The sequence below is a fragment of the Mesorhizobium sp. LNHC229A00 genome (genome assembly GCF_000502415.1).
Lineage (GTDB): Bacteria > Pseudomonadota > Alphaproteobacteria > Rhizobiales > Rhizobiaceae > Mesorhizobium.
In genome coordinates this window covers 1-55,146 of record NZ_AYWQ01000005.1, presented here as the reverse complement: position 1 = coordinate 55,146, position 55,146 = coordinate 1, and the positions used below count along the sequence as shown (strand labels likewise).

The window sequence follows — 55,146 nt, the reverse complement described above, 5'->3', positions numbered from 1 at the left end:
CGCCGACCTATGAGAACGCCATCAAGCTCGCCAACGACCATGAGATGGGCAATGGCGTCGCCATCTTCACCCGCGATGGCGACGCCGCGCGCGACTTCGCCAGCCGTGTCCAGGTCGGCATGGTCGGCGTCAACGTACCGATCCCGGTGCCGATCGCCTATTACACTTTCGGCGGCTGGAAGGCATCTTCCTTCGGCGATCTCAACCAGCATGGCCCGGACGCGTTCCGCTTCTACACCAAGACCAAGACGGTGACGTCGCGCTGGCCGTCCGGCATCAAGGACGGCGCCGAGTTCGTTATCCCCACGATGAATTGACCGGACGCTTTTTTATCTGGTCTTCCTCCCTGCAAGGCGGATGAGAAGATCGATTGAACCTGAGGCCTAAGTCCCCGGACTTAGGCCTTTTGTTTTTGCAAACGCTAATGTGATGGAACCGGTGGGGATTGCGCGACTTAGGGCTGCAATCCTGCCGTGGAGGAGGCGCGGCAGACAACCAGGGCGCCGACGGCGGGCCGGTGGCATTGCATCGTCCGGCGCAAGGAGGTGTCAAATGACACGACGTCTTACGGCGACAATGTTCGTTGCGGCGATGGCGATGTGCTTGGGTGCTGCCCAGGCAAATGCAGCTGGGCAATGCGCGGCACGCGCCGATATCGTGAAAGCGCTCGGCGAGAACTTCCACGAAAGCGAAGCCGGGCGCGGCCTGATCAACCCCAATGTGGTCCTCGAGGTCTTCGTTTCGGAACAAGGCAGCTGGACGGTCTTGGCGTCCGACACGAAAGGCCAGAGTTGTATCCTGTCGGTCGGCGAAGGCTGGGACAGCCCGACACTCAAGGCGGCCTTGCCGGGCGCCTGAGCGATTTGCCTTCGCGCTCTTGCAACTAGCGCGTGGCGGCGACCTCGGCATGGCCGCGCAGCAGTGCCATCAGTTTCTTGGCGTCCTTGGCGGCGCCTTCCTCGTCGCCGTCCAGGATCGAGCGGATCAATGCAACATGGTGCTCGGCGGATTCCGCCAGCCCGGTGTCGGCCTTGTAGCGGAACCAGAAGCGGCGACTGTGGGTCTGCAGCGGGGCGGCCAACCGGGCGGCGAACGGGTTGTCGGCGGCCAGCGCCAGCGCCTCGTCGAGCGCCTTGTCGGCCTGGATGAAGGCGAGCACATTGCCTGATATCACTGCTTTCTGCATGGCGAGCGCCGCCTCGTGGAACATGTCGGCGGCCTCGCGGGTGACGAAGCGTGCGGCCGAACGGGCGAGCACCACCTCGACGCCACGCCTTGCGTCGAGCACACGCAGCCAGTCGCCGGGGTGCAGTGGCGCGATCGCGATGCCGGCGCGGGGCCTGACATCGAGCAATCCCTCCCAGGCCAGCCGCTGGATCGCCTCGCGCACCGGCGTGCGGCCGAGCGCCAACCGCTCGATCAGGGAACCCTCGGTGACAAAACTCGCCGGGGCCAGTTCGAGCGTGACGATCATGTGTTCGAGGACGCGATAGGCCCTGGTCGCCGCGGGTTCGGACACGGTGCTTGCTTCCATGGATATCAAAGGTGCTCTCCTGATATATCTAGAATATATCATAACAGATTCCGTATTGACAGCAGCTTTCCTAACAGATATACGGCTGATATATCAGATGGAGAGATAGCCATGTGGACCGGAGTTTTCCCCGCCGTCACGACCAAATTCACCGCCGACGATCGGCTCGACCACGCCGAGATGGAGCGCTGCTTCGGCCTGCAAATGGATGCCGGCTGCGATGGCATCATTGTCTGCGGCTCGCTCGGCGAGGGACCGATGCTGTCACCTGACGAGAAGATCGAGGTGCTGAAGACCGCGCAGAAGATCGCTGGCAAGAAGCCGGTGCTGCTGACGGTCAACGAGGCTGGCACTCGCGAGGCGGCCAGCATCGCCAAGCGCGCCGCCAAGGAAGGCGCCAATGGCCTGATGGTGGTGCCGAGCCCGATCTACCACACCAACGCGGAAGAGACGGTGGCGGCGCTGCGCGCGGTGGCGGAAGCCGGCGACGTGCCGGTCATGATCTATTCCAACCGGCTCGCCTACCGCGTAGATGTAAGCGTCGACCAGATGGAGGAGCTGGCATCGGACAAGCGCTTCGTCGCCATCAAGGAATCCTCCGACGACATCCGCCGCTCGACAGAGATCATCAACCGCCTGGGCAGCCGCTACGACCTGTTCACCGGCGTGGACAATCTGGCCTTCGAGGCGCTGTCCGTGGGTGCCATCGGCTGGGTGGCCGGTCTGGTCACCGCCTTCCCGCGCGAGACCGTCGCCATCTACCAGCTGATGAAGCAGGGACGTCGCGAAGAGGCGCTCGCCATCTACCGCTGGTTCCGGCCGCTGCTCGACCTCGATGTCTCGACCTATCTGGTGCAGAACATCAAGCTTGCCGAAGTGTTCGCAATCAACACCAATGACCGCGTGCGCATGCCGCGCATGCCGCTGTCGGGCGAACGCCGCAAAGTGGTCGAGAAGATCATCAAGGATGCGCTGGCGGCGCGGCCGACACTGCCACGGTTCTAAAGAGGGTTCTCTTCTCCGTTCACGGGGAGAAGATGGCGGCAGCCAGATGAGAGGCAGCGCCCAGGTGCAAGGAAAGTCCAAATTGACAGACGAGGGGCGGCGCTCCTCATCCGCCCTTCGGGCACCTTCTCCCCGTGAACGAGGAGAAGGGAGAGACATCGCCATCATCGGCGGCGGCATCATCGGCATTTGCGCTGCTGCCTTCCTTGCCGAGGCAGGACTGGACGTCACGGTCTTCGACCGCACGGGCATCTGCGAGGAGACGAGCTCCGGCAACGCCGCCGCCTTTGCCTTCTCCGACGTGCTGCCGCTGGCGCACAAGGGAATGATCCGGCAGCTGCCAAAATGGCTCGCCGATCCACTCGGCCCGCTCAGCATTCCGCCCGCCTACCTGCCGAAGCTGCTGCCCTGGCTGATCCGATTCTGGCGCGCCGGCGCGTCTGGGAAATACGAAGCGAGCCTGACGGCGCAGGCCGGCATGATGAAGCTTGCCGAGGCCGAATGGATGGATCTGCTCGATCGCTCAGGCACCCGGCCGATGCTGCGCGAGGACGGTTCGCTCGAACTTTACGAAGGCAAGGCCGAGTTCCGCGCCTCGCTGTCGGGCTGGGCGGCGCGCGAGCGCTTCGGCATCGGCTTCCGCCATGTCGAGGGCGAGGACCTGGCGGACCTGCAGCCGGGGCTGTCACCGCGCTTCGTCAAAGGCACTTTCGTCCCTGGATGGAAGACGGTCGCCGATCCAAAACTGCTCGGCAAGGCGGTGTGGGCGTACGCGCAGTCCAAGGGCGCCCGCTTCGAGATGGCCCGCATCGACCGCATCGCGGCGGATCAGGATGGCCCGACACTGACACTGGCCGACGGCACGAGCAGGCAAGCCGGACACATAATCATTGCCGCGGGCGCCTGGTCGCACCTGCTGGCGCGGCAGCTCGGCGATCGCATTCCGCTGGAGACCGAACGCGGCTACAACACGACGCTGCCGACGAGCGCCTTCGACGTGAGGCGACAGTTGATCTTTTCCGGCCATGGCTTCGTCATCACCCCGCTCGAAACCGGCCTGCGTGTCGGCGGTGCCGTGGAACTCGGGGGCATCGAGCGGCCGCCCAATTTCAATAGGTCGAAAGCGCTCTTGCGGAAGGCGCGGGAATTCCTGCCGGGGCTCGATCCCTCGGGTGGGCGCGAATGGATGGGGTTCCGGCCCTCGCTGCCGGATTCGGTGCCCGTCGTCGGCAAGGCGGCGCGAAGCCGGTCGGTGATCTACGCCTTCGGCCACGGCCACCTCGGCCTGACGCAGGCCGCGGCAACCGGGCGGTTGATCAGGGAATTCGTTCTGGGGCAGACTTCGTCCGTTGATCTGGCCCCCTTCAGTCCACAACGGTTTTGATCTCAAGGAGCCACATGGCCAAGAAATCCTTCTTCTGCATCGACGGCCACACCTGCGGCAATCCGGTGCGGCTGGTCGCCGGCGGCGGCCCTTTGCTGCAGGGCTCGACCATGATGGAGCGACGGGCGCATTTCCTGGCCGAATACGACTGGATCCGCACTGGCCTGATGTTCGAACCGCGCGGCCATGACGTGATGTCAGGCTCGATCCTCTACCCGCCGACGCGCGAGGATTGCGACATCGCCATCCTGTTCATCGAGACGTCCGGCTGCCTGCCGATGTGCGGCCACGGCACCATCGGTACGGTGACGATGGCGATCGAGCACGGGCTGATCAAGCCGAAGACGCCGGGTGTGCTCAGGCTAGACACGCCGGCCGGGCTGGTCATCGCCGAGTACAAGCAGGTCGGCGAATATGTCGAGGAAGTACGCATCACCAACGTGCCCTCCTTCCTGCACGCCGAAGGGTTGAAGGTCGAATGTCCAGGTCTCGGCGAGATCACCGTCGATGTCGCCTATGGCGGCAATTTCTACGCCATCGTGGAGCCGCAGGCGAACTATCGAGATATGGCCGACTATTCCGCCGGCGACTTCATCGCCTGGAGCTCGGTGGTGCGGCAGCGGCTCAACGAGAAGTATTCCTTCGTGCATCCGGAGAATCCCGGGATCACCGGGTTGTCGCACATGCTGTGGACCGGCAAGCCGACGGTTGAGGGAGCCGATGCCCGCAATGCCGTCTTCTACGGCGACAAGGCGATCGACCGCTCTCCATGCGGCACCGGCACCTCGGCGCGCATGGCGCAGCTCCATGCCAAGGGCAAGCTCAAGGCGGGGGATGCGTTTGTCCATGAATCGATCATCGGCTCGCTGTTCAAGGGCAAGGTTGAAAAGGACGTCACGGTCGCCGGTAAGCCGGCGATCATCCCTTCGATCGGCGGCTGGGCCCGCATGACTGGACTGAACACGATCTTCATCGACGACCGCGATCCGTTCGCGCATGGTTTCGTGGTCAAGTAGGAGAATCCTGACGCCGCGGAAAGGAGCGTGACGAAAAACGAAACGTGTCAGGAACGCAACGATTCCTCTCATCACCTAATCTTGACGGTGATTTCTTCGAAAGCGAGCGCATGATGCGGCTCAATCGTCAAAGACATTGCGTTATGCCAATGATAGGGTCCGCGATAGTCCAGGGGCTGGGTGCGAAAACGGGCGATCAGGAAGACGTGACTTGCGAACACGCGGGGCGGTCAAAAAAATCACGTTGCAATCCGGGCTCGAAACTTTACGACTAGGGGAAATACGAAAAGGAATGCGTCTGCATGGGCGACATTCCAGGGGAGCCATGTACACATGCAGTACTTTGTCCAGCAGCTTATCAACGGGCTGACGCTGGGATCGATCTATGGGCTGATCGCGATCGGCTACACGATGGTCTACGGCATTATCGGCATGATCAATTTCGCCCATGGCGACATCTTCATGGTGGGCGCTTTCTCGGCGCTCATCGTCTTCCTCATCCTCGGCGCGCTGTTTTATTCGGTACCCGTGGTCATCGCGCTGCTGGTCATGATGATCGTGGCGATGCTGCTCACCAGCCTCTACAACTGGACGATCGAGAAAGTGGCCTACCGGCCGCTGCGCGGTTCGTTCCGGCTGGCGCCGCTGATCACCGCCATCGGCATGTCGATCGCGCTGTCGAACTTCGTCCAGGTGACGCAAGGCCCGCGCAACAAGCCGATCCCGCCGATGGTCAGCCAAGTCTACAACATCAACGGCGTCAGCGTTTCGCTGAAGCAGATCATCATCGTCATCGTCACCGCTTTGCTGTTGGCGCTGTTCTGGTATCTGGTCAACAAGACCTCGCTTGGCCGGGCACAACGCGCCTGCGAGCAGGACCGCAAGATGGCCGCACTGCTGGGCATCGACGTCGACCGCACCATCTCGATCNCAACGCGCCTGCGAGCAGGACCGCAAGATGGCCGCACTGCTGGGCATCGACGTCGACCGCACCATCTCGATCACTTTCATCATGGGCGCCGCTCTTGCCGCCGTCGCCGGCACGCTGTTCTTGATGTACTACGGCGTCATCGCCTTCTCGGACGGCTTTACCCCCGGGGTCAAGGCATTCACGGCGGCGGTTCTAGGCGGCATCGGTTCATTGCCAGGTGCGGTGCTGGGCGGCCTCCTGATCGGCTTCATCGAGAGCATGTGGTCGGCCTATTTCTCGATCGACTACAAGGACGTCGCCGCGTTCTCGATCCTGGCGATCGTGCTGATCTTCCTGCCTTCCGGCATATTGGGCCGGCCAGAAGTCGAAAAGGTCTGAGACCATGGCCGTGACCGTATCTCCAGAGCGCGACACTGTCGCCAGCCCCATGCAGCGCGCGCTGCGCGAGGGCTTCTATGCCGGCGCCATCTCGCTTGGCCTGTTCGTGCTGTTCATCGGCCTCAAGACCGACCAGAACATCTCCAACGAACTGGTCTTGGTGAAGCGCTGGGGGCTCTTGGCCGCCGTGGTGATCGCCACGGCTGTCGGGCGTTTCCTTTATGTCGCCTATGGTCAGCCCTTCATGGCCAACCAGAAGATCGCCGATGTCGCCACCGGCCTGTTGCCGGCCAGCGCGGCGTCGCGCTTCTTCCTGTTGCCGGCGTTTGTCGTGGCGATCATCGCGGTGGTGCTGCTGTTCGTGTTCAACGGCTCGCTTGCCGGATGGGTCGGAGCAGAGGCGGCCGGCTACCTGCAGTTCCTGCGCGCGCTCGCAATCATCTATGCGCTGGCCTGTGTGATCTACTATTTCCGCGGCTTCATCCACGCCAACTTCACCAAGCTCGGCATTGCCGCGCTGGTGCTCTATCCGATCCTTGTCGTCGTCGTGCTGTCGCTGATGTCGTGGTCGGTCGCCACCGGACTGCAGGGCTCGCTGAAATGGGTCGACAATTTCGGCATCCAGATCCTGATCTACGTGATGCTGGCCTGGGGGCTGAACATCGTCGTAGGCCTCGCCGGCCTGCTTGATCTCGGCTACGTCGCCTTCTACGCCGTCGGCGCCTATGCCTATGCGCTGCTTGGCACAACCTACGGCCTGTCGTTCTGGATACTGCTTCCGGCGGCTGGCGCCATGGCCGCCTTCTGGGGCGTGCTGCTCGGCTTTCCGGTGCTGCGCCTGCGCGGCGACTACCTGGCGATCGTTACCCTTGCCTTCGGTGAGATCATCCGCCTGGTGCTGATCAACTGGCGCGATGTGACCAACGGTTCGGCCGGTATCTCCGGCATTCCGAAGGTCACCTTTTTCGGCCTGATGACCTTCAACGTCTCGGACCCCAACTACATTGCCAAGGTCCTGCACCTCGCGACCTCGAGCGCCTACTACAAGATCTTCCTCTATTACCTGATCCTGGCGCTTTGCATGCTCACCGCCTTCGTCACCATCAGGCTGAGGCGCATGCCCGTGGGGCGCGCCTGGGAAGCGCTGCGCGAGGACGAGATCGCCTGCCGCTCGCTCGGCATCAACACCACCACGACCAAGCTGACGGCGTTTGCCACGGGTGCCATGTTCGGCGGTTTTGCCGGGGCGTTCTTCGCCGCGCGGCAGGGTTTCGTCAGCCCGGAATCCTTCGTCTTCCTGGAATCGGCCATCATCCTGGCCATCGTCGTCCTTGGCGGCATGGGGTCGCTGGTCGGCATCGCCGTCGCCGCGATGGTGATGATCGGCGGCACCGAGGCGCTGCGCGAGCTCGACTTCCTCAAGCAGGTCTTCGGGCAAGATTTCACCCCCGAACTCTACCGCATGCTCCTGTTTGGCATGGCCATGGTCATCGTCATGCTGTGGAAGCCGCGCGGCTTTGTCGGCAGTCGTGAACCGACAGCCTTCCTCAAGGAGCGCAGGGCTGTCTCAAGCTCCTTCACCAAGGAGGGTCACGGCTGATGAATGCGAACGCACAAATGAACGACTCCATCCTGCAGGTCGATCATCTGTCGATGAAGTTCGGCGGCCTGGTCGCCATCGGCGACCTGTCCTTCACCGCCAGGCGCGGTGAAATCACCGCGCTGATCGGCCCCAACGGCGCCGGCAAGACCACCGTGTTCAATTGCATCACCGGCTTCTACAAGCCGTCGGAAGGCATGATCACGCTCAACGGGGCCGATGGCTCCAGCTACCTGCTGGAACGGCTGCCCAACCATGAGATCCCGGCGCGCGCCAAGGTGGCGCGCACCTTCCAGAACATCCGCCTGTTCTCGGGCATGACGCTGCTGGAGAACCTGCTCGTCGCCCAGCACAACAAGCTGATGAAGGCATCCGGGTATACGATCCTGGGCCTGTTCGGCTTCAGCGGCTACCGCAAGGCCTCGGCCGAATCGGTGGAGCTTGCCAAGCACTGGCTGGAAAAGGCCGATCTCGTCGATCGAGCCGACGATCCGGCCGGCGACCTGCCCTACGGCGCACAGCGGCGGCTCGAGATCGCGCGCGCCATGTGCACCGGTCCCGAGCTTCTGTGCCTCGACGAACCCGCGGCCGGTCTCAACCCGAAGGAATCGGCGGCTCTCAACGAACTGCTGATGGGGATCAAGCACACGACTGGCACCTCGATCCTCCTGATCGAGCACGACATGTCGGTGGTCATGCAGATCTCCGACCATGTCGTGGTGCTGGAATATGGCCGCAAGATCTCCGACGGCAATCCGCAGTCGGTGCGCACCGACCCGCGTGTCATCGCTGCCTATCTTGGCGTCGACGACGAGGAAGTCGAGACCGTACTTACCGAAGTCGGCGACGAGGACGTCATCGAACAGCTCGACATCGGTCCCGACTCCGCGCATGGCCCGGGGACATCATCCTCGTATCTGGCCGGGCCGGTGAGCGACACCGTCGGCCATAGCCAAGGCGAACGCGTAACCGTGTCGAAAGGCGCCTCGAAGGCAGCGCAGGTCGATGCCCGCGCCGCCAGCGTGGCAAGCAGGCCTGTCGCCCCGACACCGGCACAGGCCAAGCCCGCCGCGAAGAAAGCGGCGCCAAGGAAGACGGCCGCCAAGGCGCCCGCCGCGAAGGCCGAAGGCGTTTCGAACCGGCTCGCTGTCCCCCGTGGCGGCAAGGCCGACAATCTGACCCGCATCAAGGGCATCGGCACGGTCAACGAGAAGAAGCTCAACGAACACGGCATCTTCCACTTCGACCAGATCGGCGCCTGGAAGAAGGCGGACGTCGAAGCGGTCGAGGCCTATCTCGCCTTTGACGGACGCATAGCGCGCGAGGAGTGGGTCAAGCAGGCTAAGCTGCTCGGCCAAGGCAAGGATACGGAATTCTCACGCCGCGTCGATGCAGGCAAGGTGGCGACCAGTCATGTTTCCGGCAAAGCCAAGGCGAGCACAGCCAAGCCCGTTCAGGGCAAGCGTGGAGGGGGCAAGTGATGGCCACGACAACGCTGCTCGATATCAAGGGCGTGGAGACCTATTACGGCAACATCCGTGCGCTGAACGGCGTCAATGTCAGCGTCAAGCAAGGTGAGATCGTGGCGCTGATCGGCGCCAACGGCGCCGGCAAGTCGACGCTGATGATGACCATCTTCGGGGCTCCACGCGCCCGCACGGGCACCATCACTTTCAACGGGACCGATATCACCCAGTTGCCGACACACGAAATCGCGCGCATGCGCATTGCCCAGTCACCCGAGGGCCGGCGCATCTTTCCGCGCATGACGGTGATGGAAAACCTGCAGATGGGCGCCAGCCTCGACAACCTCAAATATTATGGCGAGGACGTCGAGAAGGTGTTCACGCTATTCCCCAGGCTGAAGGAGCGCATCGCCCAGCGTGGTGGTACGCTGTCGGGCGGCGAACAGCAGATGCTGTCGATCGGACGCGCACTGATGGCGCGGCCGAAACTGCTTCTGCTCGACGAGCCGTCGCTGGGTCTGGCGCCGCTGATCGTCAAGCAGATCTTCGATGCCATCCGCGAGTTGAACCGCACCCAAGGGCTGACCGTGTTCCTGGTCGAGCAGAACGCGTTCGGCGCGCTCAAGCTCGCCACGCGCGGCTATGTCATGGTCAACGGCAATGTGACGATGAGCGGCACCGGCAAGGAGCTGCTCGCCAATCCGGAAGTGCGCGCCGCCTATCTCGAAGGCGGACATCACTGAGTTCAGGAGACTTCCCATGCAAGGCATTCTCTACGAGGAACCGTCGATCTGGCAGTTCTTCTTCGTCACTTGCCTGCTCGGCGGATGGGCGGCATGGATGACCGGCAAGGCCAGTGCCCAGACATGGCGCAGCTTCATCCAGCTGTTTGCCTATTTGCTCGGGCTCGGCATCGGCATCCGCTTCATCCATCACGCGCTGTTCGACGGCACGATGTTCTCGCTGCATTACTATATCGTCGACACCGTCGTGCTGATGATACTAGGCTTCGTCGGCTATCAATACACACGAACCAACCAGATGGTCACACAGTATAATTGGCTCTACGAAAGAGCTTCAATCTTGAGCTGGAAATCGAAAGGTTGACGTTCATCATTAACGCCGCGTCAGGGATGAATCGGCGTGACAAGTGCCTGAAAATCGGCAAACTATGCTTTCTGCGATAAGGGTGGGCATCGCATGAAAGCTTCATCCACGCCCACTCCGTTAATGGGAGCGTTTAAATGAAAAAGTCACTCTTGTCCGCCGTGGCCCTGACCGCGCTAGTCGCGTTCGGTGGCAACGCGTGGGCTGATGTAATGTTCGGCGTTGCCGGCCCGATCACCGGCCCGAACGCTGCCTTCGGCGCACAGCTGCAGAAGGGCGCCGAAGCGGCCGTCGCCGATATCAATGCCAAGGGCGGCATCAATGGCGAGCAGATCAAGCTCGAAGTCGGCGACGACGTCTCTGATCCGAAGCAGGGCATCTCGGTCGCCAACAAGTTCGTCGGCGACGGCGTCAAGTTCGTGATCGGCCACTTCAACTCCGGCGTGTCGATCCCGGCCTCCGAGGTCTACGCGGAAAACAATATCGTCGAAATCACCCCGGCCGCAACCAACCCGAAGTTCACAGAGCGCGGCCTGTGGAATGTGTTCCGTACCTGCGGACGCGACGACCAGCAGGGCAGCATCGCCGGCGCCTATATCGCGGCTAACTTCAAGGATGCCAAGGTTGCCGTGATCCATGACAAGACCCCTTATGGCCAGGGCCTCGCGGACGAAACCAAGAAGGCGATGAACGCCGCGGGCGTCAAGGAAGTGATGTATGAAGGCGTCAATGTCGGCGACAAGGACTTCTCGGCGCTGATCGCCAAGATGAAGGAAGCCGGCGTCACGTTGATCTACTGGGGAGGTCTGCACACCGAAGCCGGCCTGATCATCCGTCAATCGGCGGACCAGGGCCTCAAGGCCCCGATGATGTCGGGTGACGGCATCGTGACTGACGAACTCGCCGCCATCGCGGGCGACGCCGTCGCCGGCACGCTCAACACGTTCGGCCCCGACCCGCGCCTGATCCCGGCCAATAAGGAACTCGTCGAGAAGTTCCGCGCGCAGGGTTTCGAGCCGGAAGCCTACACGCTCTACGCCTATGCCGCCGTGCAGGTGGTCGCCGAGGCGGCCGCTGCCGCCAAGACGAACGACCCGCAGGCAGTCGCCAAGGCGATGCATGAAAGCGGACCGTTCCCGACCGTTCTGGGCGATCTCGCCTATGATGCCAAGGGCGATCCGAAACTGCCAGGCTACATCATGTACGAATGGAAGAAGAAGGACGACGGGAAGTATTCCTGGTTCCCGAAGTCGTAATTCATTCGGATACGAAACCAACGATGCCCGGCGCCTCGCGCCGGGCATTTTCTTTGATGCGCGCCGGCAGCCAGGTTGCGTCGCGGGCGAGCCTTCCTTAGCCAGGAAGATCGCATCCAGGATCGAAATTGTCGCCATTGTTCCGCCCGTACGAACTGATGCATGCGAGTGTTGGCCGGATAATCGATCTAAATCGGTTTAAATGAGCGTCGATTTTGTTTGCACTGCAGCATTTTCCCGCTAATCATTGCCCCGATTTCCTGTTCCTTCCGCTGCTGGAGCCTAGTCCTTGGCCATCACGAAGATACTCGTCGCCAACCGGTCCGAAATCGCCATCCGCGTCTTTCGCGCGGCCAACGAGTTGGGCCTCAAAACCGTGGCGATCTGGGCCGAGGAAGACAAATACTCGCTGCACCGCTTCAAGGCCGATGAGAGCTATCAGGTCGGGCGCGGCCCGCATCTCGGCAAGGACATGGGGCCGATAGAGAGCTATCTGTCGATCGAGGAGGTGATCCGCGTCGCCAGACTTTCGGGCGCCGATGCCATCCACCCCGGCTACGGGCTGCTGTCGGAAAGTCCCGAATTCGCCGAAGCCTGCGCGCAAGCGGGCATCACCTTCATCGGCCCGAAGCCCGACACGATGCGCCGGCTGGGCAACAAGGTTGCCGCGCGCAATCTCGCCATCGAGGTCGGCGTGCCCGTGGTGCCGGCGACCGATCCGTTGCCGGACGACATGGAGGCGGTCAAGGAGCTCGCCAAGACGGTCGGTTATCCGGTCATGCTGAAAGCCTCGTGGGGTGGCGGTGGCCGCGGCATGCGCGCCATCCGCTCCGAGGCCGACCTCGCCCGCGAGGTCATGGAAGGCAAGCGCGAGGCGAAGGCCGCCTTCGGCAAGGACGAGGTCTATCTCGAAAAGCTGATCGAGCGCGCCCGCCATGTCGAGGTGCAGGTGCTTGGCGACACGCACGGCAATGCAGTCCACCTGTTCGAGCGCGACTGCTCGATCCAGCGCCGCAACCAGAAGGTCGTCGAGCGCGCGCCGGCGCCCTATCTCAGCGAGAACCTGCGCCAGGAGCTTTGCGGCTACGCGCTGAAGATCGCGCGCGAGACCAGCTATATCGGCGCCGGCACGGTCGAATTCCTGCAGGACGCCGATACCGGCAAGTTCTACTTCATCGAGGTTAATCCGCGCATCCAGGTCGAGCACACCGTCACCGAAATGGTGACCGGCATCGACATCGTGAAGGCGCAGATCCACATCCTCGACGGTTTCGCCATCGGCACGCCGGAATCGGGTGTGCCGGCGCAGAGGGATATCCGGCTGAACGGCCATGCNCCTCGACGGTTTCGCCATCGGCACGCCGGAATCGGGTGTGCCGGCGCAGAGGGATATCCGGCTGAACGGCCATGCCTTGCAGTGCCGCATCACCACGGAAGATCCCGAACACAATTTCATTCCGGACTACGGCCGCATCACCGCCTATCGCGGCGCCACCGGCTTCGGCATCCGCCTCGATGGCGGCACCGCCTATTCCGGCGCGGTCATCACCCGCTTCTACGATCCGCTGCTGGAGAAGGTCACGGCCTGGGCGCCGACGCCGGCCGAGACGATCGCCCGCATGAACCGCGCTCTGCGCGAGTTCCGCATCCGCGGCGTCGCCACCAACCTCACCTTCCTCGAAGCGATCATCAATCACCCGAACTTCGCCGACAATTCCTATACAACGAGGTTCATCGACACGACGCCGGAGCTGTTCCAGCAGGTCAAGCGCCAGGACCGCGCCACCAAGCTGCTCAACTACCTGGCCGACGTCAGCGTCAACGGCCATCCCGAAACGCGCGGCCGGCCGACGCCAAAGGCCGACGCGGCGGCGCCCGTGGTGCCCTATCTCAACGGCAATGTCCCAAGCGGCAGCAAGCAGAAGCTCGACGTGCTCGGGCCGGAAAAGTTCGCCGCCTGGATGCGCGAGCAGAAGGAAGTGCTGGTCACCGACACGACGATGCGCGACGGCCACCAGTCGCTGCTGGCCACTCGCGTGCGCACGCACGACATTGCCGGCATCGCCGGCACCTATGCGCGCGCCTTGCCGCAGTTGCTGTCGCTCGAATGCTGGGGCGGCGCCACTTTCGACGTCGCCATGCGCTTCCTCACCGAGGATCCATGGGAGCGGTTGTCGCTGGTGCGGGAGGCTGCCCCCAACCTGTTGCTGCAGATGTTGCTGCGCGGCGCCAACGGCGTCGGCTACACCAATTATCCCGACAATGTCGTACAGCATTTCGTCAAGCAGGCGGCGTCGGGCGGCGTCGACTTGTTTCGCGTCTTCGACTGCCTGAACTGGGTCGAGAACATGCGCGTCGCCATGGATGCGGTCGGCGCCGAGGGCAAGCTGATCGAAGCGGCGATGTGCTATACCGGTGACATTCTCGATCCGGCGAGGGCTAAGTACGACCTGAAATATTATGTGGGGCTCGCCAGGGAATTGCAGGCCGCCGGCGCCCATATCATCGCGGTCAAGGACATGGCCGGCCTGTTGAAGCCGAGTGCTGCCCGTGTGCTGTTCAAGGCGCTGCGCGAGGCGACCGACCTGCCGATCCATTTTCATACCCACGACACGTCGGGCCTGTCGGCGGCAACCGTGCTGGCGGCGGTGGAGAGCGGCGTCGACGCCATCGACGCGGCGATGGACGCCTTCTCCGGCAATACGTCGCAGCCTTGCCTAGGTTCGATTGTCGAAGCGCTGAAGGGCACCGAGCGCGATCCGGGCCTCGACCCGCAATGGATCCGCAAGATCTCATTCTACTGGGAAGCCGTTCGCAATCAGTACGCTGCTTTCGAGAGCGACCTGAAAGGCCCGGCTTCCGAGGTCTACCTGCACGAAATGCCGGGCGGGCAGTTCACCAATTTGAAGGAACAGGCGCGTTCGCTGGGGCTCGAGACACGCTGGCACGAAGTGGCGCAGACCTATCACGACGTCAACCTGATGTTCGGTGACATCGTCAAGGTGACGCCGTCCTCCAAGGTCGTGGGCGACATGGCGCTGATGATGGTGAGCCAGGACCTGACAGTCGCCGACGTCGAGAACCCGGGCCGCGACATCGCCTTCCCGGACTCCGTCGTTTCGATGCTGCGCGGCGATCTCGGCCAGTCCCCGGGCGGCTGGCCGCAGGCGCTGCAGAAGAAGGCGCTCAAGGGCGACAAGCCGATCACGGCGCGCCCCGGCTCATTGCTCAAGCCGGCTGACCTCGAGAAGAGCCGCAAGGAGATCGAGGACAAGCTCGAGCGCAAGCTGTCGGAATACGAGTTCGCCTCGTGGCTGATGTATCCGAAGGTGTTTTCCGACTTCGTCGCCGCGCAGGAAACCTACGGCCCGGTCAGCGTTCTGCCGACGCCGACCTATTTCTACGGCATGAGATCGGAAGACGAGATCTTCGTCGATATCGAAAGGGGCAAGACCTTGGTCGTGCGCTGCCAGGCGTTCGGCGATGTCGACGACAAGGGCATGGTCACGGTGTTCTTCGAGCTCAACGGCCAGCCCCGGCGCGTGAAGGTGCCCGACCGCGCGCATGGTGCGTCAGCGGCCAAGGCGCGCCGCAAGGCGGAGCCCGGCAACGAGGCGCATGTCGGGGCGCCGATGCCGGGTGTGGTCTCCGCACTTTCGGTCGCCGCCGGCCAGGCCGTCAAGGCTGGCGACGTGCTGCTCTCCATCGAAGCGATGAAGATGGAGACGGCGTTGCACGCCGAGCGCGACGGGACGGTCGCCGAGGTGCTGGTGAAGGCCGGCGACCAGATCGATGCGAAGGATCTCCTGATCGCGTTCAACTGAGAGCTCGCAAGGAACGGGCAGGCGTCGGCTTGGCGGCAGGCCTTGGCGAGCTGTTCGATAACGGCTTGACCCGCCGGCCCCGGTCGGGCATCGAACCGCTGAAATTCGCCGCGGCACGTTCCCCGAGTCGCGGCGCGGAACCGATTTGGAGAAAAACATGGCCGACGATATCACCGAGACCAGCCAGACTGTTGCCGCCGGCCAGCTGCGTGCCTTGATCGAGCGCATTGAGCGGCTCGAGGAAGAAAAGAAGACGATTTCCGACGACATCAAGGAAGTCTTCGCCGAAGCCAAGGGTACCGGCTTCGACACCAAGGCAATCCGCACCATCATCCGTCTGCGCAAGAAGGACCAGGCCGAGCGCCAGGAGGAGGACGCCATCCTCGATCTGTACATGGCCGCCCTCGGCATGGTGTAAGACTAACCGGCCGGTGCCCGACGCGGTTGCCGGAGATACGGTTCGAACCATGAGCGAATTCGACTTCGGCGGCCGCCGCGCCTTGGAATTCCGCCATCGCGGCTTCTGGTCGCTGTTTGCCGAACGGCATCCGGAAGAAAGAGCCCGGCTAGCGCGGCGCGGGCCCTGGTTCTGGCAGCGCGGGCTCCCCGACTTCGCACTGGTGCTTTCCATGTATGTCGCGCCGGCGCAGAACCATGTCGGCGTCTTCTTCGGCCGCAACGAGAAGTTCGGCGCCACGCAAAGCTGGTCGCGGCTGGAGCCGTTCCGGCCGGCGATCGAAGACAGGCTGAAGCTTCGGCCGGAACAAAGCTGCGAAGGCCTTGGCATCAATTCGATGTGGCGCGTCAACTGCTTTGCCGAGGACAACTGGCCTGCCATGACCGACTGGCTGGTGACGGAATGCTCGCGGGTCGAGTGCGCCGTGACCGAAGTGCTGAGGCAGGGGTAAGTGATCTCGGATTTCTTCCGCTCGCGTTGGCTTGGCGAGGTGCCGATCGACCGGCTGTTCTGGCGCGACCTGATGCTTGTCGGAACCGCGATCAATATTGCGTCGTCTGCCGCGGCGCTGATCCTGCTTGGACTGAAGATGCCGCTCGGCCTTGTCCTTGCGGTGCATTTCGCACCGGTGGGCTACAGCATCTTCCTGGCTTTGGCGGTCTGGCGCACGGCTGACAAGGCAGGTGGCGCCAAGGCTTCGCTTTTCATGCTGGGATCAGCGCTCTGGCTGATCGCCACGATCGTCGTCTGACGAAGCCGCCCTTACGAAAAAAGGGCGGCCAGAGCCGCCCTTGGCAAGCATTCATGACGCCTTGTTCAGACGGCCGGCTCGAATTTCAGCGCCACGCCATTGATGCAGTAACGCAGACCGGTCGGCGGCGGGCCGTCCTCGAAGACATGGCCGAGATGGCTGCCGCAACGGGCACAATGGCATTCGGTGCGGACCATGCCGTAGCTGCGGTCGACGGTGTTCTCGACGGAGCCCGGCACGGGATCGTTGAAGCTCGGCCAGCCGGTGCCGCTCTCAAATTTCAGCGTGGATTGGAACAAAGGCTGGTCGCAGCCGACGCAGGAAAAAGTACCGGCGCGCTTCTCGTACAGCAGGGCGCAGCTTCCCGGCCGCTCGGTGCCATGGTTGCGCATGACGGCGTATTGCTCCGGCGTCAGCCGGGCGCGCCATTCGGCGTCGGTGCGGGTGACGGGGTAGGTATGGGTGTCCATTTCATCTCCTCAGCCTTGGCGGCTCGTTCTTGGTTGCAACCGGATATTCGCGACAAGATAGGGGTTTGTTACAGACCTGCCCAGTCCCGAGCGCTTCGGACTCTCAATGTTTGCGCGACAATTGCCTGGTGGCGCCTTCCAATCCGGTCAATGTCAGTGGGAACATGCGGCCGCCGAAGATGTCACGGATCATCGCGATCGAATGGGTAAAGCCCCAGTTCTTTTCGCTCTCGGGGTTAAGCCACACCGCGTTCGGCCATTGCCGCAGCAGCCGGCCGAGCCAGACGGCTCCGGCCTCGGGGTTCCAGTGTTCCACCGAGCCGCCGGGCTGGGCGATCTCGTATGGGCTCATCGAGGCATCGCCGACGACGATGACCTTATAGTCGGGGCCATATTTGTGGATGAGGTCGAAGGTCGAAATCGTCTCGGCATGGCGGCGACGATTGTTCTTCCACACGCCTTCGTAGAGGCAGTTGTGAAAGTAGAAATATTCGAGCTGGCGGAATTCGGCGCGAGCGGCCGAAAACAGCTCCTCGACGCTTTTGATATGGTCGTCCATCGAGCCGCCGACATCGAAGAACATCAGGAGCTTCACCGCATTGCGGCGCTCGGGCCTGGTCTTGACGTCGAGATAGCCGTGCTCGGCGGTGGCGTGGATGGTGCCGGGCAGGTCGAATTCTTCCTCCGCGCCCTCACGCACCCAGCGGCGCAAGCGCTTCAGCGCGACTTTGATGTTGCGGGTGCCGAGTTCGACGGCATCGTCGAAATTCCGGAACTCGCGCTTGTCCCAGACTTTCACGGCGCGACGGTTGCGGCTTTCGTGCTGGCCGATGCGCACGCCTTCGGGGTTGTAGCCATAGGCGCCGAAGGGGGAGGTGCCGCCGGTGCCGATCCATTTCGAACCGCCCTGGTGGCGGCCCTTCTGTTCCTCGAGCCGCTGCTTCAGCGTCTCCATCAGCCTGTCGAAACCGCCCAGCGCCACGACCAGTTTTTTCTCTTCCTCGGTCAGGTGCTTTTCGGCCAGCCGGCGCAGCCATTCCTCGGGAATATTGGCGACGTCGACCGCATCCGGTCCGCCCAGCGCCTCGACGCCCTTGAAGACATGCGCAAAGACCTGGTCGAAGCGGTCGATATGGCGCTCGTCCTTAACCAGTGCGGCGCGGGCAAGATAGTAAAAACCCTCGACGTCGTAATCGACCAGCCCGGCGTCCAGCCCCTCCAGCAGCGACAGATATTCCCTGAGCGAAACGGGAACACGGGCAGCTTTCAGCTCGAGGAAGAAGGGGATGAACATGGCCGGTTACAGCAAATCATACTCGATAAAGCCCGTCCTGCGCGCGACGTGGTCGTAGAGCTTGCGGGCGGTGGCATTGGTTTCGTGCGTCATCCAGTAGACGTTCTTCACGCCGATCTTGGCGGCCTCCTGTTTCACCGCCTCGATAAGGGCAGCGCCGATGCCTTTGCCGCGCACATCCGGATCGGCGAACAGATCCTGCAGGTAGCAGTTGTTTTTCTCCGACCAGCCGGAGCGGTGGTAGAGATAATGGGTGAGGCCGACGGCCTTGCCGCCCGAGGTGGCGATAAAACCCTTGGGCTCGAACTCGCCTTCGGTGAACAATCGTTTCCAGGTGATGGCATAGACCTCTTCCGGCAGCTTGGTTTCGTAAAAGGTTAGATAATCGGTCCACAGGCGGTGCCAGTCGGCGTGGTCGGATTGCGCGAGGGGGCGGACAACGATCTCAGACATTTTATCTCCTCCGAAGGGTTCTGGCCGAAACTGACCTTCTCTTCGGCCCGCGGCAACGGTCCACGGCCGGGGAAAGCGCTGCTTCTGCCTATTGTCTTCTCGCCATGAAGGCCAGCCGCTCGAATAGATGCACGTCCTGCTCGTTCTTCAACAGGGCGCCATGCAGTTTGGGCAATGCGTTCTTCGGGTCGGCGCGCAAATCCTCCGGCGCGATGTCGTCGGCGACCAGCAGGCGGATCCAGTCGAGCGCCTCGGAGGTCGATGGCTTCTTCTTCAAGCCTGGCACGTCGCGGATTTCATAGAACTGGGTGAGGGCCGCGCGCACAAGGTTCTGCTTGATGCCGGGATAGTGCACGTCGACAATTCTGTGCAGCGTGTCGACGTCGGGAAAGCGGATGTAGTGGAAGAAGCAGCGGCGCAGGAAAGCGTCCGGCAACTCCTTCTCGTTGTTTGAGGTGATGATGACGATCGGGCGAACGGAGGCGTGGATGGTCTCGCCGGTCTCGTAGACGAAGAACTCCATCCGATCGAGTTCCTGCAGCAGGTCGTTGGGGAATTCGATGTCGGCCTTGTCGATCTCGTCGATGAGGAGCACGACCTTCTTGCCGGCCGCGAATGCCTCCCAAAGCTTGCCGCGCTTGATGTAGTTCTTGATGTCGTTGAACCTGACATCGCCGAGCTGGCTGTCGCGCAGCCGCGACACCGCATCATATTCGTAGAGGCCTTGCTGCGCTCGCGTCGTCGATTTGACGTGCCACTCGATCAGGTCGAGGCCGAGTGCCGCCGCCACTTGGCGGGCGAGTTCCGTCTTGCCGGTGCCGGGCTCGCCCTTGACCAGCAAGGGCCGCTCCAGTGCGATCGCCGCGTTGACCGCCACCATCAGATCCTTGTCGGCGACATAGGCCGCCGTGCCTTCGAAACGCATTTTTGCTCCTCGGTTGGTTGACGCGACCGTAAGGACGCCGCCGCGGCTGTGCAAGGGTTGCGCCGGATGCGACGAATGGCTTGAAACCCCAGACGAAAGATTCCCGTTGCTGCGCACGGCCGCTCGGCAGGCCGAGGGGCGGGGAGCATGAACGAAAAGATGTCAGGCAAGGCGGCGCTCCAGGTCGTCGTTGGCGTGTTGGCGGCAACGCCGGTTCTGGTGGGCGTGGAAGGTATCGTGTCCGGTCCGGAATTCCTGCATGTCGCCGCACCGTGGCCTGTCGATCTCGACAGTCATTTCCGCTTCCTGTCCGGGTTTTTCCTGGCCATTGGCCTTGCCTGGTATAGTTGCATTCCCAGCATCGAGACCAAGACGGAACGGTTCCGGCTGCTTGCCGCCTGCACGTTTGCCGGTGGCCTGGCACGGCTTGTCTCGCTGCTGTTGGTCGGCGCGCCATCGCTGGGGCACGTCGCCGGTCTCTGTATCGAACTGCTGGCGGTGCCGGCGCTGGTCTGGTGGCAGGGGCACGTCGTGAATAAAGCCAGCGGGACGGGCCAATTCTCTGGCGCTTGAGCCACCAGCGGCCTATATTGGGGAGGACGGTCTGTGCTTCCCGGCAGGAGAACATTTTCCCCGGGGCCTTAACGATCCTTAGGGAGCTGTCCCTGGGAAGACCCGTGGGTTTTCTCACACGGCGCCCACCTACTTTGTAGGTTCCCGGGATCGCTCTCTCCACCGGTTGTGTGGATCGTCACTTATCGCAAGGCGTCCCACGCATCTTGGTGGATGATGCGGTGGGAACGTCGCACTTGAGGCCCGCAAAGCTTTGACTTTTTCTACGTTGGCCGCATGACCTCTCCCAAAGACCTGAAAAAAAAGCTGCGTCTCGAGGCACTCGCCCGCCGCGACGGCCTCGATGCATTCTGGCGGGTGGAGGCTGCGCTCGAAATGGCGGAGACGGCGCGCGACCATCTGGAGATCGGGCCCGGTCAGATCGTCTCCGGCTTCTGGCCGATGCGCTCGGAGGTCGACGTCAGGCCGCTGATGTTCGCCTTGCGAGAGAAGGGCGCACGGCTCTGCCTGCCGGCCATTCTCGACAAGACCACCATCGTCTTTCGCGAACTGGTGCGCGGCGCGCCGATGGTGGATATGGGCTTTGGCACGGTCGGGCCCCACGCGGAGGCCGAGGTACTCGATCCCGCAGTCATGCTGGTGCCGCTCGCCGCCTTCGACGCGCGCGGTCACCGCATCGGCTATGGCGCCGGCTATTACGATCGGGCGATCGGCAAGCTCGTCGACAAGGGGTTCGCGCCCCGGCTCATCGGCATCGCCTTCGACTGCCAAGAAGTTTCGCAAGTTCCAGACGAACCCCATGACGTGGTCATCCCGGAAATACTCACCGAGAGCGGGTTGCGCCGCTTTGCGCCAAAATTGTAGATAGTTCTTTGAAACGCATGATCTTTGCCGAAAAGTCATGCAACTTTTCGGGATCACGCATAGATGCGACTTCTTTTCCTCGGGGACATGGTCGGCAAGACAGGGCGCACCGCGGTGTGGGAACAACTGCCTGGCCTGATCTCCGACTTCAAACTCGATTTCGTCATCGTCAACGGCGAGAACGCGGCTGGCGGCTTCGGCATCACCGAAGAGATCTTGCGTGAGACGATCGCGGCGGGCTGCGATGTCGTGACCACCGGCAACCATGTCTGGGACCAGCGCGACGCGCTGGCCTTCGCGCCGCGCGAGCAGCGGTTCCTGCGGCCTTCCAATTTCCCCAGAGGCACTCCGGGGCGCGGCTCCGGTGTCTACATCGCCAAAAACGGCGCGCGCGTGCTGGTCGCCAACATTATGGGCCGGGTGTTCATGCACCCGGAACTCGACGACCCGTTTCAGGCCGGCGAACGCGAGCTTGCCGCCTGTCCGCTCGGCGAGCAGGCGGATGCGGTGGTGATCGACTTCCATGCCGAGGCAACCTCGGAAAAAATGTGCTTCGCGCATTTCGTCGATGGACGCGCCAGTCTCGTCGTCGGCACCCACACGCACCAGCCCACCGCCGACCATCAGATCCTCAATGGCGGTACCGGCTACCTGTCGGATGCCGGCATGTGCGGTGACTATGATTCATCGCTCGGCATGGACAAGGAAGAACCGCTCAACCGGTTCCTGTCGAAAGTGCCGAAAGGGCGTTTCGAGGCAGCGACGGGACCGGCGACATTGTGCGGCGTCGGCGTCGATATTTCCGACCGCACGGGGCTCACCGAGAAGATCGCGCCGTTTCGTCGCGGGCCAAGGCTTGAAGAAACGGCTCCGTCCTTCTGGGCGTGACATTGATATAGGGGTTCGCAGTACCTAATTGCCGGCGACACTGCTCTAGATCGTAGGGGACGACCTCCATGCAGCTTATCGAATTCCTGGCGCCGCATTTTCAATTCGTTTCCGACCCGACCGCCTGGGTCGCGCTGCTGACGCTGGTGGTGCTCGAGATCGTGCTCGGCATCGACAATCTGATCTTCATCTCGATCCTGACCAACAAGCTGCCCGTGGAGCAGAGGGCACGCGCGCGGCGTCTTGGCATCTCGGCGGCGCTGGTCATGCGCCTGGTGCTGCTCGCCACCATTTCCATCATCGTCCAACTGACGACGCCGGTCTTCACGGCGTTCGGCCACGGCTTCTCCTGGCGCGACCTGATCCTGATCGCCGGCGGTCTGTTCCTGGTGTGGAAGGCGACCAAGGAGATCCACCACACGGTCGATCCCGACGATCATCAGGACACGATGCTGGGCGAAACGCTTAAGATCTCGCTTGCCGGCGCGATCTTCCAGATCCTGCTGCTCGACCTCGTCTTCTCCATCGATTCCATCATCACCGCCGTCGGCATGACCGACGAGATCGCCATCATGTATATCGCGGTCATCGCGGCCGTGACCGTGATGATGCTGGCGGCCGGACCGCTGGCGGACTTCATCGCCAAGAATCCGAGCATCGTCATGCTGGCGCTGGGCTTCCTGCTGATGATCGGCATGACGCTGATCGCCGACGGCATGGGCTATCATGTGCCCAAGGGCTACATCTACGCGGCGATGGGTTTTTCGGCGCTGGTCGAGGGGCTCAACATGCTGGCGCGGCGGCGCAAGAAAGCGAAAACCGGCGACCGGCACTGAGACCGATCGGCGCGGGGCGAGCCTAATGCCCCGGAGGAGGCGGACCTGAACGTCGCGCGCCGCGACGGACGCGAGCTCTGGAAACATCTCAATGCGTTGCCGATCAAGCAGATTCACGACCGCTGGATCAGCCAGTATGACGGCCATGCGCTCAGTATCATCGACCGGCTGATGTCCGATCTGGAAGGGTAGGCCTCCGACCTCGAAGGGTAGGACAAAGGCCGGGCGAAACCTGCTTGCCGGGCCGCCGCATGCCGAGTGCCCGGCAACGCGGCGCGGCTGGACGAATTGAGCCGATTTATCTATAAGCCGGCCATTCCGACACAGAGCGCCGTACGTTCACCCGGACGCATCGGGACGCTCTGAAATTGAATTCGAGCCTTTTGCAAAGGCGAGATGACGCATCTCGCGGCAAGACGCTCTAGCCGAACACGACAGGGGTGCCATGGCTGGCCATTCACAGTTCAAGAACATCATGCACCGCAAGGGTCGTCAGGACGCGGTGCGGTCGAAAATGTTTTCCAAGCTGGCGCGCGAAATCACCGTCGCCGCCAAGAGCGGAACGCCGGATCCATCGATGAACCCGCGTTTGCGGCTGGCGATCCAGAACGCCAAGGCGGTGTCGATGCCCAAGGACAACATCCAGCGCGCCATCAACAAGGCCTCGATGGGCGACGCCGAAAACTACGAAGCCGTGCGCTACGAAGGGTATGGGCCGGGTGGCGTGGCCGTGATCGTCGAGGCGCTGACCGACAACCGCAACCGTTCGGCGTCCAATGTCCGCGCCGCCTTCACCAAGGCCGGCGGCGCGCTCGGTGAAACAGGATCGGTGTCGTTCATGTGGGACCGTGCCGGCGAAATCTACTATCCGGCCTCGGCTGGCAGCGCCGACAAGATCATGGATGCGGCCATCGAAGCCGGCGCCGACGATGTCGAATCGGACGAAGAAGGCCACACGATCTATTGCGCCTTCGAGACTCTCGGCGAGGTGTCCAAGGCGCTTGAAACCTCGCTCGGCGAGGCCGAATCGGTCAAGGCGATCTGGAAGCCGCAGAACAATGTCCCGGTCGACGAAGAGCGGGCGCAGTCGCTGATGAAGCTGGTTGCGACGCTCGAGGACGATGACGACGTGCAAAGCGTGTACGCCAACTTCGAAGTCGACGACGAGACGATGGCCAAGCTCAGCGCGGCGTGAGCGAAGGTCGTCCGACATGAGTAAAGCTCAGTTGCCGGCCATCCGCATCACCTACTGCACGCAATGCCAGTGGCTGTTGCGTGCCGGCTGGATGGGGCAGGAACTGCTCTCCACCTTCGGCACCGATCTCGGCGAGGTGACGCTGGTGCCGGGCACCGGCGGCATCTTCACCATCTCCTGCAATGAAGTGCTGGTCTGGGATCGCAAGCGCGACGGCGGCTTTCCGGACGCGGCGAAACTCAAGCAGCTGGTCCGCGACGTGATCGATCCGGATCGGGATCTCGGTCACGCCGACCGCAAAGGCCATAGGTCGAAGGGCGACACGCAAGAAGATCCGGCGTGAGCAAGGCCTCTTGCGTTTCGCAGAGCCTCTTTAGAGCAATGCGAAGATAAAGCAGGCCATCGCCACGATGGCCGTGATGGTACGGACGTGGTTCCACATCACCCATTGGCTCAGGTGGTTCGCCCACACGGCCGCGCCGTTGCTGCTGGCCGGATCGACGGCGGCGAGCGCATCGTTGAGCGGCACGTTGAAGGCCATGGTCACGATAGGGTTGCCGACCAGATAGAGCACCGCGCCGGCAAGCAACCAGTAGGTGCCCGAATGGCTCCAGCCCAAGAGAGCGGCGGCAATGAGGACGAGGCAGATGAGGCCGGTGCCGAAAAGCGCGGTCATGAAGGTCGGGGTGATCACCGTGATGTTGATCGAATTCATCGCTGCGATGCCGGTTGGAACGGGCAGCCGGACAAGGGCTGCCATGACGAACGTGGAAAAGGCGAAGAACACGCCGCCAACGACGCCCGAGCCGATCGCGGCGACGAAGGTGAGGGTTGGAAGAAGCTTCGTCATTTCAGTTGCTCCAGACGCTGGTTGCGGCGGTTTGCTCTCTGCAAATGTGAGTATGTCTCATATTTGCAAAATGTGATAAACACTCGTATTTTGTAAGTCAAGTCATTCCGGTGATTTTACCGGACGCGTTTGTTGGAGACAGTCATGGGGGCAACGCCGGCCAACGAGCAGATCGCTTCGCCGCGCCGGGCGCCGAGCCAGCAGCGCAGCCGCGAGCGAGTCGAGCGCATGCTTGCGGCCGCCTCGGCGCTAATTGCCGAACAAGGCAGCGATGCCATGCGCATGGGGGAAGTGGCGGAGCGGGCTGGGGTGTCGATAGGCTCGCTCTACCAGTTCTTTCCGGACAAGCGGGCGATCGTCTGGGCGCTGGCCGAACGCTACACGGCCGAGAGCCAGGCGTGCATTTCGGCGGCACTGAAGGATATCAGCGACGCCGAAGGCCTGAAGCGGGCCTTTTCCGAGCTAGTCGATATCTATTACGGCCTGTTCCTGGCCGAGCCGGTGATGCGCGATATCTGGTCGGGCACACAGGCCGACAAGGCGCTGCGCCAGCTAGAACTCGCCGACAGCCGCGCGAACGCGGAATTTCTGATCGCGGTCCTCAAGCGCCTGCGGCCCGATGCCGATCCGGTGGCGCTCGACACGACAGCATTCTTGGTCTGGCAGATGGGCGAGGCGGCCATGCGGCTGGCGATCTCGGTCGAGCGGCAGGAGGGCGACAGGCTGGTCGCGGCCTACAAGCGCATGGCACTCAGGGAATTGCTGGCCGAATAAGGGGCCGAAAACCCAGCCTTCGGCCAAGCAACAAAAAACCCGCCACAAGGGCGGGCTCTTGATCCGCGAAAAAACTCTTCGCCTTAGAGGCCGAAACCTTCGAAGCGCTTCTTGAATTTCGACAGGCGGCCGCCGCGGTCGAGCAGGGTCTGCTGGCCGCCGGTCCAGGCCGGGTGGGTGGTCGGGTCGATATCGAGGTTCATCGTATCGCCTTCCTTGCCCCAGGTCGAACGGGTCGTGTATTCGGTGCCGTCGGTCATGACAACCTTGATGGTGTGGTAGTCGGGATGGATTGCGCTCTTCATGGCTCTGTTCCTGGCTTGCCGGCGCGGCGGACGGGCATAAGCCTGCGTCGATGCGCCTCTTTTTAAAACTCGAAGCCGCAGCTATTGAGGAGCCACGGCTTCTAAAACGGTCGGCGTGCCTATACATCAGCCGGAATTGAATCACAAGGCCGCGGCAAGCGCATATTGAAGCGCATGAGCTGAAGTGGCTAGAGGAAACACCGAGATGGCGCAATCAAGCAGCGCAGACGAGCGCCGACGCTCGCTCAAGCCGCTCAGACGCCTGTTTCCGTATATCGCCGGATATCGCACGCTGGTCATCGGCGCCCTTATCTCACTGGCCATCGCGGCGGCAACGACATTGGCACTGCCGCTGGCCGTCCGGCGCATGATCGACCACGGTTTCTCGTCGGCCAGCACTACCTTCATCGCCGAATATTTCGGCGCCCTCGTGGCGATGGCCGCCGTGCTGGCTGCGGCGTCGGCCGGCCGCTACTATTTCGTCATCACGCTCGGCGAGCGCGTCGTCGCCGACATCAGGCGCGATGTCTTTGCCCATGTGACGACGCTGTCGCCGGCCTTCTTCGACACCGCCCAGTCTGGGGAAATCGTGTCACGGCTCGCCGCCGACACCACGCAGGTCAAGTCGGCGGTAGGCGCTACCGCATCCGTGGCGCTGCGCAACGTCATCCTCGGTCTCGGCGCGGTGGGCATGATGGTCATCACCAGCCCGAAACTCTCCGGCCTAGTCATTGCGGCGATCCCCGTGATCGTGCTGCCGCTGGTCGCCTTCGGCCGCTCGGTGCGGCGCAAGTCAAGGCAGGCCCAGGACACGCTTGCCGACGCGACGGCCTATGCGAGCGAGCAGATCGGCGCGGTGCGCACGCTGCAAGCCTTCACCAATGAGAGACTGGTCACCGGACGATTCTCGGGCGCGGTGGAAGCCGCCTTCGAGGCAGCGCGCGCCTCGATCTTCGCGCGCTCCTTCCTCACCTTCTTCGCCATCTTCACCATTTTCTCCTCGGTCGTGGCGGTGTTGTGGTTCGGCTCGCGCGACGTGCTCGCCGGCACGATATCGCCTGGCACGCTTGGCCAATTCCTCCTCTATTCGGTGTTCGCCGCCGGCGCGCTCGGCGCGCTGTCGGAAGTCTGGGGCGAACTCGCGCAGGCCGCCGGTGCCGCCGAACGGCTGACCGAAATCCTGGCCGAGACGCCGGCGATCCAGGCGCCGGCCGATCCGAAGCCGCTACCGGCGGTTGCCAAGGGCGCGATCGTCTTCGAGAATGTTTCCTTCTCCTATCCGGCGCGGCCCGATCGCGCCGCCGTCCACGGCCTGAGTTTTCAAGTCATGCCTGGCGAGACGGTGGCCATCGTCGGCCCATCGGGTGCCGGCAAGAGCACGGTGTTCTCGCTGATCCTGCGCTTCTACGATCCCGAGACAGGCAAGATCCTGATTGACGGCGTCGACGTGCGCGAGGCCGATCCCGTCGCGGTCCGGCAGCGCATCGCCATCGTGCCGCAGGACGTCACCATCTTCGCCGCGAGCGCGCGCGACAATATCGGTTTTGGCCGGCCAGGTGCCAGCAAGGCCGAGATCGAGGCGGCGGCCAAGGACGCATTGGCGGACGAGTTTATCCTCAGGCTCGAGAACGGCTATGACAGCCAGGTCGGCGAGCGCGGCGTGACGCTGTCCGGCGGCCAGCGCCAGCGTGTGGCGATCGCACGTGCCATCCTGCGCGACGCGCCGATCCTGCTGCTCGACGAGGCGACCTCGGCCCTCGACGCCGAAAGCGAGACATTGGTGCAGACCGCGCTCGAGCGGCTGATGCAGGGGCGCACCACCATCGTCATCGCCCACCGGCTGGCGACTGTGCTGAAGGCCGACAGGATCCTGGTCATGGATGGCGGCCGTATCGTCGAGGAAGGCACGCATCAGAGCCTGGTCGCCAAGGGCGGCATTTATGCCAGGCTCGCCAAGCTGCAGTTCGAGACCGGCGCCAGCGCCTTCAGGGGCGCGGCGGAGTAGCAGGTTCAGTTCGTCTCGGCGAAACGAAAATTGTCATCCAAGCGGCATCTCATCCGCCGTAGCGCTGCTTCAGATGATTGACGAAATACACGGCGTTGAGCTTCTCGCCGGTGGCGCGCTCAAGCAGGTCCGGCGTCGACCAGCGCGATCCCTGCGACCAGATCTTCTCGCGGCGCCAACCGTTGATCGCCTCGAAATTCCCCTTTGCAAGGTCTTCGTCGGCTGAAGGATGCTCGCGCGTCAGCGCAGCCCATTGCTGCGCCGCCATCATCGCGCCCAGCGTATAGGACGGGAAGTAGCCGAAGGCGGCACCCGGCCAATGGACGTCCTGCATCGGCCCGTCGGCGGGGTTGTCGATGGTCGAGATACCAATATAGTCGCGCATCTTGGCATCCCAGGCTTCGGGCAGATCAGCCACTTCGAGGCTGCCCGAAACAAGCTCCTGCTCCAGTTCGTAGCGCAGGATGACATGCAAGGGATAGGTCACCTCGTCGGCGTCGACGCGGATCAGGCCACGTTCGACACGATGCACATGCGGCAGGATATCGTCGAGCGACCAGGCTTCGCCGAGATGCTTCTCCACCACCGGCAGCGCCCAGCGCCAGAAGGCAGGATTGCGGCCGATCTGCTTTTCGACGAACAGGCTCTGGCTTTCGTGCACGGCCATGCCGCGGGCCTTGCCCAGCGGCCAGTGCGACCACGTCTTGGGCAGGTTTTGTTCGTAGAGCGCATGACCGGTCTCGTGCAGCACGCCCATCAGCGCCGACAGGAAATCCGATGTCTTGTAACGTGTGGTGATGCGCACGTCGCTCGGCACGCCGCCGCAGAAGGGATGGTGCGATACCGACAGCGAGCCATGCGTCAGGTCGAAACCGACCGCAGCCATCATGGCAAGGCCGAGTTCACGCTGCTTGTCGATCGCGTAGGTNCGGCTTCAGCGGATGCTTGCGCAGCCGCGCCTCCTGGATCGCCACCGCCTCGGGCACGAATCCCTTGAGGAAGGCCTTCAGGTCGGCGAAGACGGGGGTGATGTCGGCGGTGCGGTTGCCGGGGTCGAATTGCTCCATCAGCGCGTCATAGGGAGCTAGGCCGAGGACATCGGAGCGCAGGGCCGCCTCTTCGCGCACCAGCGCCACCACGCCTTCGAGAGCCGGCTGGAAGCCAGCCCAATCGTTCTTGGCGCGCAGGGCGCGCCACAATTGCTCGCAGCGCATGCGCGCCGTCGTCTGGCGCTCGACGAATTGGACCGGCAGGCAGGTCAGGTTGGTGTATTGCCGCCGCAACTCGGCGAGAGCCGCCCGCTGCTCATGGTCCAATGCCTCGCCTTCGGCCGCGGCGATCCAGTCCGATATTTCCGGCGCGGTCGCCCTGGTGTGATACATGCCGGCAAGGGCTGCCATCGCCTCGGCGCGCTTCTCGCCACCACCGACGGCCATGTGGGTCGCCTCATCGGCGCCGAGGATGGCCAGCGCATGCTCAAGCGCTTCGAGCTTGTGGCCGAGATCGTCGAGTTTGTGAAAGGACATGGCGGCTTCCGTGGTTGAGGACGGGCGAAAAGACACCAACGCAAAAGCATTGGCAACCCTCGGATACCATCCGGCAGATGCAGCTTGCGCAAGCGAGGTTCGGCATGAAATGCTGTCGGCGACGGATGAAGGGGAGCAGAATGATCGGCAACATCCTGGTTGGGCTGGTGGCCTTGATCCATGTCTACATCGTCTATCTCGAGATGGTGCTTTGGGACACGCCGCGCGGGCACAAGACATTCCGCCTGACGCCAGAATTCGCCGGCGCCTCCAAAGTGCTCGCCGCCAATCAGGGTCTCTATAACGGCTTTCTCGCCGCCGGCCTGATCTGGGGGCTTTACCTCGGCGCCGCCGGTTTCCAGGTCAAGGTCTTCTTCCTGTTGTGCGTGGCCATTGCCGGTCTCTATGGCGCGGCGACGGTCGGCCGCAAGATCCTGTACATCCAGACCGTGCCGGCGGTGGTCGCCCTGCTCGCGGTCTGGCTCGGTTGGTAGGCAAGATGGGCTGGTAAGGAAAGAAAAAGGACGCCAGCGGGATTGGGGTCCCGAAGGCGTCAATGGGTCCCTTCCTCCAGGACGTTTCCAGGCCGGAATAGCCTCAGCCGTTCGGATAGTTTCCGCCGTCGGCACCATCACCCATCAGGAAACCGCTGCCGGTGTCGACCATCAGACGCTGATCCACATTGTCGAGCCGGCGCAGCAGGTCATGGTACTGCGCGGCCGGGATCCTGCCGTGATCCGACGCGGCTATCCTCTCGGCGACCTGACTGATGCGGGCGGTGCGCATTTCCAGGCGCTCCGCGACTGCCGGGGTGATGTGGTTGGCTTGCCTGGCGTCGACGATGCCCTGATGAACACCCCGGACCTGCTCAACGAGCGCCTTGACACGGGGGCCTGCCATGTCGGTGGGGGCGGTTGCATCGAGAGCACCCTTGTGGTGGCCCGCGGCATAGGCGCCGGCGAGCGGGACGGCAATGAGAATTGCGGCAAGTGTTGCAGTCTTGAGAGATGCTGATGAGCGCATGGTGCGCTTCCTCCTGCTGGGAAGGAGAGCGGCCGCGCCGCCTCGCCTTCCGACCATTTTGGGTCGTCCAGTCCCGTCGCGTCGCGATGGGAGGCATCGCCGGCGGTTCTCGGCCCTGCGCGGCAAGCTAGGAGCGCTTCGGCGGGAAGGGTAATTAAAAAAAGATAATCTTTTCAGGCCTTGCCGGCCGATGTCTGCGCCCTAGAGTTGAGCCGGCGAACAATTTCGCGTGAGTTCGCGTGATGATGGATCAACGTTCGGTGAGCTTAAGTTCAATGCGGCGGTTCTTGTTGCGCGCCTCTTCCGTGTCGGCGGGATCGAGCGGCTGGAATTCCCCGAAGCCGGCGGCGACGAGCCGGTTGGCCGGTACGCCATTCTCGATCAGGAACTTGACCACCGAGGTCGAGCGCGCCGTCGACAGTTCCCAATTGTCGCGATAACGGCCGGTGCCGGACAGCGGCTTGTTGTCGGTGTGGCCGTCCACGCGCAGCACCCAGTTGATCTCCGGCGGGATCTCTTTCTGCAGTTCGATAATGGCGTCGGCGAGCTTCTTCATCTCGACCTTGCCGGCATCGTTGATCACTTCGGATCCGGTCGGGAACAGAACTTCCGACTGGAACACGAAGCGGTCGCCGACGATGCGGATGTTCTCGCGATCGGCCAGGATTTCGCGCAGACGTCCGAAGAAATCGGAGCGGTAGCGGTTCAGTTCCTGCACACGCTGCGCCAGCGCCACGTTCAGGCGACGGCCGAGATCGGCGATCTTGGTGTTGGAATCGCGATCGCGCGTTTCGGAGACGTTGAGGGCATCCTCGAGCGCGCCGATCTGCTTGCGCAATGCCGCGATCTGCTGGTTGAGGATCTCGACCTGGCTCAGCGCCTGCTGGCTGATCTGGCGCTGGTTGTCCAGTTCGCCGCCCAGCGCCGCGGCTCGCTGGTTGGCGGCGTCGCCGGCACCCGCACCTTGTGCCAGCAACTGTTCGAGCCGGCTCTTCTCCGCCTCCGCCGCCGACAGCGACGCCTGCAGGTTGGCCAGCGAATCGTCCTTGTCCTGTGCCGTCGAGCGCTCCAGCGCCAGAAGCTGCGTCAGTTCGTTGATCTGCGAATTGAGGCGCGACAGCGCCGTATCCTTGCCGGAGATTTCGCGCCCGAGCAGGAACTGCGCCAACACGAAGACGGTAAGCAGGAACATGATGGCGAGCAGCAGAGTCGACAGCGCGTCGACGAAACCCGGCCAATAGTCGATGCGGCGATCGGTACGCCGGCCCCTGGCAAGCGCCATCCTAGTGCACCCCGGGCTTCTTCAGCGCGTCGGCGATCTTTTCCAGCGTGTTGCGCATCGCCTTTTGTTCGTCTGACTGGGCTTCGACCCAGTCACGCATGATCTGCTGTTCGGAGCGCATGTTCTTGACCAAGCCCGAAATGCCGTCGGCGAGATTGGCCATGGCGGTGGCGACGCGCGGGTTGGAGCCGCCGCCATTCTCCTGCAAGCTGCGCAGCCGCTCCGACAGGACGCGGATCTCGTCAGAAGACTCGGCCTTGGCCGGGTCGGAAACGACGATATCGGACGACAGATCCGTGACCGAGGACAGCCAGTTCTCGAGCTCGGTGTAGAAGCGCGTCTGGGCGCGGCCGGCCTGCAAGTCGAGGAAGCCGAGCACGAGCGAGCCGGACAGGCCGAACAGCGAGGATGAGAAGGCGGTGCCCATGCCGGCCAGCGGCGCCGACAGGCCCTGTTTCAGCGAATCGAGAACCGCGGCTGCATCACCCGTGCCGGGATCGAGCGATTCGATGGTCTCGCGAATCGAGCCGATCGTATTCAACAGGCCCCAGAAAGTGCCAAGCAGGCCGAGGAACACCAAAAGGCCCACAAGGTAGCGCGAGGTGTCGCGGCTTTCGTCGAGGCGCGTGGCGATGGAATCGAGCATTGTGCGCATCGATGAGGTCGAAAAGGCCATGGACGAGGAACGGCCGATCATCGCCTTCATCGGCGCCAGCAGCACCGGTTCGGTGGTCTCGGAGCCGGCTCGGAAAGAGTTGACCCAGCGGACCTCGCGAAACAGCCGCCCGACCTGCGTGAAGGCCAGCAGGATACCGACGACGAGCACGCCGACGATCAGGCCGTTGAGGCCCGGGTTGGTGACGAAAGCGGTGGTGACCTGGCGGGTCAGGATGGCGGCGATGAAAGCGACGATGGCAAGGAAGATGACCATGGTCAGCAGGAAGACCTGCGGACTGGACAGCTTATGGGGGTCGTAGATCAGCACGTCGGAGCGCCTGCCCATGCCGAAGGATCTGAGAAAAGCCATCCGTGCCCCGTTTCCGATGCCGCTGCCGCCGATCACGTAGTTGGCGACTCTAAACGGAATTGTGACCGAATTGAATGGTGCTTGGCAATATTGCCACAGGCGGACTTTGGAGCCGGCGCATCAGAGGCGGTTGATGACCAGGCAGTCCACCATGGCCGCCAAATGCAGGCCGGCACCGGTCACGACGAAGCCGTGCCACAGTGCGTTGTGGAAGCGTAGCGCCTTCCAGGCGAAGAAAATCACGCCGCAGGAATAGACGACGCCGCCGGCGACGATGAGCACGATCGACGTGGTCGGCAGCGTCTCGACGAGCGGCTTGACGAGAACGATGCCGCTCCAGCCGATGGCAAGATAGAAGACGATTGCCAGCCTGTCGAAGCGGCCGGGGAAAACCACCTTGATGGCAATGCCCGTTGCGGCCGCGGTCCAGACCAGAACGATCATCCAGCGCGCCAGCGGCGAGTTTCCCAACTGGGCGAGAAAGGGTGTGTAGGTGGCGGCGATCAAGAGGTAGATCGCGGCATGATCGAAGCGGCGGAGGATCCATTTCGCCGGCGAGGTCACCGGCCAGAGATTGTAGGTCAGCGATACCGAGAGCACGGTGAGCAGCGACACGACATAGAAGGCGGCGGCGATATATTCGCCCGGCCCGACCCGGAAGGCGGCTAGCGCCAGCAGCGCCGAACCGGCCGCGATCGCCAGCACGATCCCGACAGCATGGACAATCCCGTCGGCGATCGTCTCGGCGCGCGAATAGTGCCAGCGTCCGATGAACGGAATCTCGATCTGTGGCGGGGTGTTGGTCATCTATCGTCCTGCATCACCCCATATCTGGGCAGCCGACGGACAGTATTTCAAGCTTTGTTTGCGGTTTTACGACTGCGCGCTTGCCTTGACGCAATTCCGGACGGAACCGCGAACACTTTTCCTGGAATTGCTTCAGCGCGGCGGGAGCGGCTTTTTCACCGTCTTCAGCAAGGCGCGCTGGATGATCTCGTTGCCGGCGACGACCGTGCCGGTGTCCAGCATGTCCTGTCCGCCATCCATGTCGGAGGCGAAGCCACCCGCTTCGCGGATCAAGAGCAGGCCGGCGGCCATGTCCCAGGCCGACAGGCCCACTTCCCAGAAGCCGTCCATGCGCCCGGCGGCGACATAGGCAAGATCGAGCGAGGCGGAACCCATGCGGCGAACGCCCGAGACCTCGGCCATGACGTTGCGCAGTTCGACCAGGAAATTGCCGTGATGGCCGCGGCCGAGATGCGGCACGCCGCAGCCGATCACCGTGTCGACAAGCTTGGTGCGGCCGGCAACGCGCAGGCGGCGATCATTCATGAAGGCGCCGCCGCCGCGCTCGGTGGTGTAGAGCTCGTCCATGGCAGGATTGTAGACGACGCCGGCAACGATCTGGCCCTGGCGCTCCAGTGCGATCGAGACGGCGAACAGCGGAATGCCGTGCAGGAAATTGGTGGTGCCGTCCAGCGGGTCGACGATCCAGCGGTGCTGGCTGTCTTCGCCGGCGACGGCGCCGCGCTCTTCCATCAAGAAGCCGTAGCCGGGACGTGCCTTCGACAGTTCGGCGAAAACGATGTCCTCGGCCTTGCGGTCGGCCTGGCTGACATAATCGCCGGGGCCTTTCATCGAGACCTGCAGGTTCTGGACTTCGCCGAAGTCGCGCGACAGCGAGCGGCCGGCCTTCATTGCGGCCTGGACCATGACGTTGAGGAGGGCTGAGCGTGCCATAGTGCTTCTTCCTGGTGCGGCGCTTTAAATTCTGTCTCGATGCATGCCGGTGACCCAAACCGCGGCCACTTCCGAGCGACATGCATGCATCAGTCGGCGCGGCGCACGTAAGTGATTTCGTTGGTGTCGACGATGATGCGTTCGCCGGCGCCGATGAAGGGTGGCACCAGCACGCGAATGCCATTTTCCAGCACCGCCGGCTTGTAGGAGGATGCCGCCGTCTGGCCCCTCACCACGGGATCCGCCTCGGTGATGGTCAGAGTCACGTAATCGGGCAGCGAAATGCCGATCGGCCGCTCCTCGTAGAGCTGAACCGTCACCATCATGCCGTCCTGCAGGAACGCGGCGCGGTCGCCGACGAAATCCTTGTTCAGTTCGAGCTGCTCGTAGCTTTGGGTGTCCATGAACACCAGCGCGTCGTCCTGCTCATAGAGGAAGGAAAAGTCCTTCAGGTCTAGCCGGATCTGCTCGACCGTCTCGGCCGAGCGGAAGCGCTCGTTGAGCTTGGTGCCGTTGATGAGGTTCTTCAGCTCAACCTGGTTATATGCGCCGCCCTTGCCGGGTTTGACGGTGTTGGTCCTNTTCGCCTACCGCCATCAGGGCAGGCGGTTGGCCTTCTGCAGGGCCTGCTTGGTCTGGTCGTCGCTCAGCCCTTGCAGGAAATCGTCCATCTGCTGATCGATGAGGCCGGCGCGGCGGGCGGCGATGTACCAGGCGCCGGCGAGCACGAGGTCGGGATCGGTGCCGATGCCTTGCATATAGAGTTTTGCCAGCCGGTTCTGGGCCGCGACATTGCCGCCTTCGGCGGCCTGCTTCGTCCAGCCGAAGGCCGATTTCAGGTCGCGCGCGCCGCCCCGGCCCTCGATCATCCAGGCGGCGAGATCGATCTGCGCGGTGTCGTAGTTCTGACGGGCGGCTTGCGCCAGAAGCCGCCGTGCCTGTGCATCGTCGTGCGGCTTGCCGCCGACGCCATTGGCATAAATCTGCGACATGGCGTACTGCGCGTCGGCGAGACCGGTCGCGGCAGCGCGCTCATAGTAGGAAACCGCCTTGGCCAGGCCGGCATCGCCTGGATCCTGCTGGACCAGTATCTGCGCGAAATTGAACTGCGCCAGCTGGTTGCCGGCTTCGGCGGCAGCCTGCATCAGGGCATAGGCTTCCTTCGCGTCCTTCTTGACGTAGCGGCCGTCGAGCAGCATCAGCGCATATTGGAACTGCGATTCCGGCACACCCTGCTCGGCGGCAAGTGCGTACCATTTCGCGGCCTCGGCCGCGTTCAACGGCACGCCCAACCCACGCGACAGGATCTCGGCCACCAGCGTCTGCGCTGCCGGGTCGCCATTCTGCGCACGGACCAGCGCCAGATTATAGGCGGTTTTGTAAAGACCACGCTGGAAGGCACCATAGGCAGCGTCCGCCGGCTTGGCGCCAAAGCGGTTGGGATTGACGCTATCGGCCGACGGCAACGGCGCGGGTTCCGATGTAGTGGCGGGCTGCGGCAGCTGCTTTTCGATCGGCTTGTCGGTGTGCACGCCGGTTTCGGGCTTGGGCTGCGGCAAGGGTATGGTTTCGGCGGCGGCGGCCAGGATCATTGCCGCCGCAAGCAGAGCCTGAAGGGAAAGCCTTGCCAGGAACACGTCAATCCTCGAGGCGCGGCGCTGTTTCGTCGAGCAGCGCATTGGCCCGCGCGATCGCCACCTTCGGATCGACGCCGTCGGCGAAAACGGCGCTCGACAGCGCGACGAATTCGGCGCCGGTGGCGGCCACGGTTTCGACAGAGGCAAGATCGGAACCGGCCTCGACGATGCAGGGAATCTGGATCATCTGCGCCCACCATTCCCCCATTGACAGGTTGCGCGGATGCGGCTCGGGCTTGTTGTCGTAGCCGAACCGGCCGAAGAAAATGTAGTCGGGCCGGGCTTCGCCGAGTTCGAGCGCGTCGTCACGCGTCTTGGCGCCGCCGGCGCCGACCGTCATTTTCGCCTGGAAATGTTCAATCGTCTCGGCGAGTTCGGCCTTGGAGACCTCGACATGGATGCCGTCGGCCTGGACGCGGCCCGCGATGCGGGTGTCGCCAGCGATAATGACGGCCACTCCGGCGGCCTGCGCTGCCGGCACGATACGCTCGGCGAAGGCCTGGAAGGAGGCCTCATCCATGCCATTTTCGGGCAGGATCAGCGAGGCGACATCGCCGCCGTCGAACGCGGCCGTGATCCTATCCACCGGTACGCCGGACGGCGCGATCAGCACGATGCGGCAGCGGTTGGGGGGCGTTGCGTCATTCATGGTTCTTCGATCCCGGGTTTCGCCTATGCCGGGCGAAGATGGTTGGATTGCGGCATAGAGCAAACTGCCCGCTTTGAACAGGCGGGCAGCCGGGATCGCGATTTTTGATCCGCCGGACAGCCGGCGCGTCGCCTTACTTGATCGGCTCGGGGCTCGCGGCGGCCGGTCTCGGTTTCCACAACGTCCAGCCGAGGTTCATGCCGGCGGCCGCGATCAGGATGGCGGCGGCGCCGACGACCTGGCTGAGGTGCAGCCGATGGCCGAAGGCGGTGACATCGACCAGGATGGCAACGACCGGATAGATGAAGGACAGCGACCCCTGCAGATGCGTCGGCAGCTTCTGGATGGCGCCGTACATGAGGATGTACATCAGGCCGGTGTGTACGATCCCGAGCGTTGCCAGCATGGCCCAGCTCCATGGATCGCCGGGAAGATGCGCCAGATTGGCGAAGGGCGCCAGCATGACGACGCCGACGCAGACCTGAATCAGCGCGATCAGATGCGGCGGCGTGCCCTTGAGCTTCTTGGTGACGATTGCCGCGACGGCCCAGAAAAAGGCGGCGGCCAAGGCCATCAGGATGCCGGCGAAATAGTTCGTGCCGACATCAGCGGCATCGGGAGCAGCGGCGACGATCAGCAGCATGCCGGCGAAGGCGATTGCCAGCCATGTCAGCTTGGTCAATGTCAGCCGCTCGGCGAACAAGAGCGCGCCGAAGCCGACCAGCATGAAAGGTTGCGTGTTGTAGACGGCGGTGGCGATCGAGATCGACGCGCGCGAGAAGGCGCTGAACAAGAGCAGCCAATTGATGACGATCGCCGCACCCCCAAGCGCCGCAAGGCCGATGACGCGCAACGAAAGCCTGTTTCGCAGCAATCCAAGCGAAGCGCAGATAAAGAGCAGCGTCAGCGCGCCGAACGCGCAGCGCCAGAACACGACGTCCATGATCGGCTGACCGGACATGACGACGAACCAGCCGATCGTTCCCAGGATCGCCATTGCGGCCGACATTTCGACCGTGCCTCGCACCGTATCGTTCATAATAGCCCCTGAATTCGTTGAGGCGGCATAATCTCATGTGAGGCCTGGGCTATCCACCTCCTAGAAAAGGCGTTATGATGATATTACCTAATTAAATTAGGCATCCGCTCGAAATCTGCGAGAAATAGAAAATGCTGGATGATTTGGACCGAAATCTGCTGGAAATCCTGGTCAGGGATGCGCGAACCTCGCTGAAGGATCTGGCGGCCCAGGTTGGGCTATCGTCGCCGAGCGTTTCGGAGCGGCTGCGGCGCCTCGAGGAGCGCGGCGTCATCCGGGCGTTCACCGTCGAGATCGAACCGCTGGCGCTCGGCTATACGCTGCAGGCGATCGTGCGGATCAAGCCTCTGCCGGGCAAGCTGCACATCGTTCAGAAATTGATCGAGGAGATTGAGGCGTTTGGAGAATGCGACAAGGTAACCGGCGACGACTGCTTCGTCGCCAGGCTGTTCGTGCGCTCGATCGGCGACCTCGACGGCATTCTGGATCGCATCGCCGACAAGGCCGAGACCAGCACCGCCATCATCAAGTCACAGCCGATCCGGCGGCGACCGCCGCCACTGGGATTGCCGGCGGCCTAGTAGGCCTAACACCGTGTGCCGTGGTGGAAAGGGGCGGCCACCAGTGTCAGTCTTCCGCCGGATGACCGTCCGAGGAGAGGGCGATTACTATATTTGGCAGACCATGGCCAATCGAGGCTTCCTTCGTATTAAACCGTACGCGTAAAGCCGAAGCGGAACAAACGTTGACCCTTCACGTTCGCCGTGATGGTGCTCTACTATCTCGACCTCACCGACAACGGAACCGCATACCCGGACACGGGAGGAACCGATCTTCCGAGCCTGGAATCGGCTGAAAACGGGGCGGCAAAGGCACTCCTGGAGATAGCCAAAGACAAGATTTCGGACGGCACCTTCCGAAAAGAGGTCGCCTTGCATGTGCATGACGGTTCGAGCAAACCAATCCTTGTGGTGAAGGTTACGTTCGAGCTAGTTCGAAACAGGCCTGAGAACGATGGAGCCTTGGGAGCCTGACGATTACTTCAATGTGAGCGCGCGCCTCTATCAGCAACGGGCGGTGGCACATGTTGAGAACTTGCGCTCAGATATCGAAGAGACGCGCCGTATAATCGAGGAATCCCGCAAGCTCCTAGACCGGCTTGCCGCCAATTTAGGCGCTATCGTGCCGTAGGAAAGGTCCTGACAGGCGGCGTTTCGTTAACTTGGGATAAGGGTGCTACAATCGGGCATGAGCAAAAACCCGGCCTTCATCGTCTATCGCCCGCCTGCCAAGGGGTTCCCCTTTCTGGCCGTGATCCTAAAACCAGACGGCACAGCTACTGCCCACCCCTTCAACACCGAAGAAGAGGCTTTACTCTTCAACCGGGAGGCAGCGACAGCGCTTGGGCACGGCATCAAACATTAGGCCAGCCGTTATCGCCCGGAAGAACGAAGACCGAACAGATTCATGCGGTAACGCTCCGGGTCCGCGTTGACTCAGTTACACAGCTCCACGATGCTCGGGGGTGTTCGGCACAATGCTGGTAAACACCTTTCATGCCGCGCTTAAAGACCGAATAGTAGCCTTCCAAGGTGTTGGTGTGCACGACGTCGCGAACGTATTCCTCACGACCATGGTTGATGGTGCCGTGCGCCGCGAACTTCGGGCGGATACTGTCATACACGCGGCCAAACCGGACCTGGCTGACGAACTCGAGCGGCCGATGTTCCTGCTGGTGTCGGCGCGCCGCTGGTCAAGGTGTCATGGCTAGGCGGGCGGCTTGCTTTTGCTGTCGCTCGGCTCAAGATTCTAGGCTATTCAAGCGTTGACGCGCCTTCCCTCCAGATCAGTTCCTCCTCATGTCAGGCCTGCTTCTCGATCCGTGGTTCTACGCGGCCGCCATTCCGGCGGTCATCCTGGTCGGCCTGTCCAAGGGCGGCTTCGGCGGCGCGGTCGGTTTCGTCGGCGTGCCGCTGATGGCGCTCACCATGCCGCCAGTTCAAGCGGCCGCCATCCTGCTGCCGATCCTGTGCCTGATGGACATCGTCTCGGTGTGGACATGGTGGGGCGTGTACGATCGCAAGATGCTGGTCGACATGATGCCGGGCGCTGTTCTCGGCATCGGGCTTGGCTGGCTGACGGCGGCACTGGTCACCGAGGAAGCGGTGCGGCTCATCGTCGGCGCCGTTGCCATCATCTTCGTGCTGCGCTGGCTTTACCTGCAAGTTCGTCATGGTTCCGACCATGCGGCCGCACCTAATCGCGTGGCCGCGGCCATGTGGGGCACGGTCGCAGGCTTCACCAGCTTCGTCGCCCATGTCGGCGGCCCGCCTTTCCAGGTCTATGCCTTGCCGATCCGGCTCGACCCCAAGGTGCTGTCGGGCACGGCAGCAATCTTCTTTGCCGCCACCAATGCGCTGAAACTCATCCCCTATTTCGCACTCGGCCAGTTCGACACCGCCAATCTGACGGCGTCCGCCGTGCTGATGCCGCTGGCGCCACTGTCGACCATCGCCGGTGCTTGGCTGGTGCGGCGGATGCGGCCAGAGATTTTTTATCCCTTCACCTATGCGACCGTGGCGGTCGTGGCAGTGAAGCTTCTGTGGGACGGGATCGCCGGCATCATGTAGCGCTCCAGCCCGCGTCAGGCGGCGCTGGGCACCATGCGTCTTGGCCGGCTGAGCGCCATTGTCGCACCGGCGGCAAGGACCACCACCATGCCGGCGAGAATCACGACGTCGTGTAGGGTAGGCTTCAGAACCATGTCTGTGATGATGACGAGCATGACCGCATAGTCGAAGCGGGCTGCCCGCAGGATGCGCTGTCCATAGCCAAGTGCCGCCGGCGTCACGCCATCCCTGGCGATCATCGCGGCCATGCGGTCGGCGGTCGGCTTGAAGACGAACATGCCGATGCAGAAGGTTGCGGCGTAACCGGCAAGCCCGATCAGGACCCAGAGATCGGAGAAGCCGATCCAGAACCAGCACATGATCAATCCGAAGACCAATGTCAGCATCGACATCGGCGCGAAGAAGCGGTTGCCCAGCTCGCCGGTGGCACGCATCGCCTGCAGCGTTCCCTGGATGTTGCCGGCACGATCCGCCAACGTCGCCTGCACCATCAGCGTGAAGCCGCCCCCGACCCAAAGCATCGCCGAAAGGATGTGCAGCAATTTGACGATGGAATACCAATCCATGGCTTTGTCCCCCGATGCCCAATGATTAATGGCGAGGCCGCGCCATTGCCCGCCCGCCGCTTCGATGCCTCAGCTTTTAGCGCCGCGGCTGTTTCGGAACGATGTCGAGGAAAAGCCAGCTGTGTTTCAGAGCGCCGGCTAATGAAAGCAGAAACCAATATGATGAACCGCCGCCCGGGTTTTTTGCTATCGTCGGCAGCGTCGGGGGGCGACATCGTCCGGAAACACTGTCGATGCTAGTGCCGACGCCGGAAATCCGGCGGCGACAGCGCTCGCCTGACGATCAACCATTCCCAGCTTGGGAAAAGGCAATTCGGGGGACTAATATGCAAGGGGTAGCACGGAATTTCTTCACGCTGGCGATCATCTACGCGCTGTGCGGCATGGCGCTCGGCATCCACATGGCGATCAGCGAAGACCACGGCCAGATGCCGACCCACGCCCACACGATGGTGGCCGGTTGGCTGATGTCGGCGGTCTTCGCGTTCTTTTACCACCTGTTTCCGGCTGCCGGGCAAAAGACGTTGGCCCTCGTCCATTTCTGGCTGACGGCCATCAGCGGCATCGGGCTGATGATCGGCCTTTATATACTTCTCGCCGGAAATCCGGGGATCGAGCCGTTGCTGGGGATATCTTCGATCGGCTTCTACGCGGGCATGCTGCTGTTCGCCTTCATTGCCTTGCCGGTGGTGTGGAAAAAAGCCTGAGTGGAGGCTGAACTCGGCCGGTACGGCTGTGTTGTTACGGCACAGGAGCACGATGTTGGGTAAAAAAACATCACGGCCGTTAAGGGTTCATTAAGCTTTACAGGCGTTTACTATGTCCATCCAGTGATCTGGATTCTTACCGAGTGGTTGGAGCCACTTTGTTTGACGCCTCCCTGTTAAACTCCTGAGAGCCGCCTTATCCGCGGCTCTTTTTTTTGTCCACGTTCAGGCGGCATTCCGCACGGCCGATAGCCGTTAACCTTCTGTTAAACATGTGCTTGCCTTCACCTCGGACGAAGCGCATTTTCAAGCTTCAGTTTTGTAGGGTCACGGGTGTATCGGCAGAGAGCCGAATCGGCCGGTTGCAAGTGCAGGGGCGTTATCAATGAACGAGCCTTCGAAGGGCATTGCGAAAACCGTCAAACTGGCGGAACGCCGGGTGTTTTCGCACTCCTTCAAACCGCTTTACCAAGAAGGCATGGGCCTGGTCGAACAGGCGGCGGAGTATCTCGACGGCAAGGGCCGGGCAGAAGCCAAGAAACTGTCGCGGCTGGCGGCCACGCTCTACGCGGCCGAATCGATGCGGCTAACCACCAGGCTGATGCAGGTTGCCTCGTGGCTGCTTTTGCAGCGTGCGGCGAATTCCGGCGAGATGACCCGCGATCAAGTCGCTTCGGAAAAATCCAAGGTGCGTCTCGACACCGCTTCCGCCCATGACGAGGCGGCCGGCTGGGCCGAACTGCCGACCGATTTCCTCGATCTCGTCAACCGATCGTTGCGACTGCAGGCATTGGTGCGCCGCATGGACGAAGAGATCTATGGCGCGGGTGCCGTGGTCGACATGCAGCCCTTGGCTCGCCGGCCCAATCCGGTCTCGGACCAGATCAGCCTCCTCAACACGGCGTTCGCCCGCAACTGAGAAACGTCGAGGCCTTCTCGGTCGGGCTGGGCGAGCGTTTCCGGTTTGTTCACTTTTCGCTGGCATCGCTGTCCGCCGGAGGTACACTCACGCCATGGGGGACGCGATTCGCATCATCGGTATCGATCCGGGGCTCAGGCGCACCGGTTGGGGCATCGTCGAGAGTCTCGGCAATTCCTTGCGCTTTGTTGCTGCGGGGACCGTGCGCTCGGAGGACAAGGCGGCGCTGGCGACGCGGCTCTGCCAGCTGCATGACGGGCTCGCCGAAATCCTGCATCGGGCCATGCCGCATGAGGCCGCGGTCGAACAGACCTTCGTCAACAAGGATGCCGTGGCGACGCTGAAGCTCGGCCAGGCGCGCGGCATCGCCATGCTGGTGCCGGCGCGCGCCGGCCTCGTCGTCGCCGAATATGCGCCGAACGCGGTGAAGAAAGCGGTGATCGGCGTCGGTCATGGCGACAAGAAGCAGATCCACATGATGGTGAAGGTGCTGCTGCCTAAAGCGATCTTCGACACCGAACATGCCGCCGACGCGCTGGCCATCGCCATTTGTCACGCGCATCACCGGCAAAGCGTGGCGTATCGCATGGCGGCATTGGCGTCATGAGGGGCCGCGGCGAATGATCGGCAAGCTCAAGGGAACACTCGACGAGATCGACGAGGACCATTGCCTCATCGACATTCATGGCGTCGGCTACGTCGCCTATTGCTCGGCACGCACGCTGGCCGCACTGCCTTCGCCCGGCGAAGCGGTGGTGCTGTTCATCGAGACCTATGTGCGCGAGGATATGCTGCGGCTCTACGGCTTTCAGTCGCAGCTCGAGCGCGAATGGTTCCGGTTGCTGATGAACAATGTGCCGGGAGTCGGCGCCAAGGTGGCGCTGGCCATCTTGTCGACGCTGGCGCCGGCTGATCTTGCAAATGCCATTGCACTGCGCGACATCGCCATGGTTTCCCGCGCGCCCGGCGTCGGCAAGAAGGTGGCCGAGCGCATCGTCACCGAGTTGAAGAACAAGGCGCCTGCCTATGCGGGCGCCGCCACCGGCACCATTGGGCTCAAGCAGGAACTCGGCGAAGGCGTAGCGCCCGCGCCGATCACCGACGCAGTCTCGGCACTGGTCAATCTCGGCTATTCCCGCGACACCGCCGCCAACGCGGTGTCGGCAGCGCTGAAGACGGCGGGCGAGGGCGCCGACGCGTCCAAACTGATCCGTTTTGGGCTGAAGGAACTGGCACGGTGATATGGTTGTTGGAAAAGAAAGTTCCGACTATCTTGTGATCGGCAGAAAATTTTCGGAAAGTAAGAAAATGGGCGCTTATGCTAGTCTGACCTCGAAAGGCCAGCTCACAATACCAAAGGATGTGCGGGACGCGTTGTCACTGAAAACAGGTGATATGATCGCCTGGACGGTCGTCGACGGCAATTTGGTTGGGACGCCTCGCAATCTCGAATTCGCCGACCTCGCCGGATTTCTGGGAGATCCGCCCGGTGGCCCAGCTTCGCTGGAGGAAATCGACGCCGCGGTGCAGGATGCCGTTGGCCGGCATGTTTTCGGAGACAAGCTGCGGAGCGGGAAAGAGGGCGACGCGTGACGTCGATAGGCATTGATACGAACGTTCTGCTTCGAATGGTGCTGAACGACGATGCAGAGCAACGCGCAAAGGCTCTCGCATTCGGCGAAAGCCTCAAAGAGGACAAGTCCGGCTTTGTGAGCCTGATCGTGCTAGTCGAATTCAGCTGGTCGCTGAGTTCGCGCTACAGGCTGCCTAAAGAACAGGTGCTGACTGCAATCCAGCGACTGCTAAAGATCAGGACGTTGGTCTTTGAGGATTCGATGCCATCGTAATTGCGCTCGAAAGATCGAATTTGCCGCACGTGGATTTCGCCGATGCGCTGATCTCCGAGCACAATCGAAATCTCGGTTGCGCCCATACAGTCACGTTCGATCAGCGGGCCGCCAGATCCATTGCCGGTATGGAATTGGTCGCATGAGCCTTTCCCCCCGCCTCATTGCACCGGAAAAGCGCGGCGAGGATGCCGAGCAGACCTTGCGGCCGCAAACACTTGACGATTTCGTCGGCCAGGCGGCGGTGCGGGCCAATCTCAAAGTCTTCATAGAGGCAGCCAAGGGCCGCAAGGAAGCGCTCGACCATGTGCTGTTCGTCGGACCGCCGGGGCTGGGCAAGACGACGCTGGCGCAGATCATGGCGCGCGAACTCGGTGTCAATTTCCGCTCGACCTCGGGTCCGGTCATCGCCAAGGCCGGCGATCTCGCGGCATTGCTTACCAATCTCGAAGAAGGCGACGTGCTGTTCATCGACGAAATCCACAGGCTCAACCCGGCCGTGGAGGAAATCCTCTATCCGGCGATGGAGGATTTCCAGCTCGACCTGATCATCGGCGAGGGACCGGCGGCGCGTTCGGTGAAGATCGACCTGGCGCGCTTCACGCTGGTCGCCGCCACCACGCGGCTCGGCCTGCTTACCAATCCGTTGCGCGACCGCTTCGGCATCCCGGTGCGGCTCAATTTCTACACCGTCGAGGAGTTGGAGCAGATCGTCCGGCGCGGCGCGCGCATCCTGCAGATGCCACTCGGCGACGACGGTGCGCTGGAAATCGCACGGCGCGCGCGCGGCACGCCGCGCATTGCCGGCCGGTTGCTGCGGCGCGTGCGCGATTTCGCCTCGGTCGCCGGCGACGGCCATGTCGACCGCCTGATCGCCGACGAGGCCTTGACCCGGCTCGAAGTCGACGCGCTCGGCCTCGACGCCCTCGACCGCCGCTATCTCAGCATGATCGCCCGGAATTTCGGCGGCGGTCCGGTCGGCATCGAGACCATCGCCGCCGGCCTGTCCGAGCCGCGCGATGCCATCGAGGACATCATCGAGCCCTATCTGATCCAGCAGGGATTTATCCAGCGTACGCCGCGCGGGCGCGTGCTGACCGCCAATGCCTGGAGCCATCTCGGCCTCGATGCGCCGAAAGATCTGGCGCAGCAGCAGATCAATCTGTTCCAGGAAGAATAGCCACGCAAGCGATCGGGCGCGGGTTTCCCGGACCAGCGATCAAGCATCAGTGAACGGGCCTGCGCAAATTCTCCTCATCTTCGCCGGTTTACCGGCGTATTGCTGGATTGTATCGGGTGCGCTGCATCCCTGCATGTCCTCCTCCCGACCGAGATCGCTTTTGGGTGACATGTAGCAGCGCATGCCGAAGTGAGGTGCCGGAGCCACTTGATGATAACCAGACGCGGGTTCCTGCGCTTTATCGGCGGGTCGTTCCTGTCGGTCGCCTCCTTCAGCGCCTACGCCGTCGGCATCGAGCCGATGCTGCTGACGCATGTGAAGCGCTATGCGCTGACGCCACCGCATTGGCCGGCCGGATTGAAGCTGCGGGTCGTCGCGCTGGCCGACATCCATGCCTGCCGGCCGTGGATGACGCCGGAGCGGATCGCTTCGCTTGCCGAAGAGGCGAATGCCCTTAAGCCGGACCTGATCGTGCTACTCGGCGACTACATAGCCGGCATGCGCCTGGTGTCGCAAAGGGTGACGCCGCCGGAATGGGCTGGCGCCCTGTCGGGCCTCAAGGCGCCGCTCGGCGTGCTGTCGATCCTTGGCAATCACGACTGGTGGGCCGACGGCTTCGCGCAGCGTGCCGAAGTCGGCCCGACGATCGCGCGCAAGGCTCTGGAGAAAGCCGGCATCACGGTGCTGGAGAACGACGCCGTGCGTCTGGAAAAGGACGGACATGGCGTCTGGATCGCCGGCCTCGCCGATCAGTTGGCGCTGTTGCCGAAAAAGAAGCACGAGCCTCCCAGGGGATTGGATGATCTCGACGGCACGCTGGCCAAAATCAGCGACGCCGCGCCCGTCATCCTGCTGGCGCACGAACCGGACATTTTTCCAAAAGTGCCGTGGCGTGTGTCGCTGACGCTATCGGGACACACCCATGGCGGGCAGGTGCGCCTGTTCGGCTATTCGCCGATCGTGCCGTCCCAGTTCGGCAACCGCTACGCCTATGGCCATGTCGTCGAGAACGACCGCAACCTGATCGTCTCGGGCGGGCTTGGCTTCAGCAATTTGCCGATCCGTTTCGGAATGCGTCCGGAAATCCTGCAGATCGACCTCGGCTGACCAGCGCGTCAGGGCAGGCTTCGGATTGCGTCCAGCACGTCAGGCTCGGCCTTGTCGCCATTGAACGCGCCGACGACGCCGAAAGCCCCGCCATAGCTCCACACCGACCATGAGAAGCCATGCGCTTCGGCCCGAGCGATCATGTCCCTGACATAGGCGGCCCGATATTCGGCCGGCATCACATAGGCATTGCCATACTCCTGGCGGATCATGCCGAACTCGCCCAGCGTGATGTCTTCCGGCTTGATGCCGTTGGCCTTCGCCCAAGCTTCGACAGCCTTGAACGGCGCATCCATCAAGCCAAGCAGCTTGTCGGCGCTGTCCATGCTGGCGACCTGCTCGTCGAGATAGGCAAGCAGGCCATTCTGACGTGTCCACGGCGCCTCGGCCTTGATCCGGGCGCGGATGGTGTCCAGCGTCACATCAAGCTGCGCCTTCGGCACAGCGGTCAAAGGATAGGGAAGGCCGGTCACATAGGGAATGAAGTCGCCGGCCCAGGTCGCGCCCTGATGGGTGAGCAGGAACGGGTCGTAGGAGTGGAAGGTCCAGATGACGTTGTCGTCGGGGATCGTCTTCGGGTCGATCTTTTCCAGAGACGAAGCAGCGGAATAGCAAGCTCCGGTCAGGACCAGCGTCAGTTTCGTCGCCGAGGCGCGCGCCGCCGCGAACAGCTTGCGCTGGCGGTCGGGCCACAGGCTGGTGCCGTCGCTGTCGCAATCGACGATCGGCTCGTTCATCGGCTCGAAAGCGACCTTTTCGGGATCTTCGGCGGCCAGCTTGCGCGCCATGCCGCGAACCACCTCGACATAGCGGTCGAAGGTCGCGGGGCCGTCCATCACCTCGCCCATGCCGATCTTGCGGCCGCCGCCGGCCGGAATCAGGTGCATGTCGACGATGACCTTCAGCCCGGCGCGATTGATCATGCGCGCCGAGTCCAGCACGCTGGCATAGAGTTGGTCACGAAGGTCCGTTGTCTTGTCCGAGAGGAAAGGCGACGGATCGACCGGCATGCGCAGGAAATCGAAGCCGGCATCCTTCAGCGCCTTGAGGTCGTCCTCGTTGAGGAATTTGCGCCATTCCGGGTAGGGCAGGATGGCCTTGGCATCATCCCACTGATCCTCACCGGGCCAGGTGACCCACTGGTCGAGATTGAGACCACGCTTCATGGAGAAGGTCGCCGCCTCACCCGAAAGTGTAGAAGCGGCCAGCGCCAGCACGACCGCCATCAAGCTCTTGATCATCGTCGTCAACAGTGCCATCGGGTTCATGCGCCAAGAAAATACCTGCCGCGTCGGCATCCAAAAGGGAAGCGCAATGGGCGATCATNGATACCGATTTCTCGGGCGTCGTCTATCACGCGCGCTATCTCGAATTCCTCGAGCGCGGCCGCTCCGACTATCTCAGGCTCACCGGCGTGCATCACACCGAACTCGCCGACGGCAAGCACGGCGAGAAGATCGTGTGGGTGGTGCGCCGCATGGAGATCGACTTCCGCATCCCCGCCCGTATCGATGACATCCTGACCGTCGATACCCGCACCGAGACCATTTCCGGCGCGCGTCTCTTCATGGCACAGCAGCTCAAGCGCGGCGACGAGGTGCTGGTCGAGGCCAAGGTCGAGGCGGCGATCATCGGCGAGAACGGCCGGCCGAGGCGTTTTCCCAGGGAATGGGTGGCGGCGTTCATGCCCAAGGTCTTTCCCCAAGACTGATTGGACGGATCGCGTGCTGACTTCGCCGGCGGCGCCGCTGGGGCGCGGCAATGCGCCGCGCCTTATGGACTAACCCATCCTTAACCATAACGGTTCATGAAGAGATTGGTGAAGATTGGCCTTATCCAGCGCCTTCCTTTCACCAATATTTGCCCCGAAAAGGCCGCTAACGGCACGGTTTGGGGTGTCCGGTAGCTTCGTGCGAACCGACCACAAGGGATGCCATGGGCCAGCCGCCAGCTTCGCCCGGAAATCTTAAGGACGTAACGATGGAAAATATCGCACTCGCCGAACCGGGCGCGCAATTGTCGATTTGGGCCTTGTTCATGCAGGCCAGCTGGGTGGTCAAGCTGGTCATGATCGGGCTGCTCTGCGCTTCGGTGTGGACATGGGCGATCATCGTCGACAAGCTGGTTGCCTATGGCCGCATGCGGCTGGCGCTGAATCGCTTCGAGCAGGTGTTCTGGTCCGGACAGTCGCTGGAAGAACTTTACCGCACGCTCGCCGACCGCAAGACGACAGGCATGGGTGCCATTTTCGTCGCGGCGATGCGCGAGTGGAAGAAGAGCTTCGAGAAGGGCGCCAAGACGCCGCTCGGGCTGCAGACCCGCATCGACAAGGCCATGGACCTGGCGCTGACCCGCGAGATGGAGAAGCTGGAGGGGCGCCTCGGCTTCCTCGCCACCACCGGTTCGGCCGCCCCCTTCATCGGCCTGTTCGGCACGGTCATCGGTATCATGACCTCCTTCCAGGCCATTGCCGGCTCCAAGAACACCAGCCTCGCGGTGGTTGCGCCCGGTATCGCCGAGGCGCTGCTGGCGACAGCCATCGGCCTGCTCGCCGCTATACCGGCGGTCATCGCCTATAACAAGCTGTCATCGGATGCGAGCAAGATTGCCGTGCGCATGGAAGGGTTCTCCGACGAGTTCTCCGCCATACTCTCGCGCCAAATCGATGAAAAAGTCGCGCCGAAGGCCTGAGGGACGATCATGGGAATGTCTGTAGGCGCAGGTGGTGGACGTGGCGGCCGAGGTCATAGACGGCGTGGGCGCCACCATGCACTGATGTCGGAGATCAACGTGACGCCGATGGTCGACGTCATGCTGGTGCTCCTGATCATCTTCATGGTCGCGGCACCGATGCTGACGGTCGGCGTGCCGATCGACCTGCCGGACACGCAGGCGAAGGCGATGAACGCCGACACGCAGCCGATCACCGTTTCGATCGATGCGGCGGGCAAGATCTTTCTCCAGGAAACCGAGATTCCGATCGAGGAGCTGGTGGCCAAGCTGCAGGCGATCTCGAAGACCGGCTATGAAGAGCGCATCTTCATCCGCGGCGACAAGTCGACCGACTACGGCACGGCGATGAAGGTGATGGCCCGCATTTCGGCCGCTGGCTACAAGAACATCGGCCTGGTTTCACTGCAGGAACAGGATCAATAGACGCACGATGAGGACCGGCCTCACCACATCGGTGATCTTGCACACGGCGGTGCTGGCCTTCGGCCTGTTCACGCTGTCGGCGCCGGCCGCGCTTCCGTCCGCCGATGTCGAGTCCGTCGCGGTCGACATCGTGCCGATGGAAGCAATTGCGCAGAACCTGCAGGGCGACAAGAAGGCCGTCATGCATGAAAAGCCGGCGCCGTTGCCGACGCAGCGTCCCGATATCGTCCCGAATGCACAGAAGGTCGGTGAAAACAGCGTCGATACCGACAAGCCGATAACGCCTGAAGCCAAGCCGAAACCCGTCGACACGACCTCGGCTCCGGCGCCAGCGCCGACCCCGAAGGAGATCCCGAAGACCGAGGACGTGCCGAAGCCGCAGGAAAAGCCCAAGCCCATTCCGGCGACGGAAGTGGCGCCAGCGCCGACGCCCAAGGAAGAGGTCAAGCCTGAGCCGGTCAAGCAGACCGAGCCCAAGCCGACTCCGGCAAAGCCCGCGCCGACACCGCCGCCGCAGGACAAGACCGCCGCCATCGATCCGACGCCCGAGGTCAAGCCGGACGCCGTCGCCGAGGCCATAGCCAAGGACCCGCCCACCGAGGAGACGCAGTTGCCGAATTCGGCGCCTGCGCCGGAGGCCCGGCCGAAGCCACAGCCTGCACAGGCCGAAAGCGCCAAGGCGCCGGAACGCAAGGATGCCGACAAGCCAGTCAAGGAAGCCTCGTCCAAGCCAAAGTCGGACGACAAGCAGTTCAACGCCAACGAGATTTCGGCGCTGCTCGACAAGCAGAAGCCGTCCGGCGGCGGCGCCAAGCGCTCGACGCAGCAAGCGTCGCTCGGCGGCGACAAGGATCAGGGCCAAAAGCTGTCGAAGTCGGAGCAGGGTGCCCTGGAAAGCCAGCTCGGCGGTTGCTGGACCTTGCCGGCCGGGCTTGAGGGTTCGGAGAATTTCGTCGTCGTCGTCCGTTTCAACCTGAACAACTCCGGCAAGCTCGACGGCCGTCCGTCCGTTGAAACATCAAGCGGCAACAGGCAGTTCGACGAGAGCGCGGTGCGCGCGGTTCAGAAATGCGACATGGCCGGCCTGCAGGTTCCCGCCGGCAAGCAGGACATCTGGAACGACATCCGGGTCACCTTCGATCCAAGGGAGATGCTCGGCCTCTAAGGCCCTGTCATCCAAAAATCAGTATGAGAAGCGAGAAGACATGAAATCAATCCTCAAGCCGCTCCTGATGATCGCAGCCATGGCGATGGGCATGACCGCTGCCGGCACGCTGCCGGCGCTGGCGCTCGTCGAGCTCAACGTCAACAAGGGCAATGTCGAGCCGCTGCCGATCGCCATCACCGACTTTCAGGGCGGCGACGCACTTGGCGCCCAGATTTCCCAGATCGTCACCGCCGATTTGAAGCGCTCCGGCCTGTTCGCGCCGATCGACAAGAGCGCCTTCATCGAGAAGATCGCCAATCCCGACGCAACCCCCCGCTTCGACGACTGGAAGGTGATCAATGCGCAGGCTCTGGTCACCGGCAGCGTCAGCAAGGAAGCAGACGGCCGCATCCGCGCCCAGTACCGGCTGTGGGACACATTCGCGGGCCAGCAGATGGCCGGTGAGCAGTTCTTCGCCAACGACGCCAATCAGCGCCGCGTCGCCCACATCATCGCCGACGCCATCTATGAGCGGCTGACCGGCGAGAAGGGCTATTTCGACACGCGCGTCGTGTTCATCGACGAGTCCGGCGCCAAGAACGCGCGCAAGAAGCGCCTCGCCATCATGGACCAGGACGGCGCCAACGTCCGCTATCTTTCGGACGGCAGGTCGATCGTGCTGACGCCGCGCTTCTCGCCGAACCGGCAGGAAATCACTTACATGTCCTATGAGAGCGGTCAGCCCAGGGTCTATCTCCTGCAGATCGAGACGGGGCAGCGCGAACTGGTCGGCAATTTTCCAGGCATGACGTTTGCACCGCGCTTCTCGCCCGACGGCCAGAAGGTGATCATGAGCCTGCTGCGCGACGACGGCAATTCCAACATCTTCGCCATGGACCTGCGCAGCCGTTCGACGACGCGACTGACCAACTCGACCGCCATCGACACCTCGCCCTCCTATTCGCCCGACGGCAGCAAGGTGGTGTTCACCTCCGACCGTGGCGGTCGCGCGCAGATCTACGTCATGGGCGCCGACGGATCGGGCCAGACCCGCATCTCGTTCGGCGACGGCGTCTATTCGACGCCGGTGTGGTCGCCGCGCGGCGACCTCATCGCTTTCACCAAGCAGAGCGGCGGCGAATTCCAGATCGGCGTCATGAAGACCGACGGCTCGGGCGAGCGCATCCTGTCGTCCGGGTTCCAGCAGGAAGGCCCGACCTGGGCGCCGAATGGCCGCGTGCTGATGTTCTTCCGCGACGCCAACGGCGGCCCGAAACTGGTTTCCGTCGATCTCACCGGCCGCAACGAGCAGCCGATCCCGACGACGAATTTCGCTTCGGATCCGGCCTGGTCGCCGCTGCTGGAATAGGGTCGGCTGAATTGCCGCACACGTCGAAAAGGGGCCATTTCGACCCCCTTTTCCATGCCTTCGTCGCGTTTTAGCCGCATTTCCGCCTAGGGTCCGCGCCAACTGTGGCCTGTGACAAACAGCTGCGGACGGGCAGCCTAAACCAAATTTTAACCGTGTTTCTTGAATGCCAGTTAACCCAAACGTGGTTACTGGGTGATCAACGAAATCACTCGAAACATGATCACTCGAATACGAAGGAGAGGCGGCATGGGCCGTATCGCAGCACTGACCAGAAACCCGGCCATGATCGCGCTGGTGGCGATGCTCGCCATCACCGGTTGCGCTTCGAAGAAGACCCCGAACAGCGCTGCTGACCTTGGCCTCAATGGCGCGGGTGCCGCAACACCCGGCTCGGCACAGGACTTCACCGTCAACATCGGCGACCGCATCTTCTTCGATACGGACTCGACCTCGATCCGTGCCGACGCACAGACGACGCTGTCGCGCCAGGCACAATGGCTGAACCAGTACAAGCAGTATGCCATCGTCGTCGAAGGCCATGCCGACGAACGCGGCACGCGCGAATACAATCTGGCGCTCGGTGCCCGCCGTGCCGCCGCCACGCGGGACTTCCTGGTTTCCAAGGGCGTTTCGGCGAGCCGTCTCAAGACGATTTCGTACGGCAAGGAACGTCCGGTCGCCGTATGCGACGACATCTCCTGCTGGTCGCAGAACCGCCGCGCCGTCACCACGCTCAGCGGCGCTGGCTCCTGAGCCGTCGCGCGCCGAAAGGCGCGCACGGCACAGATGGCAAAAATACAACACCTCTTTGCGAAAGGCGGCCCTCGGGCCGCCTTTTTCATATCCTGACGCCCGAAACAAAATTTGGCCGAAGTCTCGCGTCCTGCTATGAGCCGAGGGCGCTTGGCTGGTCTCACATCGATTGGAAGGCGCGAACAAGCTAACGATTGGACGGCGAGAGACACATGCATTTGAGATCGGTTCTGAGCGGCACGCTTGCGCTGCTGCTCCTATCAGGCCTAACCGCTTCGGCGAGCGGTACAGGGCAATCAGCCGAGCCCGGCTTTTCCTTCCATCTGCCGACACTCGAGTTGCCCAGCCTTTTCGGCGAGAAGAAAAAGCAGGATCAGGTCCAGCTCGCCCAGTCGAGCGGCGCCGGCGTGACCGGGCTCGAGGACCAATTGCGGCAGCTGACCGGCAAGGTCGAGGAACTCAATTTCCAGATCCTGCAGATGCAGGAGCAGATCCGCAAACAGCAGGAAGACAACGAGTTCCGCTTCCAGCAGCTAGAAGGCGGCTCGCAAGGTGGTCAACCGCCGGCGCAGAAGAAATCAGACGCCACCACCGGGACCAACACCGACGTGGCCTCGGCCCCGGCAACCCAGGCGCCGGCCGATGCCGGCGCCGCGCCGGGCGGCGATCAATCCACAGGCGGCAAGACGGTCGAGGACGTCATCGTCGAATCGCCCGACGGTGACCCCGGCAAGGTGATCCCCGGCAAGGGAGCGCCCGAAAAGACCTTTGGATCCATCACTGTCGACAAGAACGGCAATGTGATCGATGCCGGCGGCAGCACGCAGGCGACCGCGCCGGCACAGGACACGGCACCAGCCGCCAGCGCGCCGGCCAAGGCCGGCAAGTCCGGCGGCACGGTGGTCGCGGCGCTGCCCGCGACCAACAATCCCGAAGAGCTTTATCGCAACTCCTACCAGTTCATCCTGTCGGGTGACTACGGCACCGCCGAACAGGGTTTCCGGGATCATATCTCGCGCTTCCCCAAGGACGCCAAGGCGGCGGACGCGCATTACTGGCTGGGGGAATCGCTGCTTGGCCAGCAGAAATACCGCGATGCGGCGGAAGTGTTCCTCGCCGCCAGCAAGGACTATCCCAAAGCCAAGAAGGCGCCCGACATGCTGTTGAAGCTGGGCGTGTCGCTGGTCGGCCTCAAGCAGCACGATGTTGCCTGCGCCACCTTCAGCGAGGTCGGCAAGCGCTATCCCGACATTTCCAGCACACTCAAGGAACGGGTCAAGCAGGAGAAGGCCTTGGCTGCGTGCTGATCGTTCGCAGGGATGTCGCAGCCCCAAAGCCGGGACCGCTTTTTGGCGACATGGATTGATGCTCGATACCGGGCCTGATCTTTCGACTGGACTCTTTTCGCATATCGATTTTTCCAACGGCGCCGTCGCGGCCGTATCCGGGGGCAGCGATTCGACTGCGCTCCTTCTCCTTCTCAAACAGCATCTCGACAAAACCGCACCGTCCGCGAAGCTGCTCGCGGCCACGATCGACCACGGCTTGCGGCAAGGTTCGGCCGATGAGGCGCGGACCGTGGCGAAGCTTTGCGCGGATCGCGGCGTCGCCCACCGCATCCTGGCCTGGTCAAGCGCCAAGCCGTCGACCGGCCTGCCGGCGGCGGCGCGCGAGGCGCGCTACCGGCTGCTGGCCAGC

General features: G+C 62.8%; 59 protein-coding genes, 1 other RNA gene and 6 pseudogenes (1 of these 66 only partly in view). 46 read left to right on the top strand and 20 right to left on the bottom strand.

What is annotated here, in order from left to right:
* Together X742_RS158215 and X742_RS158220 are read left to right on the top strand one after the other, a co-directional pair.
* On the top strand, positions 1–317 hold the 3' portion of the coding sequence (locus X742_RS158215) for a CoA-acylating methylmalonate-semialdehyde dehydrogenase (protein WP_023771728.1). The gene continues 1,180 nt to the left of window position 1, outside the view; 317 of the gene's 1,497 nt are visible here — the last part of the coding sequence; its start codon lies beyond the left edge, outside the window; its stop codon occupies positions 315–317.
* A gap of 235 nt (positions 318–552) precedes the next feature.
* Positions 553–858: a hypothetical protein gene (locus tag X742_RS158220; RefSeq protein ID WP_023771727.1), complete on the top strand. Its 306-nt coding sequence runs from the start codon at positions 553–555 to the stop codon at positions 856–858.
* Positions 859–883: 25 nt separating this feature from the next.
* Here the strand turns inward: X742_RS158220 and X742_RS158225 are convergent, their stop codons facing one another.
* On the bottom strand, positions 884–1,576 hold the full coding sequence (locus X742_RS158225) for a GntR family transcriptional regulator (protein WP_031241358.1): 693 nt from the start codon (positions 1,574–1,576) through the stop codon (positions 884–886).
* Positions 1,577–1,645: 69 nt separating this feature from the next.
* On the opposite strand from X742_RS158225, the gene X742_RS158230 reads away from it, so the two are divergent.
* The 13 genes and pseudogenes from X742_RS158230 to X742_RS158280 all read left to right on the top strand — a co-directional run bounded on the left by X742_RS158230 (position 1,646) and on the right by X742_RS158280 (position 16,709).
* Positions 1,646–2,539 carry a dihydrodipicolinate synthase family protein gene (locus tag X742_RS158230; protein ID WP_023771725.1) on the top strand — a complete coding sequence of 298 codons (894 nt, stop codon included), beginning with the start codon at positions 1,646–1,648 and terminating at the stop codon, positions 2,537–2,539.
* Positions 2,540–2,585: 46 nt separating this feature from the next.
* Entirely contained in the window at positions 2,586–3,923 is a 1,338-nt protein-coding gene (locus X742_RS158235; RefSeq protein WP_031247827.1) for an FAD-binding oxidoreductase, read from the top strand.
* 14 nt (positions 3,924–3,937) lie between these two features.
* The gene (locus X742_RS158240; protein ID WP_023771723.1) at positions 3,938–4,939 is read left to right on the top strand and encodes a 4-hydroxyproline epimerase; all 1,002 of its coding nucleotides are present in this window, start codon (positions 3,938–3,940) and stop codon (positions 4,937–4,939) included.
* 333 nt (positions 4,940–5,272) lie between these two features.
* Positions 5,273–6,248 (top strand): annotated as a pseudogene (locus X742_RS01000000169970) (branched-chain amino acid ABC transporter permease).
* Positions 6,249–6,252: 4 nt separating this feature from the next.
* Positions 6,253–7,848, top strand: coding sequence for a high-affinity branched-chain amino acid ABC transporter permease LivM (gene livM / locus X742_RS158245; protein ID WP_023771721.1), 1,596 nt, complete (start codon positions 6,253–6,255; stop codon positions 7,846–7,848).
* The gene (locus X742_RS158250) at positions 7,848–9,329 is read left to right on the top strand and encodes an ATP-binding cassette domain-containing protein (protein WP_023771720.1); all 1,482 of its coding nucleotides are present in this window, start codon (positions 7,848–7,850) and stop codon (positions 9,327–9,329) included. Before livM ends, X742_RS158250 begins: the two co-directional genes overlap by 1 nt.
* Entirely contained in the window at positions 9,329–10,057 is a 729-nt protein-coding gene (locus X742_RS158255) for an ABC transporter ATP-binding protein (protein ID WP_015315220.1), read from the top strand. Before X742_RS158250 ends, X742_RS158255 begins: the two co-directional genes overlap by 1 nt.
* A 16-nt stretch (positions 10,058–10,073) precedes the next feature.
* On the top strand, positions 10,074–10,421 hold the full coding sequence (locus X742_RS158260; protein ID WP_023771719.1) for a DUF6867 family protein: 348 nt from the start codon (positions 10,074–10,076) through the stop codon (positions 10,419–10,421).
* A 137-nt stretch (positions 10,422–10,558) separates the two neighbouring features.
* Entirely contained in the window at positions 10,559–11,677 is a 1,119-nt protein-coding gene (locus tag X742_RS158265) for a branched-chain amino acid ABC transporter substrate-binding protein (RefSeq protein WP_023771718.1), read from the top strand.
* A 289-nt stretch (positions 11,678–11,966) separates the two neighbouring features.
* Positions 11,967–15,501 (top strand): annotated as a pseudogene (gene pyc, locus X742_RS01000000169965) (pyruvate carboxylase).
* A 157-nt stretch (positions 15,502–15,658) separates the two neighbouring features.
* A complete protein-coding gene (locus tag X742_RS158270; RefSeq protein WP_015315223.1) occupies positions 15,659–15,919 on the top strand; it encodes a DUF2312 domain-containing protein in 261 nt (86 codons plus the stop codon).
* Positions 15,920–15,968: 49 nt separating this feature from the next.
* Complete coding sequence (locus tag X742_RS158275) at positions 15,969–16,409, top strand: hypothetical protein (protein WP_023771717.1); 441 nt, start codon at positions 15,969–15,971, stop codon at positions 16,407–16,409.
* Complete coding sequence (locus tag X742_RS158280) at positions 16,410–16,709, top strand: hypothetical protein (RefSeq protein ID WP_023771716.1); 300 nt, start codon at positions 16,410–16,412, stop codon at positions 16,707–16,709.
* Between the two features lie 65 nt (positions 16,710–16,774).
* Here X742_RS158280 and msrB read toward each other — a convergent pair whose 3' ends face one another.
* The 4 genes from msrB to X742_RS158300 form a co-directional block, all read right to left on the bottom strand.
* Positions 16,775–17,179, bottom strand: coding sequence for a peptide-methionine (R)-S-oxide reductase MsrB (gene msrB / locus X742_RS158285; RefSeq protein ID WP_023771715.1), 405 nt, complete (start codon positions 17,177–17,179; stop codon positions 16,775–16,777).
* A 103-nt stretch (positions 17,180–17,282) separates the two neighbouring features.
* Entirely contained in the window at positions 17,283–18,473 is a 1,191-nt protein-coding gene (locus X742_RS158290; protein WP_023771714.1) for a VWA domain-containing protein, read from the bottom strand.
* Between the two features lie 6 nt (positions 18,474–18,479).
* The gene (locus tag X742_RS158295; RefSeq protein WP_023771713.1) at positions 18,480–18,926 is read right to left on the bottom strand and encodes a GNAT family N-acetyltransferase; all 447 of its coding nucleotides are present in this window, start codon (positions 18,924–18,926) and stop codon (positions 18,480–18,482) included.
* 88 nt (positions 18,927–19,014) lie between these two features.
* Entirely contained in the window at positions 19,015–19,851 is an 837-nt protein-coding gene (locus X742_RS158300; protein ID WP_023771712.1) for a MoxR family ATPase, read from the bottom strand.
* A 147-nt stretch (positions 19,852–19,998) separates the two neighbouring features.
* Here X742_RS158300 and X742_RS158305 point away from each other — a divergent pair, with 147 nt between their 5' ends.
* From X742_RS158305 to X742_RS158330, 8 genes and pseudogenes are all read left to right on the top strand, one after another.
* Positions 19,999–20,424 (top strand): DUF4345 domain-containing protein, encoded by a 426-nt coding sequence (locus tag X742_RS158305; protein ID WP_023771711.1) that lies wholly within the window; start codon positions 19,999–20,001, stop codon positions 20,422–20,424.
* A 25-nt stretch (positions 20,425–20,449) separates the two neighbouring features.
* A non-coding RNA gene (gene ssrS / locus X742_RS1000000172280) (6S RNA) lies at positions 20,450–20,605 on the top strand.
* A gap of 95 nt (positions 20,606–20,700) precedes the next feature.
* The gene (locus tag X742_RS158310; protein ID WP_023771710.1) at positions 20,701–21,288 is read left to right on the top strand and encodes a 5-formyltetrahydrofolate cyclo-ligase; all 588 of its coding nucleotides are present in this window, start codon (positions 20,701–20,703) and stop codon (positions 21,286–21,288) included.
* 63 nt (positions 21,289–21,351) lie between these two features.
* Positions 21,352–22,176: a YmdB family metallophosphoesterase gene (locus X742_RS158315; RefSeq protein WP_023771709.1), complete on the top strand. Its 825-nt coding sequence runs from the start codon at positions 21,352–21,354 to the stop codon at positions 22,174–22,176.
* Positions 22,177–22,244: 68 nt separating this feature from the next.
* Positions 22,245–23,012, top strand: coding sequence for a TerC family protein (locus X742_RS158320; RefSeq protein ID WP_031241363.1), 768 nt, complete (start codon positions 22,245–22,247; stop codon positions 23,010–23,012).
* Between the two features lie 33 nt (positions 23,013–23,045).
* A pseudogene (locus X742_RS0136625) lies at positions 23,046–23,204 on the top strand (transcriptional regulator); the annotation flags it as partial.
* Between the two features lie 253 nt (positions 23,205–23,457).
* Positions 23,458–24,207, top strand: a complete 750-nt coding sequence (locus tag X742_RS158325; RefSeq protein ID WP_023771706.1) for a YebC/PmpR family DNA-binding transcriptional regulator — start codon at positions 23,458–23,460, stop codon at positions 24,205–24,207.
* 16 nt (positions 24,208–24,223) lie between these two features.
* The gene (locus X742_RS158330; protein ID WP_023771705.1) at positions 24,224–24,550 is read left to right on the top strand and encodes a SelT/SelW/SelH family protein; all 327 of its coding nucleotides are present in this window, start codon (positions 24,224–24,226) and stop codon (positions 24,548–24,550) included.
* 30 nt (positions 24,551–24,580) lie between these two features.
* On the opposite strand, the gene X742_RS158335 is transcribed toward X742_RS158330, so the two are convergent.
* Positions 24,581–25,057: a DUF1772 domain-containing protein gene (locus tag X742_RS158335; RefSeq protein ID WP_023771704.1), complete on the bottom strand. Its 477-nt coding sequence runs from the start codon at positions 25,055–25,057 to the stop codon at positions 24,581–24,583.
* A 144-nt stretch (positions 25,058–25,201) separates the two neighbouring features.
* Between X742_RS158335 and X742_RS158340 the strand changes: the two genes are divergently transcribed.
* A complete protein-coding gene (locus tag X742_RS158340) occupies positions 25,202–25,831 on the top strand; it encodes a TetR/AcrR family transcriptional regulator (RefSeq protein WP_023771703.1) in 630 nt (209 codons plus the stop codon).
* Positions 25,832–25,914: 83 nt separating this feature from the next.
* Here X742_RS158340 and rpmE read toward each other — a convergent pair whose 3' ends face one another.
* Positions 25,915–26,136, bottom strand: a complete 222-nt coding sequence (rpmE, locus tag X742_RS158345) for a 50S ribosomal protein L31 (protein WP_010912060.1) — start codon at positions 26,134–26,136, stop codon at positions 25,915–25,917.
* Positions 26,137–26,341: 205 nt separating this feature from the next.
* Between rpmE and X742_RS158350 the strand changes: the two genes are divergently transcribed.
* Complete coding sequence (locus X742_RS158350) at positions 26,342–28,141, top strand: ABC transporter transmembrane domain-containing protein (RefSeq protein ID WP_023771702.1); 1,800 nt, start codon at positions 26,342–26,344, stop codon at positions 28,139–28,141.
* 49 nt (positions 28,142–28,190) lie between these two features.
* Here X742_RS158350 and X742_RS01000000169960 read toward each other — a convergent pair.
* Positions 28,191–29,667: pseudogene (locus X742_RS01000000169960) on the bottom strand (carboxypeptidase M32).
* Positions 29,668–29,807: 140 nt separating this feature from the next.
* Between X742_RS01000000169960 and X742_RS158355 the strand changes: the two are divergent.
* A complete protein-coding gene (locus X742_RS158355; protein ID WP_023771701.1) occupies positions 29,808–30,161 on the top strand; it encodes a DUF1304 domain-containing protein in 354 nt (117 codons plus the stop codon).
* 103 nt (positions 30,162–30,264) lie between these two features.
* Here X742_RS158355 and X742_RS158360 read toward each other — a convergent pair whose 3' ends face one another.
* The 9 genes and pseudogenes from X742_RS158360 to X742_RS158395 form a co-directional block, all read right to left on the bottom strand.
* Positions 30,265–30,690, bottom strand: a complete 426-nt coding sequence (locus tag X742_RS158360) for a hypothetical protein (RefSeq protein ID WP_023771700.1) — start codon at positions 30,688–30,690, stop codon at positions 30,265–30,267.
* A gap of 250 nt (positions 30,691–30,940) precedes the next feature.
* Positions 30,941–31,972, bottom strand: a complete 1,032-nt coding sequence (locus tag X742_RS158365) for a peptidoglycan -binding protein (RefSeq protein ID WP_023771699.1) — start codon at positions 31,970–31,972, stop codon at positions 30,941–30,943.
* 1 nt (position 31,973) lies between these two features.
* Complete coding sequence (locus X742_RS158370; RefSeq protein ID WP_023771698.1) at positions 31,974–32,999, bottom strand: MotA/TolQ/ExbB proton channel family protein; 1,026 nt, start codon at positions 32,997–32,999, stop codon at positions 31,974–31,976.
* Positions 33,000–33,119: 120 nt separating this feature from the next.
* Positions 33,120–33,806, bottom strand: coding sequence for a hemolysin III family protein (locus tag X742_RS158375; RefSeq protein ID WP_023771697.1), 687 nt, complete (start codon positions 33,804–33,806; stop codon positions 33,120–33,122).
* A 132-nt stretch (positions 33,807–33,938) separates the two neighbouring features.
* Entirely contained in the window at positions 33,939–34,739 is an 801-nt protein-coding gene (locus tag X742_RS158380) for an inositol monophosphatase family protein (protein ID WP_023771696.1), read from the bottom strand.
* Positions 34,740–34,828: 89 nt separating this feature from the next.
* Positions 34,829–35,320 (bottom strand): annotated as a pseudogene (gene efp, locus X742_RS0136615) (elongation factor P); the annotation flags it as partial.
* A 15-nt stretch (positions 35,321–35,335) separates the two neighbouring features.
* Positions 35,336–36,376, bottom strand: a complete 1,041-nt coding sequence (locus tag X742_RS158385; protein WP_023771694.1) for a tetratricopeptide repeat protein — start codon at positions 36,374–36,376, stop codon at positions 35,336–35,338.
* A 1-nt stretch (position 36,377) separates the two neighbouring features.
* Entirely contained in the window at positions 36,378–37,025 is a 648-nt protein-coding gene (locus X742_RS158390; protein WP_023771693.1) for a thiamine phosphate synthase, read from the bottom strand.
* A gap of 133 nt (positions 37,026–37,158) precedes the next feature.
* Positions 37,159–38,064: a DMT family transporter gene (locus X742_RS158395; RefSeq protein WP_023771692.1), complete on the bottom strand. Its 906-nt coding sequence runs from the start codon at positions 38,062–38,064 to the stop codon at positions 37,159–37,161.
* Positions 38,065–38,195: 131 nt separating this feature from the next.
* Here X742_RS158395 and X742_RS158400 point away from each other — a divergent pair, with 131 nt between their 5' ends.
* From X742_RS158400 to X742_RS1000000173925, 3 genes are all read left to right on the top strand, one after another.
* Positions 38,196–38,645 (top strand): Lrp/AsnC family transcriptional regulator, encoded by a 450-nt coding sequence (locus tag X742_RS158400; RefSeq protein WP_023771691.1) that lies wholly within the window; start codon positions 38,196–38,198, stop codon positions 38,643–38,645.
* A gap of 186 nt (positions 38,646–38,831) precedes the next feature.
* Positions 38,832–39,098, top strand: coding sequence for a hypothetical protein (locus tag X742_RS158405; protein ID WP_031247822.1), 267 nt, complete (start codon positions 38,832–38,834; stop codon positions 39,096–39,098).
* Between the two features lie 214 nt (positions 39,099–39,312).
* The gene (locus tag X742_RS1000000173925; RefSeq protein WP_023771688.1) at positions 39,313–39,489 is read left to right on the top strand and encodes a hypothetical protein; all 177 of its coding nucleotides are present in this window, start codon (positions 39,313–39,315) and stop codon (positions 39,487–39,489) included.
* Between the two features lie 103 nt (positions 39,490–39,592).
* Here the strand turns inward: X742_RS1000000173925 and X742_RS1000000172275 are convergent.
* A pseudogene (locus tag X742_RS1000000172275) lies at positions 39,593–39,703 on the bottom strand (transposase); the annotation flags it as partial.
* Between the two features lie 220 nt (positions 39,704–39,923).
* On the opposite strand from X742_RS1000000172275, the gene X742_RS158415 reads away from it, so the two are divergent.
* Entirely contained in the window at positions 39,924–40,694 is a 771-nt protein-coding gene (locus tag X742_RS158415; protein WP_023771686.1) for a sulfite exporter TauE/SafE family protein, read from the top strand.
* A gap of 14 nt (positions 40,695–40,708) precedes the next feature.
* On the opposite strand, the gene X742_RS158420 is transcribed toward X742_RS158415, so the two are convergent.
* On the bottom strand, positions 40,709–41,260 hold the full coding sequence (locus tag X742_RS158420) for a DUF2269 family protein (protein ID WP_023771685.1): 552 nt from the start codon (positions 41,258–41,260) through the stop codon (positions 40,709–40,711).
* 326 nt (positions 41,261–41,586) lie between these two features.
* Between X742_RS158420 and X742_RS158425 the strand changes: the two genes are divergently transcribed.
* From X742_RS158425 to X742_RS158455, 8 genes are all read left to right on the top strand, one after another.
* A complete protein-coding gene (locus X742_RS158425; RefSeq protein WP_023771684.1) occupies positions 41,587–41,967 on the top strand; it encodes a hypothetical protein in 381 nt (126 codons plus the stop codon).
* Positions 41,968–42,352: 385 nt separating this feature from the next.
* Entirely contained in the window at positions 42,353–42,886 is a 534-nt protein-coding gene (locus X742_RS158430; protein WP_023771683.1) for a DUF1465 family protein, read from the top strand.
* 94 nt (positions 42,887–42,980) lie between these two features.
* Positions 42,981–43,493, top strand: coding sequence for a crossover junction endodeoxyribonuclease RuvC (ruvC, locus tag X742_RS158435; RefSeq protein ID WP_023771682.1), 513 nt, complete (start codon positions 42,981–42,983; stop codon positions 43,491–43,493).
* Between the two features lie 13 nt (positions 43,494–43,506).
* Entirely contained in the window at positions 43,507–44,127 is a 621-nt protein-coding gene (gene ruvA / locus X742_RS158440; protein ID WP_023771681.1) for a Holliday junction branch migration protein RuvA, read from the top strand.
* 1 nt (position 44,128) lies between these two features.
* Positions 44,129–44,479, top strand: a complete 351-nt coding sequence (locus tag X742_RS158445) for an AbrB/MazE/SpoVT family DNA-binding domain-containing protein (RefSeq protein WP_245275531.1) — start codon at positions 44,129–44,131, stop codon at positions 44,477–44,479.
* Positions 44,476–44,733, top strand: a complete 258-nt coding sequence (locus X742_RS1000000171510; protein ID WP_051407626.1) for a PIN domain-containing protein — start codon at positions 44,476–44,478, stop codon at positions 44,731–44,733. Before X742_RS158445 ends, X742_RS1000000171510 begins: the two co-directional genes overlap by 4 nt.
* A 142-nt stretch (positions 44,734–44,875) precedes the next feature.
* On the top strand, positions 44,876–45,913 hold the full coding sequence (ruvB, locus tag X742_RS158450; RefSeq protein WP_023771679.1) for a Holliday junction branch migration DNA helicase RuvB: 1,038 nt from the start codon (positions 44,876–44,878) through the stop codon (positions 45,911–45,913).
* 210 nt (positions 45,914–46,123) lie between these two features.
* Positions 46,124–47,020 (top strand): metallophosphoesterase, encoded by an 897-nt coding sequence (locus tag X742_RS158455; protein ID WP_023771678.1) that lies wholly within the window; start codon positions 46,124–46,126, stop codon positions 47,018–47,020.
* Positions 47,021–47,028: 8 nt separating this feature from the next.
* On the opposite strand, the gene X742_RS158460 is transcribed toward X742_RS158455, so the two are convergent.
* Entirely contained in the window at positions 47,029–48,279 is a 1,251-nt protein-coding gene (locus X742_RS158460) for a cellulase family glycosylhydrolase (protein WP_023771677.1), read from the bottom strand.
* Positions 48,280–48,299: 20 nt separating this feature from the next.
* Here X742_RS158460 and ybgC point away from each other — a divergent pair, with 20 nt between their 5' ends.
* The 8 genes from ybgC to X742_RS0136600 form a co-directional block, all read left to right on the top strand.
* Entirely contained in the window at positions 48,300–48,731 is a 432-nt protein-coding gene (gene ybgC, locus X742_RS0136605) for a tol-pal system-associated acyl-CoA thioesterase (RefSeq protein ID WP_051407631.1), read from the top strand.
* Positions 48,732–49,000: 269 nt separating this feature from the next.
* The gene (gene tolQ, locus X742_RS158465; protein ID WP_023771675.1) at positions 49,001–49,711 is read left to right on the top strand and encodes a protein TolQ; all 711 of its coding nucleotides are present in this window, start codon (positions 49,001–49,003) and stop codon (positions 49,709–49,711) included.
* Positions 49,712–49,720: 9 nt separating this feature from the next.
* A complete protein-coding gene (tolR, locus tag X742_RS158470; RefSeq protein WP_023771674.1) occupies positions 49,721–50,176 on the top strand; it encodes a protein TolR in 456 nt (151 codons plus the stop codon).
* Positions 50,177–50,183: 7 nt separating this feature from the next.
* Positions 50,184–51,341: a TonB family protein gene (locus X742_RS158475; RefSeq protein WP_023771673.1), complete on the top strand. Its 1,158-nt coding sequence runs from the start codon at positions 50,184–50,186 to the stop codon at positions 51,339–51,341.
* Positions 51,342–51,381: 40 nt separating this feature from the next.
* Positions 51,382–52,692, top strand: coding sequence for a Tol-Pal system beta propeller repeat protein TolB (gene tolB / locus X742_RS158480; protein ID WP_023771672.1), 1,311 nt, complete (start codon positions 51,382–51,384; stop codon positions 52,690–52,692).
* A gap of 249 nt (positions 52,693–52,941) precedes the next feature.
* Entirely contained in the window at positions 52,942–53,448 is a 507-nt protein-coding gene (pal, locus tag X742_RS158485) for a peptidoglycan-associated lipoprotein Pal (protein ID WP_015315272.1), read from the top strand.
* 212 nt (positions 53,449–53,660) lie between these two features.
* Positions 53,661–54,755, top strand: a complete 1,095-nt coding sequence (gene ybgF, locus X742_RS158490) for a tol-pal system protein YbgF (RefSeq protein ID WP_023771670.1) — start codon at positions 53,661–53,663, stop codon at positions 54,753–54,755.
* Positions 54,756–54,813: 58 nt separating this feature from the next.
* A partial coding sequence (locus X742_RS0136600) for an ATP-binding protein (protein ID WP_031247821.1) occupies positions 54,814–55,146 on the top strand: 333 nt, incomplete at its 3' end.

Excerpts from the sequence above, each read along its gene's own strand:
- X742_RS158305 (WP_023771711.1), top strand. The coding sequence starts at position 19,999 with ATGAACGAAAAGATGTCAGGCAAGGCGGCGCTCCAGGTCGTCGTTGGC.
- X742_RS158455 (WP_023771678.1), top strand. The coding sequence starts at position 46,124 with ATGATAACCAGACGCGGGTTCCTGCGCTTTATCGGCGGGTCGTTCCTG.
- X742_RS158390 (WP_023771693.1), bottom strand. The coding sequence starts at position 37,025 with ATGAATGACGCAACGCCCCCCAACCGCTGCCGCATCGTGCTGATCGCG.
- X742_RS158400 (WP_023771691.1), top strand. The coding sequence starts at position 38,196 with ATGCTGGATGATTTGGACCGAAATCTGCTGGAAATCCTGGTCAGGGAT.
- X742_RS158405 (WP_031247822.1), top strand. The coding sequence starts at position 38,832 with ATGGTGCTCTACTATCTCGACCTCACCGACAACGGAACCGCATACCCG.
- X742_RS158300 (WP_023771712.1), bottom strand. The coding sequence starts at position 19,851 with ATGCGTTTCGAAGGCACGGCGGCCTATGTCGCCGACAAGGATCTGATG.
- X742_RS158380 (WP_023771696.1), bottom strand. The coding sequence starts at position 34,739 with ATGGCACGCTCAGCCCTCCTCAACGTCATGGTCCAGGCCGCAATGAAG.
- livM (WP_023771721.1), top strand. The coding sequence starts at position 6,253 with ATGGCCGTGACCGTATCTCCAGAGCGCGACACTGTCGCCAGCCCCATG.
- X742_RS158265 (WP_023771718.1), top strand. The coding sequence starts at position 10,559 with ATGAAAAAGTCACTCTTGTCCGCCGTGGCCCTGACCGCGCTAGTCGCG.
- X742_RS158340 (WP_023771703.1), top strand. The coding sequence starts at position 25,202 with ATGGGGGCAACGCCGGCCAACGAGCAGATCGCTTCGCCGCGCCGGGCG.
- X742_RS158350 (WP_023771702.1), top strand. The coding sequence starts at position 26,342 with ATGGCGCAATCAAGCAGCGCAGACGAGCGCCGACGCTCGCTCAAGCCG.
- X742_RS158330 (WP_023771705.1), top strand. The coding sequence starts at position 24,224 with ATGAGTAAAGCTCAGTTGCCGGCCATCCGCATCACCTACTGCACGCAA.
- X742_RS158360 (WP_023771700.1), bottom strand. The coding sequence starts at position 30,690 with ATGCGCTCATCAGCATCTCTCAAGACTGCAACACTTGCCGCAATTCTC.
- X742_RS158460 (WP_023771677.1), bottom strand. The coding sequence starts at position 48,279 with ATGGCACTGTTGACGACGATGATCAAGAGCTTGATGGCGGTCGTGCTG.
- X742_RS158220 (WP_023771727.1), top strand. The coding sequence starts at position 553 with ATGACACGACGTCTTACGGCGACAATGTTCGTTGCGGCGATGGCGATG.
- X742_RS158250 (WP_023771720.1), top strand. The coding sequence starts at position 7,848 with ATGAATGCGAACGCACAAATGAACGACTCCATCCTGCAGGTCGATCAT.
- X742_RS158315 (WP_023771709.1), top strand. The coding sequence starts at position 21,352 with ATGCGACTTCTTTTCCTCGGGGACATGGTCGGCAAGACAGGGCGCACC.
- X742_RS158255 (WP_015315220.1), top strand. The coding sequence starts at position 9,329 with ATGGCCACGACAACGCTGCTCGATATCAAGGGCGTGGAGACCTATTAC.
- X742_RS158310 (WP_023771710.1), top strand. The coding sequence starts at position 20,701 with ATGACCTCTCCCAAAGACCTGAAAAAAAAGCTGCGTCTCGAGGCACTC.
- X742_RS158420 (WP_023771685.1), bottom strand. The coding sequence starts at position 41,260 with ATGGATTGGTATTCCATCGTCAAATTGCTGCACATCCTTTCGGCGATG.
- X742_RS158365 (WP_023771699.1), bottom strand. The coding sequence starts at position 31,972 with ATGGCGCTTGCCAGGGGCCGGCGTACCGATCGCCGCATCGACTATTGG.
- ybgF (WP_023771670.1), top strand. The coding sequence starts at position 53,661 with ATGCATTTGAGATCGGTTCTGAGCGGCACGCTTGCGCTGCTGCTCCTA.
- X742_RS158325 (WP_023771706.1), top strand. The coding sequence starts at position 23,458 with ATGGCTGGCCATTCACAGTTCAAGAACATCATGCACCGCAAGGGTCGT.
- tolB (WP_023771672.1), top strand. The coding sequence starts at position 51,382 with ATGAAATCAATCCTCAAGCCGCTCCTGATGATCGCAGCCATGGCGATG.
- tolR (WP_023771674.1), top strand. The coding sequence starts at position 49,721 with ATGGGAATGTCTGTAGGCGCAGGTGGTGGACGTGGCGGCCGAGGTCAT.
- X742_RS158445 (WP_245275531.1), top strand. The coding sequence starts at position 44,129 with ATGGTTGTTGGAAAAGAAAGTTCCGACTATCTTGTGATCGGCAGAAAA.
- X742_RS158395 (WP_023771692.1), bottom strand. The coding sequence starts at position 38,064 with ATGAACGATACGGTGCGAGGCACGGTCGAAATGTCGGCCGCAATGGCG.
- X742_RS158235 (WP_031247827.1), top strand. The coding sequence starts at position 2,586 with ATGAGAGGCAGCGCCCAGGTGCAAGGAAAGTCCAAATTGACAGACGAG.
- X742_RS158475 (WP_023771673.1), top strand. The coding sequence starts at position 50,184 with ATGAGGACCGGCCTCACCACATCGGTGATCTTGCACACGGCGGTGCTG.
- ruvB (WP_023771679.1), top strand. The coding sequence starts at position 44,876 with ATGAGCCTTTCCCCCCGCCTCATTGCACCGGAAAAGCGCGGCGAGGAT.
- X742_RS1000000173925 (WP_023771688.1), top strand. The coding sequence starts at position 39,313 with ATGAGCAAAAACCCGGCCTTCATCGTCTATCGCCCGCCTGCCAAGGGG.
- X742_RS158425 (WP_023771684.1), top strand. The coding sequence starts at position 41,587 with ATGCAAGGGGTAGCACGGAATTTCTTCACGCTGGCGATCATCTACGCG.
- X742_RS158230 (WP_023771725.1), top strand. The coding sequence starts at position 1,646 with ATGTGGACCGGAGTTTTCCCCGCCGTCACGACCAAATTCACCGCCGAC.
- X742_RS158375 (WP_023771697.1), bottom strand. The coding sequence starts at position 33,806 with ATGACCAACACCCCGCCACAGATCGAGATTCCGTTCATCGGACGCTGG.
- X742_RS158355 (WP_023771701.1), top strand. The coding sequence starts at position 29,808 with ATGATCGGCAACATCCTGGTTGGGCTGGTGGCCTTGATCCATGTCTAC.
- X742_RS158260 (WP_023771719.1), top strand. The coding sequence starts at position 10,074 with ATGCAAGGCATTCTCTACGAGGAACCGTCGATCTGGCAGTTCTTCTTC.
- msrB (WP_023771715.1), bottom strand. The coding sequence starts at position 17,179 with ATGGACACCCATACCTACCCCGTCACCCGCACCGACGCCGAATGGCGC.
- X742_RS158240 (WP_023771723.1), top strand. The coding sequence starts at position 3,938 with ATGGCCAAGAAATCCTTCTTCTGCATCGACGGCCACACCTGCGGCAAT.
- X742_RS158320 (WP_031241363.1), top strand. The coding sequence starts at position 22,245 with ATGCAGCTTATCGAATTCCTGGCGCCGCATTTTCAATTCGTTTCCGAC.
- ruvC (WP_023771682.1), top strand. The coding sequence starts at position 42,981 with ATGGGGGACGCGATTCGCATCATCGGTATCGATCCGGGGCTCAGGCGC.
- tolQ (WP_023771675.1), top strand. The coding sequence starts at position 49,001 with ATGGAAAATATCGCACTCGCCGAACCGGGCGCGCAATTGTCGATTTGG.
- X742_RS158270 (WP_015315223.1), top strand. The coding sequence starts at position 15,659 with ATGGCCGACGATATCACCGAGACCAGCCAGACTGTTGCCGCCGGCCAG.
- X742_RS158370 (WP_023771698.1), bottom strand. The coding sequence starts at position 32,999 with ATGGCTTTTCTCAGATCCTTCGGCATGGGCAGGCGCTCCGACGTGCTG.
- X742_RS158290 (WP_023771714.1), bottom strand. The coding sequence starts at position 18,473 with ATGTTCATCCCCTTCTTCCTCGAGCTGAAAGCTGCCCGTGTTCCCGTT.
- X742_RS158415 (WP_023771686.1), top strand. The coding sequence starts at position 39,924 with ATGTCAGGCCTGCTTCTCGATCCGTGGTTCTACGCGGCCGCCATTCCG.
- X742_RS158275 (WP_023771717.1), top strand. The coding sequence starts at position 15,969 with ATGAGCGAATTCGACTTCGGCGGCCGCCGCGCCTTGGAATTCCGCCAT.
- pal (WP_015315272.1), top strand. The coding sequence starts at position 52,942 with ATGGGCCGTATCGCAGCACTGACCAGAAACCCGGCCATGATCGCGCTG.
- X742_RS158225 (WP_031241358.1), bottom strand. The coding sequence starts at position 1,576 with ATGATATATTCTAGATATATCAGGAGAGCACCTTTGATATCCATGGAA.
- X742_RS158335 (WP_023771704.1), bottom strand. The coding sequence starts at position 25,057 with ATGACGAAGCTTCTTCCAACCCTCACCTTCGTCGCCGCGATCGGCTCG.
- ruvA (WP_023771681.1), top strand. The coding sequence starts at position 43,507 with ATGATCGGCAAGCTCAAGGGAACACTCGACGAGATCGACGAGGACCAT.
- X742_RS158430 (WP_023771683.1), top strand. The coding sequence starts at position 42,353 with ATGAACGAGCCTTCGAAGGGCATTGCGAAAACCGTCAAACTGGCGGAA.
- X742_RS158295 (WP_023771713.1), bottom strand. The coding sequence starts at position 18,926 with ATGTCTGAGATCGTTGTCCGCCCCCTCGCGCAATCCGACCACGCCGAC.
- rpmE (WP_010912060.1), bottom strand. The coding sequence starts at position 26,136 with ATGAAGAGCGCAATCCATCCCGACTACCACACCATCAAGGTTGTCATG.